General features: G+C 60.1%; 51 protein-coding genes (2 of these 51 only partly in view). 31 read left to right on the top strand and 20 right to left on the bottom strand.

The genetic code is table 11. The annotated features are described in order from the left end of the window. From IEX85_RS18580 to folK, 3 genes are all read left to right on the top strand, one after another. A protein-coding gene (locus tag IEX85_RS18580) for an MFS transporter (protein WP_188862120.1) crosses the window boundary here: on the top strand, positions 1-150 show its 3' end. 1,068 nt of this gene lie to the left of the window's left edge; only the last 150 of its 1,218 coding nucleotides appear in the window; the start codon falls outside the window, past its left edge; the stop codon is at positions 148-150. A 287-nt stretch (positions 151-437) separates the two neighbouring features. Beyond that, positions 438-794, top strand: a complete 357-nt coding sequence (gene folB / locus IEX85_RS18575; protein WP_188862119.1) for a dihydroneopterin aldolase — start codon at positions 438-440, stop codon at positions 792-794. Beyond that, the gene (gene folK / locus IEX85_RS18570) at positions 794-1,309 is read left to right on the top strand and encodes a 2-amino-4-hydroxy-6-hydroxymethyldihydropteridine diphosphokinase (RefSeq protein ID WP_188862118.1); all 516 of its coding nucleotides are present in this window, start codon (positions 794-796) and stop codon (positions 1,307-1,309) included. The genes folB and folK overlap by 1 nt, the downstream gene beginning before the upstream one ends. A 449-nt stretch (positions 1,310-1,758) precedes the next feature. Here the strand turns inward: folK and IEX85_RS18565 are convergent, their stop codons facing one another. The 8 genes from IEX85_RS18565 to IEX85_RS18530 all read right to left on the bottom strand — a co-directional run bounded on the left by IEX85_RS18565 (position 1,759) and on the right by IEX85_RS18530 (position 10,635). Continuing rightward, complete coding sequence (locus IEX85_RS18565; protein WP_188862117.1) at positions 1,759-2,895, bottom strand: tRNA nucleotidyltransferase/poly(A) polymerase-related protein; 1,137 nt, start codon at positions 2,893-2,895, stop codon at positions 1,759-1,761. Continuing rightward, positions 2,895-3,212 carry a thiosulfate sulfurtransferase GlpE gene (gene glpE, locus IEX85_RS18560; protein ID WP_188862116.1) on the bottom strand — a complete coding sequence of 106 codons (318 nt, stop codon included), beginning with the start codon at positions 3,210-3,212 and terminating at the stop codon, positions 2,895-2,897. Before glpE ends, IEX85_RS18565 begins: the two co-directional genes overlap by 1 nt. Before the next feature lie 441 nt (positions 3,213-3,653). Then, on the bottom strand, positions 3,654-4,487 hold the full coding sequence (locus IEX85_RS18555) for a symmetrical bis(5'-nucleosyl)-tetraphosphatase (protein WP_188862115.1): 834 nt from the start codon (positions 4,485-4,487) through the stop codon (positions 3,654-3,656). 11 nt (positions 4,488-4,498) lie between these two features. Continuing rightward, positions 4,499-4,885 carry a Co2+/Mg2+ efflux facilitator ApaG/CorD gene (gene apaG / locus IEX85_RS18550; protein ID WP_188862114.1) on the bottom strand — a complete coding sequence of 129 codons (387 nt, stop codon included), beginning with the start codon at positions 4,883-4,885 and terminating at the stop codon, positions 4,499-4,501. Continuing rightward, positions 4,872-5,699: a 16S rRNA (adenine(1518)-N(6)/adenine(1519)-N(6))-dimethyltransferase RsmA gene (gene rsmA, locus IEX85_RS18545; RefSeq protein ID WP_188862113.1), complete on the bottom strand. Its 828-nt coding sequence runs from the start codon at positions 5,697-5,699 to the stop codon at positions 4,872-4,874. The genes apaG and rsmA overlap by 14 nt, the downstream gene beginning before the upstream one ends. Next, the gene (gene pdxA, locus IEX85_RS18540) at positions 5,696-6,709 is read right to left on the bottom strand and encodes a 4-hydroxythreonine-4-phosphate dehydrogenase PdxA (RefSeq protein WP_188862112.1); all 1,014 of its coding nucleotides are present in this window, start codon (positions 6,707-6,709) and stop codon (positions 5,696-5,698) included. The genes rsmA and pdxA overlap by 4 nt, the downstream gene beginning before the upstream one ends. 10 nt (positions 6,710-6,719) lie before the next feature. Continuing rightward, positions 6,720-7,961, bottom strand: a complete 1,242-nt coding sequence (locus IEX85_RS18535; protein ID WP_229722009.1) for a peptidylprolyl isomerase — start codon at positions 7,959-7,961, stop codon at positions 6,720-6,722. Between the two features lie 43 nt (positions 7,962-8,004). Then, complete coding sequence (locus IEX85_RS18530) at positions 8,005-10,635, bottom strand: LPS-assembly protein LptD (protein ID WP_188862110.1); 2,631 nt, start codon at positions 10,633-10,635, stop codon at positions 8,005-8,007. Positions 10,636-10,932: 297 nt separating this feature from the next. On the opposite strand from IEX85_RS18530, the gene IEX85_RS18525 reads away from it, so the two are divergent. Genes IEX85_RS18525 through djlA form a run of 3 tightly spaced genes read left to right on the top strand, consistent with a single transcriptional unit; the run spans position 10,933 to position 13,543 of the window. After that, complete coding sequence (locus tag IEX85_RS18525; RefSeq protein WP_188862109.1) at positions 10,933-11,991, top strand: aminoglycoside phosphotransferase family protein; 1,059 nt, start codon at positions 10,933-10,935, stop codon at positions 11,989-11,991. Positions 11,992-11,996: 5 nt separating this feature from the next. Further along, positions 11,997-12,683 (top strand): N-acetylmuramate alpha-1-phosphate uridylyltransferase MurU, encoded by a 687-nt coding sequence (gene murU / locus IEX85_RS18520; protein ID WP_308425662.1) that lies wholly within the window; start codon positions 11,997-11,999, stop codon positions 12,681-12,683. 14 nt (positions 12,684-12,697) lie between these two features. Beyond that, a complete protein-coding gene (djlA, locus tag IEX85_RS18515) occupies positions 12,698-13,543 on the top strand; it encodes a co-chaperone DjlA (protein WP_188862107.1) in 846 nt (281 codons plus the stop codon). Between the two features lie 261 nt (positions 13,544-13,804). Here the strand turns inward: djlA and IEX85_RS18510 are convergent, their stop codons facing one another. Next, positions 13,805-14,773 carry a DUF3530 family protein gene (locus IEX85_RS18510; protein ID WP_188862106.1) on the bottom strand — a complete coding sequence of 323 codons (969 nt, stop codon included), beginning with the start codon at positions 14,771-14,773 and terminating at the stop codon, positions 13,805-13,807. Between the two features lie 104 nt (positions 14,774-14,877). Here IEX85_RS18510 and rpe point away from each other — a divergent pair, with 104 nt between their 5' ends. From rpe to trpE, 3 genes are all read left to right on the top strand, one after another. After that, positions 14,878-15,546, top strand: a complete 669-nt coding sequence (gene rpe / locus IEX85_RS18505) for a ribulose-phosphate 3-epimerase (protein WP_188862105.1) — start codon at positions 14,878-14,880, stop codon at positions 15,544-15,546. Further along, a complete protein-coding gene (locus IEX85_RS18500) occupies positions 15,546-16,232 on the top strand; it encodes a phosphoglycolate phosphatase (RefSeq protein ID WP_188862104.1) in 687 nt (228 codons plus the stop codon). The genes rpe and IEX85_RS18500 overlap by 1 nt, the downstream gene beginning before the upstream one ends. Before the next feature lie 185 nt (positions 16,233-16,417). After that, entirely contained in the window at positions 16,418-17,899 is a 1,482-nt protein-coding gene (gene trpE, locus IEX85_RS18495; RefSeq protein WP_188862103.1) for an anthranilate synthase component I, read from the top strand. A 362-nt stretch (positions 17,900-18,261) separates the two neighbouring features. On the opposite strand, the gene IEX85_RS18490 is transcribed toward trpE, so the two are convergent. The 5 genes from IEX85_RS18490 to IEX85_RS18470 form a co-directional block, all read right to left on the bottom strand. Next, entirely contained in the window at positions 18,262-19,479 is a 1,218-nt protein-coding gene (locus IEX85_RS18490) for a carbohydrate porin (RefSeq protein ID WP_188862102.1), read from the bottom strand. Positions 19,480-19,965: 486 nt separating this feature from the next. Beyond that, the gene (gene iolG / locus IEX85_RS18485; protein WP_188862101.1) at positions 19,966-20,958 is read right to left on the bottom strand and encodes an inositol 2-dehydrogenase; all 993 of its coding nucleotides are present in this window, start codon (positions 20,956-20,958) and stop codon (positions 19,966-19,968) included. Between the two features lie 43 nt (positions 20,959-21,001). After that, positions 21,002-22,603, bottom strand: coding sequence for a GMC family oxidoreductase (locus IEX85_RS18480; RefSeq protein WP_188862100.1), 1,602 nt, complete (start codon positions 22,601-22,603; stop codon positions 21,002-21,004). Between the two features lie 252 nt (positions 22,604-22,855). Next, positions 22,856-23,812, bottom strand: a complete 957-nt coding sequence (locus IEX85_RS18475) for a sugar ABC transporter substrate-binding protein (protein WP_229722008.1) — start codon at positions 23,810-23,812, stop codon at positions 22,856-22,858. Next, positions 23,772-23,969 (bottom strand): hypothetical protein, encoded by a 198-nt coding sequence (locus tag IEX85_RS18470; RefSeq protein WP_188862154.1) that lies wholly within the window; start codon positions 23,967-23,969, stop codon positions 23,772-23,774. Before IEX85_RS18470 ends, IEX85_RS18475 begins: the two co-directional genes overlap by 41 nt. A gap of 330 nt (positions 23,970-24,299) precedes the next feature. On the opposite strand from IEX85_RS18470, the gene IEX85_RS18465 reads away from it, so the two are divergent. The 4 genes from IEX85_RS18465 to IEX85_RS18450 are packed head-to-tail and all read left to right on the top strand — an operon-like array spanning position 24,300 to position 28,905. After that, positions 24,300-25,211, top strand: a complete 912-nt coding sequence (locus IEX85_RS18465) for an ABC transporter permease (protein WP_229722007.1) — start codon at positions 24,300-24,302, stop codon at positions 25,209-25,211. Then, on the top strand, positions 25,208-26,203 hold the full coding sequence (locus tag IEX85_RS18460) for an ABC transporter permease (protein WP_188862097.1): 996 nt from the start codon (positions 25,208-25,210) through the stop codon (positions 26,201-26,203). Before IEX85_RS18465 ends, IEX85_RS18460 begins: the two co-directional genes overlap by 4 nt. Positions 26,204-26,212: 9 nt before the next feature. Next, entirely contained in the window at positions 26,213-27,772 is a 1,560-nt protein-coding gene (locus IEX85_RS18455) for a sugar ABC transporter ATP-binding protein (RefSeq protein WP_188862096.1), read from the top strand. Then, the gene (locus IEX85_RS18450; protein ID WP_229722006.1) at positions 27,769-28,905 is read left to right on the top strand and encodes a Gfo/Idh/MocA family protein; all 1,137 of its coding nucleotides are present in this window, start codon (positions 27,769-27,771) and stop codon (positions 28,903-28,905) included. Before IEX85_RS18455 ends, IEX85_RS18450 begins: the two co-directional genes overlap by 4 nt. 310 nt (positions 28,906-29,215) lie before the next feature. Here the strand turns inward: IEX85_RS18450 and IEX85_RS18445 are convergent, their stop codons facing one another. The 6 genes from IEX85_RS18445 to IEX85_RS18420 form a co-directional block, all read right to left on the bottom strand. Continuing rightward, positions 29,216-30,919, bottom strand: coding sequence for an extracellular solute-binding protein (locus IEX85_RS18445; RefSeq protein WP_188862095.1), 1,704 nt, complete (start codon positions 30,917-30,919; stop codon positions 29,216-29,218). Positions 30,920-31,234: 315 nt separating this feature from the next. Continuing rightward, positions 31,235-32,785: a sugar ABC transporter ATP-binding protein gene (locus IEX85_RS18440; RefSeq protein WP_188862094.1), complete on the bottom strand. Its 1,551-nt coding sequence runs from the start codon at positions 32,783-32,785 to the stop codon at positions 31,235-31,237. Continuing rightward, the gene (locus tag IEX85_RS18435; protein WP_188862093.1) at positions 32,782-33,744 is read right to left on the bottom strand and encodes an ABC transporter permease; all 963 of its coding nucleotides are present in this window, start codon (positions 33,742-33,744) and stop codon (positions 32,782-32,784) included. Before IEX85_RS18435 ends, IEX85_RS18440 begins: the two co-directional genes overlap by 4 nt. 29 nt (positions 33,745-33,773) lie before the next feature. Next, positions 33,774-34,622: an ABC transporter permease gene (locus IEX85_RS18430; protein ID WP_229722005.1), complete on the bottom strand. Its 849-nt coding sequence runs from the start codon at positions 34,620-34,622 to the stop codon at positions 33,774-33,776. Between the two features lie 245 nt (positions 34,623-34,867). Then, positions 34,868-35,809: a sugar ABC transporter substrate-binding protein gene (locus tag IEX85_RS18425; RefSeq protein ID WP_188862091.1), complete on the bottom strand. Its 942-nt coding sequence runs from the start codon at positions 35,807-35,809 to the stop codon at positions 34,868-34,870. Positions 35,810-36,415: 606 nt separating this feature from the next. Then, complete coding sequence (locus IEX85_RS18420) at positions 36,416-37,219, bottom strand: SDR family NAD(P)-dependent oxidoreductase (RefSeq protein ID WP_188862090.1); 804 nt, start codon at positions 37,217-37,219, stop codon at positions 36,416-36,418. 675 nt (positions 37,220-37,894) lie between these two features. Between IEX85_RS18420 and IEX85_RS18415 the strand changes: the two genes are divergently transcribed. The 18 genes from IEX85_RS18415 to IEX85_RS18330 all read left to right on the top strand — a co-directional run. Beyond that, complete coding sequence (locus IEX85_RS18415; protein ID WP_188862089.1) at positions 37,895-39,199, top strand: M24 family metallopeptidase; 1,305 nt, start codon at positions 37,895-37,897, stop codon at positions 39,197-39,199. A 116-nt stretch (positions 39,200-39,315) separates the two neighbouring features. Further along, a complete protein-coding gene (locus tag IEX85_RS18410) occupies positions 39,316-40,767 on the top strand; it encodes an NAD-dependent succinate-semialdehyde dehydrogenase (RefSeq protein ID WP_188862088.1) in 1,452 nt (483 codons plus the stop codon). Positions 40,768-40,934: 167 nt separating this feature from the next. Then, positions 40,935-43,133, top strand: coding sequence for a dehydrogenase E1 component subunit alpha/beta (locus IEX85_RS18405; RefSeq protein ID WP_188862087.1), 2,199 nt, complete (start codon positions 40,935-40,937; stop codon positions 43,131-43,133). A gap of 106 nt (positions 43,134-43,239) precedes the next feature. Next, a complete protein-coding gene (locus IEX85_RS18400) occupies positions 43,240-43,779 on the top strand; it encodes a VOC family protein (RefSeq protein ID WP_188862086.1) in 540 nt (179 codons plus the stop codon). 54 nt (positions 43,780-43,833) lie between these two features. Continuing rightward, on the top strand, positions 43,834-45,135 hold the full coding sequence (locus IEX85_RS18395; RefSeq protein WP_188862085.1) for a pyruvate dehydrogenase complex dihydrolipoamide acetyltransferase: 1,302 nt from the start codon (positions 43,834-43,836) through the stop codon (positions 45,133-45,135). Between the two features lie 53 nt (positions 45,136-45,188). Beyond that, complete coding sequence (gene lpdA / locus IEX85_RS18390; RefSeq protein WP_188862084.1) at positions 45,189-46,580, top strand: dihydrolipoyl dehydrogenase; 1,392 nt, start codon at positions 45,189-45,191, stop codon at positions 46,578-46,580. A 73-nt stretch (positions 46,581-46,653) separates the two neighbouring features. Next, positions 46,654-46,857, top strand: a complete 204-nt coding sequence (locus tag IEX85_RS18385; protein ID WP_188862083.1) for a hypothetical protein — start codon at positions 46,654-46,656, stop codon at positions 46,855-46,857. Positions 46,858-46,902: 45 nt separating this feature from the next. Continuing rightward, positions 46,903-47,652 (top strand): sulfite exporter TauE/SafE family protein, encoded by a 750-nt coding sequence (locus tag IEX85_RS18380; RefSeq protein WP_188862082.1) that lies wholly within the window; start codon positions 46,903-46,905, stop codon positions 47,650-47,652. A 128-nt stretch (positions 47,653-47,780) separates the two neighbouring features. After that, positions 47,781-48,029: an FmdB family zinc ribbon protein gene (locus tag IEX85_RS18375; RefSeq protein ID WP_188862081.1), complete on the top strand. Its 249-nt coding sequence runs from the start codon at positions 47,781-47,783 to the stop codon at positions 48,027-48,029. 228 nt (positions 48,030-48,257) lie between these two features. Next, positions 48,258-49,286, top strand: a complete 1,029-nt coding sequence (locus tag IEX85_RS18370; RefSeq protein ID WP_188862080.1) for a LacI family DNA-binding transcriptional regulator — start codon at positions 48,258-48,260, stop codon at positions 49,284-49,286. 671 nt (positions 49,287-49,957) lie between these two features. After that, a complete protein-coding gene (locus IEX85_RS18365) occupies positions 49,958-50,707 on the top strand; it encodes an electron transfer flavoprotein subunit beta/FixA family protein (RefSeq protein WP_188862079.1) in 750 nt (249 codons plus the stop codon). A 1-nt stretch (position 50,708) separates the two neighbouring features. Beyond that, positions 50,709-51,638: an electron transfer flavoprotein subunit alpha/FixB family protein gene (locus IEX85_RS18360; protein WP_188862078.1), complete on the top strand. Its 930-nt coding sequence runs from the start codon at positions 50,709-50,711 to the stop codon at positions 51,636-51,638. 361 nt (positions 51,639-51,999) lie between these two features. Then, complete coding sequence (locus IEX85_RS18355; protein WP_188862077.1) at positions 52,000-53,658, top strand: electron transfer flavoprotein-ubiquinone oxidoreductase; 1,659 nt, start codon at positions 52,000-52,002, stop codon at positions 53,656-53,658. Between the two features lie 1,144 nt (positions 53,659-54,802). After that, complete coding sequence (locus IEX85_RS18350; protein ID WP_188862076.1) at positions 54,803-55,228, top strand: hypothetical protein; 426 nt, start codon at positions 54,803-54,805, stop codon at positions 55,226-55,228. Positions 55,229-55,671: 443 nt separating this feature from the next. Then, positions 55,672-56,046 carry a hypothetical protein gene (locus IEX85_RS18345; RefSeq protein ID WP_188862075.1) on the top strand — a complete coding sequence of 125 codons (375 nt, stop codon included), beginning with the start codon at positions 55,672-55,674 and terminating at the stop codon, positions 56,044-56,046. Further along, positions 56,043-56,294 (top strand): hypothetical protein, encoded by a 252-nt coding sequence (locus IEX85_RS18340; protein WP_188862074.1) that lies wholly within the window; start codon positions 56,043-56,045, stop codon positions 56,292-56,294. The genes IEX85_RS18345 and IEX85_RS18340 overlap by 4 nt, the downstream gene beginning before the upstream one ends. 102 nt (positions 56,295-56,396) lie before the next feature. Next, on the top strand, positions 56,397-56,873 hold the full coding sequence (locus tag IEX85_RS18335) for a hypothetical protein (protein WP_188862073.1): 477 nt from the start codon (positions 56,397-56,399) through the stop codon (positions 56,871-56,873). Between the two features lie 88 nt (positions 56,874-56,961). After that, a protein-coding gene (locus IEX85_RS18330; RefSeq protein WP_229722004.1) for a hypothetical protein crosses the window boundary here: on the top strand, positions 56,962-57,522 show its 5' portion. The gene runs 426 nt beyond the window's last position; the window shows 561 of its 987 coding nt (coding positions 1-561); the start codon lies at positions 56,962-56,964; the stop codon falls past the right edge of the window.

Below are 57,522 nucleotides of genomic sequence, written 5' to 3'. Positions count from 1 at the left end.
GTCTGGATCGGCGGTTATCTCTATGACCAGACCGGCAGCTATAGCCCCGTCTGGTGGGCCGCCGCGGCGATCGCGATGGCCACTGCGCTGATTCATGTCGTGATGGATGAAAGACCCGTCGCCAGGCTGCAGATACAGCCGGCGACGTAGACGCGCTCGGCGACTAGACCCGGTCGGGCAGTCATGCAAAGCAGGTTCGGGCTTGCCCTGCGGGGGCTCAGCCCATATCCTGCGCGACAGATGCGCGCATGACTGCACGCCCGGCGGTGGTAAAATTGAGCGACGGCCAGGTCAGCGGTTGGTCGCGGTTACCGCCCAGGCCTGGGCGGTACAGAGTCGGAGTGCGAGGGAGCACCTTGTCCGGTTACGGTGGGGCGGGAGGCTGGATAAGACGGTCTCAAAATACATAGCTAAAACAGATACTTATTAGGTTACCCGTGGATATAGTCTACATACGCGAGCTACAGGTCGAAACGGTTATCGGCATCTACGACTGGGAGCGCGAAGTGCGTCAGACGGTCAGTCTGGATCTGGAAATGGGCACCGATATCCGCGATGCGGCGGCGACCGAGGATATCGAGAACACGCTGAACTACAAATCGGTGTCCAAGCGCCTGATCGCCTTTATCGAAGAAAGCGAGTTTCTGCTGGTCGAGACGATGGCGGAAGAGATCGCCCAGATCGTGATGCAGGAGTTCGGCGTACGCTGGCTGCGTCTGCGCCTGGGCAAGCCCGGCGCGATCCGCGGCGCCCGCGACGTGGGCGTGATGATCGAGCGCGGCGAGGCCTTCTGATGGCCAGGGTCTACGTCGGTATCGGTAGCAATATCGAGCGCGCGCGGCACGTGACCGCGGCGCTCGATGCGCTGGCGGACGCCTTTGGCGAGCTGCGGGTCTCCACGGTGTTCGAGAGCGAGGCGGTGGGCTTCGACGGCAGCCCTTTCTACAACCTGGTGGCCGGCTTCGATACCGCGTTGGGTGTGGGCGAGCTGTCGCGTACCCTGAAGACGATCGAGGATCGCAACGGGCGCTGTCGCCAGGGGCCCAAGTTCAGCGGCAGAACGCTGGACATCGATATTCTGACCTATGACGATCTCAGCGGCTCCCATGACGGCATCGAGTTGCCGCGCGCCGAGATCCTGAAGAATGCCTTCGTGCTGCAGCCTCTGGCCGAAATCGCGCCGCAGGAGCGCCACCCGGTAGACGGCCGTAGCTATGCCGAGCTCTGGGATGCCTACGACAAACAGAAGCAGCGCCTCTGGCCTGTGAAGTTCTTCTGGCGCGGCGAGTTGATTTCCCGGACGGGGTGAATCCCCCTTGCGTAGGGCGTCCCCGAGCGTAGCGAGCGGCGCCGTTACCCCTGAATGGTCGCACCGGAAGGTGTAGCCGCGCCCCGCGGCGAACCCGGTTTGGCGCCCTGCCGGATTGATTCGCGGCGAGACGCCGCTCCCACGAGATCCGGGCATTCGGCACCCGTCGTAGGAGCGGCGCCCCGCCGCGAAGCTTCTGGTGCGGTACCAAAAAGCACTCGCGGCGAATCCTCGTGGCGGGAAAGTGTCTATTAAGAGCGTCGCTCCTGCGACAGGGAGTGCCAGTTTGCCCGGGAGGGGGCCGGTGAATGGTCAAGGCAGCGAGCCGGTTCGCCCACGGAGTGGGCTCCTACGACAGGAAAACTCAGCGGCATCGCGATATGTCCGGGCAGGGCACATAATTTCCCGTCACCCGTCACCCGTCACCCGTCACCCGTCACCCGTCACCCTTACGTCAATTCCAGCTGTGCGCAGGCCTCGCGCTGGCGGCGCCGAAGCTCGTCCCCCAGCGCCTTGCCACTGAAACCTTCCTGCATCAATGCCTTTGGCTCTATGCTGCCGAGCGCCTCGTACAACGCCATCAGCCATTCCCGGGCGTGGCTGGGGACGCCGAGCCATTCAGCGAGGCGATCGAAGCAGGCCGCCAGGCTGTGGATACGCTGGGGGCGTCGCGTCAGGTCCAGACCCTGGGCGAGGCTCAGACGGGCTTCGCCGTCGAGCTGCTTCAGCGCGAATAACGCGCGGTGGTGGCGGGCTATGAGCAGGGCCTGGTCACGGAAGGCTCTGGGGGCCCTCAGGCGCTGGCACAGTGCCTCGATCCGCGCCGCGGAGCCGTCCTCCTGATCGGGCTCGGCCCGGGCTGCTGCAAGCAGCAGCGCGAAACGCTCGCGGGGATCCTCGAGTCGGGTCAACAGCTTTGCCAGCCTTTGCCATTGGGGATGGGCCGGCAGATCCTCGAGTTCCGGCAGCAGTATCGCCAGCGCCCCGCACTGATGCAGCACTTCCAGAAAAACACCGGGCGAGCGCTCGCCCAGGGCGCGCTCGAACTCCTGCCAGACCCGCTCCGCGGTGAGATATTCGAGCTCGTCGCCGCTGGCCAGTTCTCGCATCAGGGCTTTGGTTTCATCGGCGATGCCAAAGCCAAGGTGGGCGTAGCGGGCGGCGAAGCGGGCGACCCGGAGCACCCGCAGCGGATCTTCGGAAAACGCCGGCGAGACATGCCGCAACACCCGGGCCTCGAGGTCGCGCGCGCCGCCGTAGGGGTCGACCAGACTGCCGTCTTCGGCTTCGGCCATGGCGTTGATGGTCAGGTCGCGGCGCTTGAGGTCCTGCTCCAGGGTCACATCCGGGCTGGCGTGGTACAGAAAACCGGTATAGCCGCGTCCTGACTTGCGCTCGGTACGGGCCAGGGCGTATTCCTCGCCGCTATCCGGATGGATGAATACCGGAAAGTCGGCGCCGACCGGCTGGAATCCCTGCTCGAGCATCTGCTGCACGGTGGCGCCGACCACCACCCAGTCGTGGTCGTAGACGGGGTAGCCGAGCAGTTTGTCACGTACGGCGCCGCCGACCAGATAAACGCGCATCAGCGGCTGCACTTGTCCGGGTGTTCGGCGTGCCAGCCCTCGAAGCCGCCGTTGAGGCTGTATACCTGATCGAAGCCGAAATGGGCCAGCTGGGCGGCGGCGTTCTGGCTGCTGAAACCGTGGTAGCAGCAGACGATCAGTGGCTTGTCCATGTCGCTGTCACGAATGAAATCCTGCAGGTTCTCGTTGCTGAGGTGCACCGAGCCTGCGATATGGCCCTGGGCGAAACTCTGCGGGTCGCGGATATCGGCGATGGTCGCGCCGTCTTCGATCAGCGCCAGGGCTTCCTGGCTGGAAATGCACTTGAATTCATCCATCGGTGGAAAGCTCCCGATTAGTTGTCCGGTAAAAGAACGATTGGGTAGGCGGCGATGCCAGATTAGAGTGAAACTACCGTAGGATGGGTGGAGCCGCAATGGCTCCGGGCTGCCGGAATGCAGCGGCGGATTTGCGGCGCAACCCATCGATGATTCCGGCTACGGACATGCCTCGTCAGTACGCCTTGATGGGTTACACGACGCCCTGAGCCTGTCAGCACCGAGTGTCCCGTGCTTACTTAGGCGTCGTTTCACCCATCCTACGGGACCATGATGGGTTACACCGCCGTCGAGTCCGCTGCCAGGCCGTGGGCCAACAAGGTGGCGGCTCCACCCATCCTACTCACTGTCGGCACCGGATGTCCCGTGCTCAGGCGTCGTTTCACCCCCTGAAATATCCTCCCGGCAATATCAGGATTTCCGCCATCCCAGGCGGTCATCCTACGAAATGCTGGAGTCCTCGCGGCGGTTGCAGCTGCAGTCGCAGGAGAAGAACGCCTGGTCTTCGAGGCGCATTGCGGTCAGACGGTTGCCCCAGACGCAGCCGGTGTCGAGCGAGAACAGACGATGATCGGAGGCGCCGCCCTCGAGCGCGGCCCAGTGGCCGAAAATAATGCGCGCCTCGTCGGCCCTGCGCTTGTGGGCATACCAGGGCCTGAAGCCCGGGGGCTGTGTCTCGAGCCCGCCCTTGGCGCTGAAGTCCAGGCGGCCGTTGTCGTCGCAGAAGCGCATGCGCGTCAGGTAGTTGGTGATGACGCGCAGCCGGGCCCAGCCTTCGAGCCCCGGGTACCAGTGATCCGGTTCGTTGCCGTACATCTGCTGGAAGAATTCCCGTGCCAGGGTGCTGCGCAGAACCTGTTCGACCTCCTGGGCGCGTTTGCAGGCTTTTTTCAGCGACCAGGCCGGCGGAATTCCGGCGTGTACCATGACGTAATCGAGTTCGGGGTCGTGGACCAGCAGCGGCTGCAGACGCAGCCAGTGCATCAGTTCGTCGCGGTCCGGCGCTTCGAGGATTTCGTTCAGGGTATCGCTGCGGCGCGGGCGGGTGACGCCGTAGTGAATCGCCAGCAGGTGCAGGTCGTGATTGCCCAGCACCACCTGGGCGCGATCGCCGAGGCTTTTGACGAAACGCAGGGTTTCCAGCGATTTCGGGCCGCGGTTCACGAGGTCGCCGGCCAGCCAGAGCCGGTCCGAGTCGCAGAAGCCGATTTGGTCCAGCAGCTCCTGCAACTGGTCGTAGCAACCCTGGATGTCACCGATAGCGTAGGTGGCCATGACAGCGCCGCTCAGTGCAGCGCGTTGGGCTGGGCCAGGGTAAAGGGCGCGATCGGTGCGTCGAACTCCAGTCCCTCGGCATCGCGCATGTGGTAGTGCCCCTGCATGCTGCCGACATGGGTCGCCAGCACGGTGCCGCTGGTGTAGCTGTAGCTGTCGCCGGGCTCGATCAGCGGCTGTTCGCCGACGACGCCTTCGCCGACGACTTCCTGGGAGTGCTCGTTGCCGTCGATGATGAGCCAGCGACGGCTCAGCAGCTGCACGCTGCACTCGTTGTGGTTGGTGATGGTGATGTGGTACGAAAACACGAAGCGCTTGCTGTCCGGGTCCGACTGCTCGCTGAGATAGTTCGTAGTGACGTCGATCTGGACATTCTCGCCCAATTTACTCGGCTCCATTGTGCTCCGTTACTTGTCTGTCGCTTAGGTGATCGCTGATCTTAACAAATTCTGCCAGCGTTAGTCGCTCGGGGCGCAGGCCCGGATCGATACCCAGCGTCTCCAGTTCCGCGGCCTCCAGCAGGCTGCGGAGGTTGTTGCGCAGGGTCTTGCGCCGCTGGCTGAAGGCGGTGCGCACCACCGTTTCGAGCATGGCGACATCCCGGGCCGGGTGGGGCAGGGTGTCGTAAGGGGTCAGCCGCACGATGGCGGAGTCCACCTTCGGCGCCGGGTTGAAGGCGCCCGGCGGCACGATAAACAGCGGATCGACGCGGCAGTGGTACTGCGTCATGATGCCGAGTCGGCCGTAGTCGCTGGTGCCGGGCCCGGCAGCCAGGCGGTCGACGACCTCCTTCTGCAGCATGAAGTGCATGTCCCGGATCAGGCCCGAGTGGCTCAGCAGGTGGAAGATCAGCGGCGTGGAAATGTTGTACGGCAGATTGCCGACAACGCGCAGCGGCCGGTCGTCGTTCTTGAGCTCGCTGAAGTCGAACTTGAGGGCGTCGGTTTCGAAGATGCGAAAGCGCTCGCCGTAGTTGAAGAATTTGGTGCGCAGCACCGGTATCAGGTCGCGGTCCAGTTCGATCGCGTCGAGGGCCTTGGCTTCGGCCAGCAGCTCTTCGGTCAGGGCGCCGAGGCCGGGCCCGATCTCGACCAGGTGTTCGCCCTCGCGCGGCGCGATGGAGCGAATGATGCGGCGGATCACCCCGGCGTCGTGCAGGAAGTTCTGGCCGAAGCGCTTGCGGGCCTTGTGGCCGACGGGTTTCTTGCTCATGAGTCCTCGGAAAGACGGTGCAGGGCCATCTCGGCCGCGCAGTCGATGGCGGTCTGCAGGCTGCCGCTGTCGGCGTTGCCGCTGCCGGCCAGGTCAAGGGCGGTACCGTGATCGACGGACGTCCGCACGATCGGCATGCCCAGAGTGATGTTGACGGCGTTGCCGAAGCCCTTGTATTTGAGCACCGGCAGGCCCTGGTCGTGGTACATCGCCAGCACGGCGTCGGCCTGGCTCAGATACTTTTCGGTGAAGAGGGTATCCGCGGGCAGCGGTCCGTTCAGCTGCATGCCCTGCTGGCGCAGCTCCGCGAGCAGGGGCTCGATCACTTCGATCTCTTCGCGTCCCATATGGCCGCCCTCGCCGGCGTGGGGATTCAGTCCCGCCACCAGAATGCGCGGACTTTCGATGCCGAAGGAGCGTTTCAGCTCGCCGTGCAGTACCCCGATCACCTCGCGCAGCAGCGGTGCGGTGATGGCGTCGGGTACGGCGCGCAGCGGCAGGTGGGTGGTCGCCAGTGCGACTCTCAGTCCGTCGGTGGCCAGCATCATCACCACCTTGTCGCTGCCGGTGAGCTGCTCGAGCAGCTCGGTGTGGCCGCTGAACGCTATGCCGGCGTCGTTGATCACGCCTTTGTGCACCGGCGCCGTCACCAGGGCCTCGAACAGACCCTGCTGGCAGCCGTGCACGGCGACTTCGAGGGTGCGCAGCACGTAGCGGGCATTGCGCGGGTCGAGTTGTCCCGGCAGGCAGGTCGCCGCCAGTTCCACCGGCAGTACCTTGAGCGTGCGGGGCGGGCTGGGGCAGGGCGCTTCGTCGGGGTCGAACAGCTCGATCGACAGCGGCAGGTGCAGCTGTTCGGCGCGCCGGCGCAGCAGGTCCGGGTCGCATATCGCGACCAGTTGGTGCTTCTGGGTGACCTGCGCGATCTGGATGCAGAGGTCCGGACCGATGCCGGCGGGCTCGCCCGGCGTAAGCGCCAGACGACGGACGGCTGAGCCTTGCGCACTCATGTTCGCATCCTCAGTTCTTGAGCTCGACATAGGCCTGGGAACGGATCTCCCGCAGCCAGCTGGTCAGCTCTTCGTTGTATTTGCGCTGGCGGATGCTGAAACGGGCACTGTTTTCGCGCATCTCCTCGCTCATGTCCTGGGTACGGCGGTCGCGGACCCAGAGAATGTGCCAGCCAAAGCGGGACTCGAAAGGTTCGCTGATCTCGCCGGTGGCGGTTTCGTTCATCACCTGCTCGAACTCCGGCACCATCTGGCCCGCCTGGGTCCAGGACAGGTCGCCGCCGAGGGAGCCGCTGCCGGTGTCGTCGCTGTACTGGCGCGCCAGCTGCTCAAACGATTCGCCGGCCAGCAGACGCGAGCGCAGCTGGTCCGCCAGCGCGCGGGTCTGGGCGTCGCTGCGAATTTCGGTGGGCTTGAGCAGGATATGGCTGACCAGTGTCTGCGGCACCAGGGTGCCCTGGCTGCCACGGCGGTCGCGCAGTTGCACGATGATGTAGCCGGAGGCGATGCGCACCGGCTTGCTGAACTCGCCCTTGTCGAGCGTGCCGGCGATGGTGGCGATCACTTCCGGCAGTTCCGAGGCCTTGCGCCAGCCCAGGTCGCCGCCGTTGAGGGCATTCTGGGCGTTGGAATTGGCCACCGCGGTTTCGGCGAAGTTGGCGCCGCCCTGAAGCTGCCGGTAGATATCAATGGCCTTGGTTTCGGCGCGCTTGAGCATTTCAGGCGTGGCCTGATCCGGCACCGCGACCAGGATGTTGCTCAGCAGGTAGTCGGGGCTGCCCGTCTGCTGGCCCTGCTCGGAGTCGAGGAAGTTCTGCACTTCCTGCTCGGATACGCGAATCCGGCGGTTGACGTTGCTCTGCTGCACCTGGCTCAGCAGCAGCTCGTTGCGGATCTGCTCGCGGGCGCTGGCGTAGTCCTGGCCTTCGGCGATCAGCGCTTCGCGGAACTGCTCCAGCGTCATGCCGTTGCGGCTGGCGATCTGCTCGAGCGCCTCGTTGAGCTGGCGGTCGGAGACCTTGATGCCCTGTTCGTCGGCGATCTGCAGCTGGATGCTGTCGAGAATCAGGCGGTCGAGCACCTGGTTGCGCAAGACCGAGTCGGGCGGCAGCCGGGTCTGGTTGGCGGCCAGCTGCGAGCGCACCAGGGCGGTACGGTTGTCCAGTTCGCTCTGCATGATGATGTCGTCATTGACGATGGCGACGATGTGGTCAAGCGGCACCACCTCGGCCTGCACGCTGGTGCTCAACATTACGACGGACAGCAGCGGTAGTATGCACCGACGCACGTTTCGCTTAAAACTCTTCATCCTTCCCCTCGTCAAATCCGGTAATTTCTGTAATGAACTGGGTGGTTTCGTCGTCGCCCACCGACCCCAGGCCGCGCAGTACGAACTGCACCAGCACCGCTTCGTCCTCGACGCGATCGCCGTCGTCATCCTTCAGCCACTGACGGTATCCGAAGCGGACCTTCCAGCAGCAGTCCTTGTATTCCAGGCCCACCAGGGCGTCAAGCGTATCGCTGCGGTCCAGGTCCTGGCGCCAGCGCGCCAGCATGTTCCATTCCTGGGTCAGCGGCCAGCGCATGCCGACATCCATCTGCTCGCGCACGTCGTCGCGCTGGCGGTAAGCGCCGTACAGCATGCGGTCGTCCTTCGGCGAGAAGGTCACGCGATAGTTGTGCGCCACCGAACCGAAGCTGTCCTGGTCCCACTCGCTGTCATGGTTCAGGCGCAGATCCTCGGTGAGGGTCCAGTTCGCGGTGAAGGCGTAGTTGGAACGGCTTTCGGTCTGCGTTTCCGGTGTGGGGTTGTCTTCGCTCACCAGCTGTACCTCGCGGTCGTCGAAGTAGAGCGCCTGGCCCAGCGCCACACTGAATCGCTCCAGTCCGCTGTCTTCGTAGAAGCGGCTGGCGATGCCGAGGCTCAGCTGGTTGGCGTCGCCGATGCGGTCGCGTCCGCTGAAGCGGTTCTCCCGGAAAAGACTGTCGTAACGGAAGTCGAGTTCCGAGGTATCGAACGCCGGAATATCGTCCTGATCCTCTTGCGGTACATTCAGGTAGAAGGCGCGCGGCTCCAGTGTCTGCCGGTAGCGGTTGTCGCCAAAGACCGCCTCGCGCTCGAAGACAAGACCCGAGTCCAGGCTCGCCACGGTGGTGGTGACGGTCGGCTTGTCATCGAATCCGGGGGGCGCGTTGTCGAGCTGATACTGGGTGGCCCAGATGCTGAGCGACGGCTTGAGATAACCCCAGTTGTTGGCCAGTGGCAGACTGATGCCGGGGCGCAGGTGCACGCGGTCGCCCTGCATTCGCTCGAACGCGGTCAGCAGCGGGTCCTCGTCGTCGCGGTCGAAGTGAACGTATTCGGCGATGTAGCTGGCGTCAAGGCCACCGGGCAGGCCCGGAGCGTCGCCTTCGAGCAGGAACTGCGGCAGACGGCGGTAAGGCGACTTGTCGTCATCGGACAGGGTCTGGTAGCTATGGGCCCGGGCCGTGAAGCTCCAGTCCGGCGCCTCGTAGCGCAGCTCGCCGAGCTTGTTCAGGTGGCTGCGGTAGCCGATCTCAAGATTGGTCGGGTCCAGGTCGTCGAAGTAGTCATTGTCGCTGACCGCGGTGTAGTCGACGAAGCTCTCCCAGCCCTTCCAGGGCTGGCCCTCGTGGTCGAAGCCCAGCAGCCAGCGGTTGTCGCCGGTTTCGTCGTCGTCCACCAGAATGGCGTTGCTGAGCACGTTGTGCGACCAGCGGTTGAGATAGCGGAACTCGTTTTCCAGCATCAGACCGTGTTCGGTGATGATGCGCGGCGTCAGGGTATCGTCGAAGTTCGGCGCCAGGTTGAAGTAGTACGGCACCGCCAGGTCCAGGCCCGAGCTGCTGGAGTAGTTGATCGACGGGTACAGGAAACCGGACACACGGCGGTCATCGATCGGGAAATAGAACCAGGGCACGTACAGCACCGGGGTATCGAGCACCTCGAGGGTGGCGCCGCGGGCTTCGCCGAAACCGGTTTCGGTGTTGAGGGTGATGCTGTCGGCAGCCAGGCGCCAGCTGTTGCTGCCCGGCTCGCACTGGGTGTAGGCCCCGTCTTCGATACGAATGCGGCCGTCTTCCAGACGCAGGATGCGTTCGGCGTAACCGCGCGCATGCTGTGGGTGCAGCACGTACTGCGACTGGGAGAAAATGGTCTCGAGGTTGTTGAGGTTGGTCTGGGCGGCGTCGCTGAGCAGCAGCACGCCACGCTCGCGGTAACGCACGCGCCCTTCGAGACGGATCAGCTGCGTGAGCTGGTCGAATTCGGCGTATTCGGCGCTGAGCTGGCGCCCGCCCTGGCTGAGCTCGACGCCGCCGTCAAGCTGGGTCAGGCCGCCGAGCTCGCTCTGGGAGCTGGCCGCAGCGATCAGCACCGGCTGCAGGTTGAACGGAATGCCGCTATCGCTGAATTCCAGCTGTGGCTGGATGTAGCGGCCCCGGCACAGGCCCGGCTGTTCACCCTCCGGATAGGGGTACCAGTCGAGGTGCGCGTAGGGGTTGTCGGCCGCGGTTTCCTCGTCGACATCGGTCAGGCTTCGCTCAGCGGCGGCTGTTGTCGCCGGCGTTTCGGGTGCCGGCAGGGCGGCGCCGGCTTGCCCGTCGTCTGCGCCTGTCGTCGCGGCATCGAGCCCGGGGGAGGCTGCTGCAGCACCGTCCGCTGGCAAAGCGGTCGGGGCTGCCAGGCGCGCAGACCCGGTTTCATCGCCGCCGGCCGCAGCCGGGACACGGGGCGCGGATGGTGTCGGCGCGACCGGCGCGGGGCCGCCGCAATCCCACTGGCCGTCCTCCGTCGCGACGCAGCTCCAGCTGCCGGTCGGAGTCTCGGCAGCACTCAGTTGGGACAGCAGTGCGGCTGAGATCGCCAGGGAAAGTTTGTAGGCGGAGCGTCTTGTGAAGGGCATTCGGTCACATCCAGTTGCAAGCCTGTGAGCGCGGGTTCCTGTTTGTCGCCAAACCCCGGTACCATAGGGGCGCGGAACTCTGTGAGATCCTGGGCGTAGTGGAACCGGGAATGATAAAACATCGCCCCGGATAATGCATGAAGGATTTCCGGTATCCGGCCGCGGCCGGCGGGGCACTGAGGATTACCTGAAACAGTGACAGCGGGTCTTCAGTAAACTGTCAGCGGTAGAAGCGGGTGGCCCCGCCGTTGACTGAACACTGTTCACTGTCAACTCAACTCTATGAGGAACTGAAGCATGGACCAGCGACTGACCGACCTGCATAGCTGGGTGGAACGGGCTTTCGTACAGCTGGGGATCGATCTGGCACCGGACTGGCGTCTTACGCCGGTTTCGGGGGATGCGAGCTTTCGTCGCTATTTCCGCGTACACAGTCACAACATGACCTGGATCGCCGTCGATGCGCCGCCTGCCACCGAAGATAGCGCCCAGTTCGTCGCCATCGCCCGGGCCTGGGCGCCGCTCGATATCCATGTGCCGCGCATACACGCCTGTGACCTCAAGCACGGCTTCATGCTGCAGTCCGATCTTGGCGATACCCTCTATCTCGATGTGCTCAATGAGCACAACGCTCCGGAGCTCTACGGCAAGGCACTGGTTTCGCTGAGTCATATCCAGCAGTGTCGTACCCTGGAGCGCGGCGTCGAACTGCCCCATTACGACCGGGAGATGCTCAGCACCGAAATGGAGATCTTCCGCCAGTGGTTCATCGAACAGCTGCTCGGGCTGGTGTTGTCCGATGCCGAACAGGAACTGCTGGACCAGCTGTTCGAAGAGCTCGCGGATTCCGCGCTGGCGCAGCCGCAGGTCTGCGTGCACCGGGACTTCCATTCGCGCAATCTGCTGCTCAGCCGCGAGCGCACCCCGGGGGTGATCGACTTCCAGGGCGCCGTCATCGGTCCCGTGACCTACGACCTGGTCTCGCTGCTGCGCGACTGCTACATCCGCTGGCCCGACGACCTGGTGTACGGTCTGATGGCGAGGTTCGGTCAGTCGCTGGTCAGCGCCGGGATGATCGACGGCTATAACGAAGAGATCTTTCGCACCTGGTTCGACCTGATGGGCATGCAGCGCCACCTTAAGGCGGTCGGCATATTCGCACGGCTCAAGCTGCGTGACGGCAAGCCCGCATACCTGGCCGATATTCCGCGCACCCTGGGCTACATCTTTCAGGTGGCGGGCCAGTATCCGCAGCTCGATCGCGTCAATACCTGGCTGAAAAAGCGCGTGGTGCCGGCGATGAAAACCACCGGACACTTCGATCCGGCCGATCTGCAACGGTGGCTGCGCGGATGAGGGCGATGATACTAGCGGCCGGTCTCGGCACGCGCATGCGCCCGCTGACGCTGACCACGCCCAAGCCGCTGTTGCAGGTCGGAGGCAAGGCGCTGATTCAGTACCATGTCGAGCGACTGGCGGCGGCGGGGTTCAGCGAGCTGCTGATCAATCATGCCTGGCTGGGCGATCAGGTCGAGGCCTTTCTCGGCGACGGCAAGCGTTTCGGCGTGCGCATTCGCTATTCCGCCGAAGGCGAGCCGCTGGAGACCGGCGGCGGCATCTTCCGCGTGCTTGACTGGCTGTCGCCACAGGGCGAACCCTTCGCGGTGGTCAACGGCGACGTCTTCACCGATTATCCGTTTGCGCGCCTGCCGCGCCGCCTTGACGGCCAGGCGCACCTGGTGCTGGTCGACAATCCGCCGCAGCATCCGCAGGGCGACTTCGCGCTGCGGGATGGCAGGGTGCTGCAGGAGGGGGCTGAACGTCATACGTTTTCCGGGGTCAGTGTGCTGTCGCCACGCCTGTTCGAAGGTTGCGAGCCGGGTGCTTTCGCGCTGGCGCCGCTGCTGCGAAGGGCCATGGCCGCCGGCGAAGTGAGCGGCGAACGTTACAAGGGCTACTGGGTCGATGTGGGCACGGTGGAGCGGCTCAGGCAAGTTGACAGGGATCTGAGGGTCTGGGATAGATCCACAAACGTCAACAGATCCTAGGGAGAAACGCGTTTATGGCGATTAATCCGGAGCAATTCGGAGCAGGACTGGGGCAGACGCTGCGGGAACATCGCACCGGGCTGGTGATTGGTGGACTGATCGGCCTGATCAGCGGAGGCCTGTTCGGACTGGTGCTGGGCGGCGGCATCGGTTTCATGATCGATCGCTGGCTCAAGGGCGCGGTCCGAAAACTGAATCCCCGCGAGGCTTTTTTCCGCGCCACCTTCGCGGTGATGGGCAAGATCGCCAAGGCGGACGGGCGTGTCAGCGAAAATGAGATCCAGTACGCCCGCGCGGTGATGACGCGCATGAACCTCGACGAGCGCCGTCGTCAGGAAGCGATCGAGCTGTTCACCGAAGGCAAGCGGGAAGACTACGACATCGCCGAGGTGCTGCGGCCGCTGGCGGCCATGATCCGCTATCACGCGCCGCTGAAACTGATGTTCGTGGAGGTGCAGCTGCAGGCGGCGATGTCCGACGGTGAAATCAGCCAGGCGGAGCTTGCCATTATCCGCCAGGTCTGCCAGTTGCTGATGATGACCGAGCGCGAAGTTGCCGCGCTGGTGGCGCGGATGCAGGCGCAGCAGGCGTTCGAGGAGCATAGCTTTCATTCCCATCAGCAGCCGCCGGGTTACAACGACCCGCGTATGCTGAAGGATGCCTATGGCGTGCTCGGTGTCGACGAGTCGGCCTCCGACGCCGAGGTGAAAAAGGCTTACCGCCGTCTGATGAGCCAGCACCATCCGGACAAGCTGGTGGCCAAGGGGCTGCCCGAGGAGATGATGCAGCTGGCGAAGGAAAAGACCCAGGAGATCCAGGCCGCTTACGATCGCATCAAGGACGCGCGCAAGGCGGCGTGAACCCTTGCCCGTAGGAGCTGCGCCCCCGCAGCGAATGAGCTGTCAGACCGGTGGAAACCTTAACCCTGGGTTCGCGGCGGGGCGCCGCTCCTACGGTCGTGCAGCGTACCGGGCGCTGCGGAGCTCATTGCCGGGCGCCGGAGTTTCGTAGGAGCCGCGCCCCGCGGCGAATAGGCCAATTCCGGCACCGCAGGCAATCGCTCTCGGAGCGAGCTCCTACGGGGCCGGAGCCTGGCACGGCTACGACCGTTGTTCCTGCGCTTATCCCCCCGGCCGCTGGTCGGCGGTCGGTTTGGGGGCGGTTTCCTCCGGCGCTTCGGTCGGCATCAGGTAGCGCTCGATGCGTCCCCGTACCTCTCTTACCAGCCAGTCGCTGTCGGGCATATGCGCCGGCAGGCGGCTCTGGTGATAGTTTTCGAGCGCGTCCCTGGATGCCGTGCGGGCGCGCAGCCTGGCCTGTTCCCCGATCGGGGCGCCGGTTGCGGGGGGGCGGTAAAGGTCCAGCACCGGCAGCGTCAGTTGCGGCAGCAGGGTGGTCAGGTCGGGAGCGCCCGGCGAGTCATCCGGGCGGGCGTCGAGCAGGACCAGGCCAAGCTCTCGCTGCTGCTGAAACTCCCCGGCGCAGCGCGCCGCCCAGCCGGCACCGCTACCGCTGCCCAGAAGGATCAGGTAACTGCGCCCGCGGGATTCCAGGTGGCGCATCGCCGCCTCGCAGATTTTCATCACCCGTTCGCCGTAGCTTTCCAGCGGCGTCTCCATGGTGTCGGCGGCGCCCGCTGTCAGCGAGCTGCCGGTGGCCGCCGAAGCGGAGGTTGCGGGCGCAGTGCGTTCCGGTACTGACGGGCGTGGTGGCCGTGGCAGCGATACCGCCAGGGTGTCCCAGCCCTGATCGGCAAGGCCGGTGCGCAGCGGATGCAGGTCGGTCGGCCAGTCGGGGTGATGATTGGCGTCCGGCAGCAGAATCAGGGCGCCGTGGGGCTCCGGCTGTGCGGCCGGATAGTACAGCGTCAGGGTTCGGTCGCTGTTGGTTTCCAGCCAAACCGCCTCGGTGCCCGGCGCGAGCTGCCGCGCCAGAGCCTCCATGCGCTCCAGCTGGGGTTCGGGCTCCACCCGGCTGCGCGGCGCCGCTTCGCCGCCCATGGCGGGCAGGGCGTCGGAGGCTGCGCCCTGGGCGAGCGCGGACGCGAGGGTCAGACTCGAGACGAGAAGCGGCTGGGCGAGAGAGCGCATTATCCGATGCATGTCCGGATTATTCAGAACTCGCCGGTCGCAGGCAAGGGGCGGCTCGGCTACAATATTGCGCTGTCGATACTAGAGCTTAAAAGAGTCCCCCAATGGCCGACTACAAGATTGCCCCGTCCATCCTGTCCGCCGACTTTGCCCGTCTGGGCGAGGAAGTCGAGAACGTGCTGGCGGCCGGCGCCGATATCGTGCACTTCGACGTGATGGACAACCACTACGTGCCCAACCTCACCATCGGACCGATGGTCTGCAAGGCGCTGCGCAAGCACGGCATCGAGGCGCCGATCGACGTGCACCTGATGGTCAAGCCGGTGGACCGGATGATTGGCGACTTCATCGACGCCGGCGCCACCTTCATCACTTTCCACCCGGAAGCCTCCGAGCATATCGACCGCTCGCTGCAGATGATCCGCGACGGCGGTTGCAAGGCCGGCCTGGTCTTCAATCCGGCGACGCCGTTGCATTACCTCGACCACGTCATGGACCGGCTCGACATGATCCTGCTGATGAGCGTGAACCCGGGCTTCGGCGGCCAGAAGTTCATTCCGTCGACGCTGGACAAGCTGCGTCAGGTGCGCGAGCGCATTGACGCCAGCGGCCTGGATATCCGACTCGAGGTCGACGGCGGGGTGGGCGTCGGCAATATCGCCGAGATCGCCAGAGCCGGCGCCGACACCTTCGTCGCAGGTTCCGCGATCTTCAATACCGATGACTACAGGGCCACCATCGACGCCATGCGTTCCGAACTGGCGAAAGCCTGATGCGCCGTCTGTTCGAAGGCCGCGACCCGCAGCTGGTGCTGTTCGATCTCGACGGCACCCTGGTCGACAGTGTTCCCGATCTGGCGCAGGCGGTGGATCGCATGCTGGCGGCGCTGGGCCGCCCGCAAGCCGGAGTCGACCGGGTGCGGAACTGGGTCGGCAACGGCGCTGCGGTGCTGGTGCAGCGCGCGCTGACCGGCGCTCTTGAGACGGGCAATGGGCGGCCGCCGGCTTCGGATGAAGTGTTCGACAAGGCCTATGGCCTGTTTCTCGAATTCTACGCCGAGGCCACCGCCGACCAGAGCCGTCTGTATCCCGGGGTGCGGGAATGCCTCGACGGACTTGCCGCCCGCGGCATTGTGCTGGGTGTGGCGACCAACAAGCCGATGCGCTTCACCACGCCGATGCTCGAGGGTTTCGGCCTGTCGCACCACTTCAGCGTGGTCCTTGGCGGCGACAGCCTGCCGACACGCAAACCCGATCCGGCCATGCTGCTGAGCGCCATCGAGCAGTGCGGCGCCAGCCCCTGCACCACCTTGATGGTCGGGGACTCGAGCAACGATGTGAAAGCCGCGCGTGCCGCGGGCTGCCCGGTGGCCGCGGTACCCTATGGCTACAATCATGGTGTCGCCATCGAGGACAGCTGCCCGGACCTGCTGGTGCAGCGTCTCGATCAGTTGCTCTAGCCGGTGGCCTGCTATATCGTGTAGTCCCAACCCAATGATTTGACTGGCCCTTTTAGCCGTGAAGCGACTCTCTATCAAAATCGGTATCCATCTGCGCTGCGTCCTGGTCGGCGAGCGATGGCGATGGCGTCCCTGATTCACGCGAATTGCAGGACTTTTATTCCGATTCTTGACGAGGCCGCGACATGACGCCCGAACAGTTTTCCGAACTGGCCGCCCAGCAGTACAACCGAATCCCGGTGATGCGCGAGGTGCTGGCCGATCTCGACACCCCGCTTTCCACCTACATGAAACTGGCCGATGCGCCCTACAGCTATCTCTTCGAATCCGTCGAGGGGGGCGAAAAGTGGGGGCGCTACTCCATCATCGGCCTACCGTGCCGCACCCTGATGAAGGTGCGCGAGCACCGCATCGAGATCCTGACCGACGGCGAAGTCGTCGAACAGCACGAGGTCGAGGATCCGCTGGACTTCGTCGAACAGTTCCAGGCCCGCTACAGGGTGCCGGACCTGCCGCACCTGCCGCGCTTCAACGGCGGTCTGGTGGGTTATTTCGGCTACGATGTCGTGCGCTACGTGGAGAAGCGACTGGCGCAGTCGACCCCGCCCGACGTGATCGGCACACCCGATATCCTGCTGATGGTCTCGGACGAGCTGGTGGTGTTCGACAACCTCAGCGGCAAGCTGATCCTGATCTGTCTTGCGGATCCGGCCGAGGACGATGCACTGGCCAAGGCGCATCAGCGCCTCGACGCCCTGGTGGCGAGACTGCGGTTTGCGACCCCGGCGGAGCCCGGCGGCGTACCGGCGCGCCATGTCGACGAGAGCGAGTTCAAATCCAGCTTCGGCGAAGACGCCTTCAAGCAGGCCGTGGCGAAGATCAAGGAATACATTCTCAGCGGCGACATGATGCAGACGGTGATCTCGCAGCGCATGTCGATTCCGTTCGAGAGCCGGCCGCTGGACCTGTACCGCGCGCTGCGCTGCCTGAACCCGTCGCCGTATATGTATCTGCTGAACCTGGACGACTTCCACGTGGTCGGTTCGTCGCCGGAAATCCTGGCGCGGGTCGAGGACGGCGTCGCCACGGTAAGGCCGATTGCCGGCACCCGGCCGCGCGGTCGTACCGAGGAAGAAGACCTGGCGCTGGAGCAGGATCTGCTGGCCGATCCCAAGGAGCTGGCCGAGCACCTGATGCTGATCGATCTGGGTCGCAATGATATCGGCCGCGTTGCCCGTGTCGGCGAAGTACGCCTGACCGAAAAGATGGTGATCGAGCGTTACTCCCACGTCATGCACATCGTCTCCAACGTCAATGGCCGGCTGCGCGAGGGCGTCAGCGCGATGGACGTGCTGCGTGCGACCCATCCTGCGGGTACGCTCAGCGGCGCACCCAAGGTGCGGGCGATGGAGATCATCGACGAGCTCGAGCCGGTCAAACGCGGTGTCTACGGCGGTGCGGTCGGCTATCTGTCCTGGAACGGCAACATGGATACCGCCATTGCCATCCGCACCGCGGTGATCAAGGACAACACCCTTCATATCCAGGCCGGCGCCGGTATCGTTGCCGATTCGGTGCCGCAGAACGAGTGGGACGAGACCATGAACAAGGGGCGGGCGATGTTCCGCGCCGTGGCGATGGTCGAGAAGGGCCTCGATAATCTGTAGCGGTAAGTGGATTGTAGGAGCCCGGTCTCCGGGCGAACTCATCTGGCACCGCGGCCACTTCCGAGCAAGCCCGTAGGATGGGGCTAGCCGCCAGTAGCACAAGGCTGGTGTCTGGAGCGGGCTTCAACGGCGGCGTAACCCATCGTGGGCGTCGGATCGGCACTGCGCAGGTAACCGACGCCTTGATGGGTTGCGCCGCGTCATCCTCGCTGAGAGCGTTAAGCGGGGTGCCAATGCGGCTCCACCCATCCTACTTTTGGCCCGTGGTTTCACGCTAAGCTGCGATGAACAAAAAAAACCTGGCAACGGCGATGCTTCGCCTTTGCCAGGAAAGAAGGGGGGGTATGGCTATGTCGGGGTCGTTACCACCACCATTCGGTCTGTACGCCGGTGGTCCAGCCATCGGTACGGTCTGCGTAAACGTCGCCGCCTACCTGTCCCTCGAACTCGTCGCCCCACTGTGCGTAGGTGCCGAAAACACGCAGCACAGGGCGCGACCAGTAGCCCTTGCCTTTCCCGATCTGGAAGGCCACGGTGGATTTCATCAGTCCCGCATCGGTAGTACCGTTATCGACCCGGTCGTAACCCAGGTCGAATACCCAGCTCAGGTGCTCGGTCATGGCGATCTGAGGCCGTACGCCAATGCTGTACCAGTCGGTGGTGGTGGTACCGGCGGCGGTTTCCTCTTCCGTGGTGCGGTAGAGAGCGGTAAAGCCGACATCGACGTTCTCGGTGGCGGAAACCACCAGGTCCGTTGCCAGTTCGAAAGTGTTGATATCCAGGGTGGTACCGTTGTTCATCAACGGGTTGGGCGTGAAGCCGTGCTGCGGCACGGCGGTGCCATCCCGGTAAATGGCGTGGATGGTATTGCTGCCCCTGCCATCGAGCAGTGACTGGGTGTGCCAGGCGGCCAGGCCATAGCCGGACTCATCGTCGAGGCCGGCGGTCTCGTTTTCGGGCCTGGAGTTGTAGTAGGCCCAGAAGTTGAGGTTTCCGCCTTCGTTGAGCGCAATGTTCTTCAGTCTGAAGTCGAGACCGGTGGAGTCGATGGCGTCATTCGCCTGGTTGTCCTCGGCGCGGATAATGGCTGCGCTGAAGTCGGCACCGCCGAGCTTGATGCCTTCGATGCCCGCGCCGGCCTGGCTGTTCTGACCGGTGTTCAGCCAGAAATGGTCGGTCATGTGGATGCTCTGGCGATCGTAGTATCGACGGCCGGCCCAGGCTTTGACGCCTTCGCCAATAAAGTTGTCGAAGCTGACATAGGCTTGTGCGACGTGGTCGAGAGTAATATCCAATCCATTGTCACGCTTAGTATAGCCATCGAGCATCAGATAGGCCTGAACGGACGGGTCTTCCGCGGCTTTTTGGGCATCCAGATAATGGCGATAATTGAACGCCATTTCTATGTTGGTATCGGCTTCGTTGCCGAGCCGGTATTTCGTTGCCGCGCCCGGGGCCATAAACTCGGCCTGCCCCTCGCCGCCGTCGGAAACGCCGATTCCGGTTCTGATGTAACCCTCGAAGTTGAGGGTGCTCTTGTCCGTGACCTCCATAGCTGCGAGGGCGGGGTTCGTTACCACCAGGGCGGATACTGCGCTGAGGAGCAGAAGTTTGTATTTGTTATTAGAAGTCGTTACCACAGTTGTTTCCCATTTGATCTGTTTGTTATTAACTTGGGTGGCAATTAGGTTGCTTACCCAATTGCATGTCACTTAACGCCACGCAAACGGGCGCAGGTGCGCAGATATATTGGTTTTCGTGGCGTTCATACTGGCCTGCGGCCAGGGATGAAGCATCCCTGCTTCCCGTATTAACCCGCCGGGTTAATATTTATTGAGAAAGGGCATACGCCGACTGCGTATGACTATTCTCATATCAGGTTTTCGGCTATTGAGCCGTTTTGAAAATGTTTTTAATATTTCATGGTGCATGAATGCACCATCACTGGCCGAAGACCAGTGTGGATCCTTTAAAAAGGGTTTTAAAATTGTGCCGACATTTCTGAGGCGGGCAATGAAATAGGCATGAATATCTATTTCATTGCCGGGGTTAATAGTAGTGGGATTTTAAAACCTTATAGCTCGTCCTTCCTTTAACGACTGTTCGCATGCCAGCGCAATTTCAAGGGCCCGTTTGCCATCGTTCTGGTCGACGGAAGTTGGGGTATCCGACGCAAGGCATGAGATAAATTCGGCTATTTCCTGCTCGAAAGACGCGGCGTAGCGTTCGAGAAAGAAGTGCTTTAACAGTGGTTTGGCGTCGGTGGCTTCCGACGACGAGTGGCTCAGCAGGATGTCGCGCTGGTTCAGGGTTTGCAACATACCGCCGGAGCCGAAAACCTCGATACGCTGGTCGAACCCATAGACGGCCTTGCGGCTGTTGTTGATATGACAGAGCACGCCGCTTGGCATCTTGAGGGTCGTCATCGCCGTATCGATATCACCGGCTTTGCCGATGTCCTCATCGACCAGGCAGCTGCCACTGGCAAATACTTCGACAGGCGTCTCGCCGGTGATCCAGCAGGCCAGGTCGATATCATGGATGGTGCTGTCGCAGAAGTAGCCGCCCGAGCGCTCGATGTATCCGATCGGTGGCGGTGCGGGGTCGCGGCTGGTCAGCAGCACCATGTTCAGATCGCCGACCTTGCCGTCGGCGACCTGGGCACGCAGCGCCGCGACGGTGGGGTCGAATCGCCGGTTGAATCCCACCATGAAGGGCACCCGGTGCTGCTCGACCAGCGCGATACATTCGTCCACCCGCTCGAGGCTGAGATCGATCGGCTTTTCGCAGAGAATGGCCTTGCCAGCCTCGGCGACCTGGCGAATGATCTCCAGGTGAGTATTGGTGGGCGAACAGACAATAGCGGCATCGACGTCCGAGTGTTTCAGGCAATCGTCAAAAGAGGCAAAAGCCCGACCACCGTACCTGTCCGTCAGTTTCCTGGCGGAAGGCAGGTTCGGATTGATTACGCCAACCAGTTCGGCATCCGGATTTCTGGCAATAATCTCGCAATAAAGGTCGCCCATCCGGCCAGAACCAAATAAACAAAAACGTATCATGGGTATCTCCTGCGTCGGCTATAACGGCATGGCTCTCAAGGCCTTATGACTGCCAGTCTTCGATAATCATCTGAGCGCCTTTCTCGCCGATCATTATCGATGCGGCATTGGTGTTCGCCGAGACAATGGTTGGCATGATGGAGGCGTCAATGACGCGCAGGCCTTTCAGACCCCTGACGCGAAGCCTTGGATCTACAACGGCCATGTCGTCGACGCCCATCTTGCAGGTGCCGACACAGTGCAGTAACGACAGGCCGTTCTGGCGGCAGTGCTCCAGCATTTCCTCGTCGCTTTCACAGTCGAGTCCGGGCAGGATCTCTTCGGCGACGAAGTCGCTCATCGGTGCGGTCTGCGCAATCTTCCGGGAGTGCCTGAGTCCTGCGATAATCGCTTTCTTGTCCGCTTCCGACTCCAGGAAGTTGAAGGATATCGCCGGCGGCGCTTCGGGATCGCTGGAGCGTACATGTACGCTTCCTCGGGAGTCGGGGCGAATATGCTCGGCAAGGATGGTGAACCCGGAGAACGGCCTGGGCTGCAGATCTTCGCCGGTACACCAGGACATGAAGGTAATCATCATGTCCGGTCGTCCGATCTCTTCGGACGTGGTGATGAAGGTGTTGGAATAGTTGCCGTTGCTGGCCATGGGGCCACTCTTGAACAACAGGTAGCGCATCATTGCAGCGCCGCCCTTGAAGATATTGTTGTAGAGGTCGTTGACGGTCACCGGCTTGGTAGACTTGAACTCCAGGCCCACGCCGAAATGGTCCTGCAGGTTCTTGCCCACGCCGGGCAGCTGATGGACAACGGGGATGCCTCTGTCCTTCAGAATGTCCGGATCTCCGATGCCGGAAAGCTCCAGCACTTTTGGCGAGTTGAAGGTGCCGGCGCTGACGATAATCTCTTTCTTGGCCGAAACCAGGTGGCTGCCGGTCTTGTCTTTGTATTTGACGCCGCAAACCTTGCCGTTGTCGACGACGATTTGCTCGACCATCACGCCGGTCTGAACGTTGATGTTGCTTCCCATGGAGCTGTTCAGGTAGGCATCGGCGGTGCTCCAGCGACGGCTGTTTTTCGTGGTGACCTGGACATAGCCGGTACCGAGCTGAGTTTCGCCGTTGAAATCATCGTTGTACGGAGACCCCAGCTTGTGGGAGGCTTCGTGGAAGGCGTCCCCGAGCTCATAGGTGGACGGCAGGTCCGATACCCAGAGCGGGCCGCCTGTTGCATGGTATTTGTTCTCTCCACGCTCCTGATGCTCGGACTTCTTGAAGTAGGGCAGTACGTCGTCGAAGCCCCATCCCTCGCAGCCCAGGTCGCGCCAGCCATCGAAATCTTCGGGTTGGCCTCTGACGTAGATCATACCGTTGATGGAGCCCGAGCCGCCCAGCACCTTTCCTCTGGGTTGAAAGAGCTTGCGGCCGTTGAGGTTCGGTTCCGGCTCGCTCTCGTAGCACCAGTTGACCGAGGGGTTGGAGTAGAGCCTGGCATAGCCCAGCGGGATGTGAATCCACGGGTTGGTGTTCTTGCCGCCAGCTTCGAGCAGCAGAACGGAATGGCCGGCTTCGCTCAGTCTTCCTGCGACTACACAACCTGAAGAACCCGCTCCAATGACAATAAAGTCGTAGTTATTCTCATTAGGTTTCATTGTTGAACCTCCAAAAAACATGTGGATCCTGCCGGTTATCGGTTGTCAAATTACTTTTTCTTAACTGGTAAAGGTTATTTCGGTGTGGAAAAAATTTACCAGCAAGCTTGGAGCAGGTTTTTAAAGCTGTAATTAACGCTTATTTGGTTGATTTAAAAACTGTCTCTCAAGAAAACGATTCGATGTTATGGAAAGGGCAGGGCCTGCATTTATATGCAAGATGCCCGTGGGGCATCTTGCATGCGGCATGTATTACCAGGTCGGGCGCTCGAACTGATCGACGTTGTCCGCGGTGATTTTCGGAGTTTCGATGGTGTCGATAGCAGGTACCTCGATACCGTTTGCGACCTTGACGGCGGTCTGGATCGCCAGAATGGCATCGTCGATCGGCGACTGCTTGTTGGAGCCGGTTTCCCAGCCATTCTTGATCGCGTCCCAGCCCTCGCCGAAGAGGTTGCAGGTGACGACCTTGACCTCGCCGGGCTTCTTGCCGGCGCCCTGAAGGGCGCTGATGACGCCGAGACCCATGCCATCGTCGAAGGCATAGACGCCGTCGATCTCGTCACCGAATTTGGTGAGGTAGGTTTCCATGACGGTCTGGGCTTTCTCGCGGTTCCATTCGGCGGTCTGGCTGGCCAGTATTTTGATATTGGGGTAAGCGTCTTCCATCGTGTCCATGAAGCAGTTCTTGCGCAGGATGGAAACGGTGTATCCCGGTGTACCCTCGACCACGACGATGTTGCCTTCGCCGTTGAGGGCGTCGCCGAGGATCTCGGCAGCCTGCTGCGCCTGGGCGCAGTCGTCAGGGCCGGTGTGGGACTGGATATAGCGTCGGCCGGCTTCGCCGATCGGCGAGTTGGAGGTGATCACGGGGATTCCGGCGCGGGATGCCTGGCGCACCGCCGGAATCAGGGCATTCTGGGATGTTGGCCAAAGCACGATGGCATCGAGGTTCTTGGAAACCATGTCCTGAAGCTGGTTGAACTGCGTGGCCGGGTCGCCCTGGGGGTCCATTACCGTTGCGTCCAGACCCAGTTCCTTGGTGTACTGTTCAGCGGCTTCTGCATATTTGGCCTGGTAGGCATTGGAGCCCGGATACAGCAGCGTAATGCCGATACGGGTCTCGGAGAGCGGCTTCTTGAGCTCCCCTCCAAGCCACTCAGGTGCCTCATCCGCCTGGACGGACAGCGGGAGTACAGTGCTGCACATGGCGCCAGCGAGAAAAAAGCCTGCCATTGTTTTTTTTATATTCATTTTCTTCAACTCCATTTTTTTTAATTGTTGGATGAGCCACTTGCGTTGTTGCAAGAAGTGAAACCATTATCACCACAGATCCCGCCCGATAAACAATATTGAAAATGTCCATATCGGACAATGCTTCAAAAATACTGCTATCTTCATATCTCCGTCTGATCCTGGAGGCGGGATTATGTTCCTCTATGCTCGCTTAATTCATTGTTATTAAAGGTTAATTATAGCAGGTCCAGGCAGATCGAGGCGCATGTCCCGACGGGGTGCTGCCTGTGGATATTTGGATTGTCCAAAATGGACACGATCCCTCTGTCACTCTGGTTCTGATCCTCCTAGTATTGAAGAAACGCTAGCTTGGTAGTGTTCCTGTACAACGATAATTAAGGACCCAATCGATATGGCTATAATAAAAAGAAAACGAGATTACCTGCGGAGGCATGGCTTGATGCTTGCTTTTGCGGTTTTTCTGCTCGTGACCTCTCTATATGCCCCGACGTTCCTGTCGCCCGGCAATATTCTCGACGTCATCCGCCAGGTGTCGATCACCGGCTTGATTGCCATTGGCGTGACCTTTGTCGTCATAACCGGACGGCTGGACCTGTCTGTCGGCTCGATGCTGACGCTGCTCACCGTCATCATGGTCGACCAGCACAACCAGGTCGGTCCGGCCATGGCAATGGCGATCACGCTGCTGGTGGGGGCGCTGATTGGCGCGGTGAACGGTTTTCTGGTCGGCTACATGAAGTTGAACGCGCTGATCGTGACCCTCGCGATGCTGTCCTTCCTGCAGGGGGTGACGCTGTTCTACTCCGGTGGCTCCAACGTCAATGTCGCCGACGCACAGACGACCTGGTTCCGCTTCTTCGGACGAGGAGAGTTGCTGGGCATCCCTGCGCCGGTATGGATCTTCGTCGGCACCGCCTTTATAGCGAGTTTCTTTCTGCTCAAGACCAACTTCGGCCGTGGCATCTACGCCGTCGGCGGTAACGAGACGACCAGCCGGTTTTCTGGGGTTCAGACTCAAAAGGTGGTTTTCTCGGCCTATGTGCTGTCCGGTCTCGCAACCGCGCTGGCGGCGATCATCATGGGCAGCCGGGTGATGGGCGCCCAGAACACCATTGGCCAGGGATACGAGCTGACAGTGCTGGCCGGCATCATTCTGGGCGGTACCTCGCTCATGGGCGGGTCCGGCACCATCTGGCGTACGGTCCTGGGTATTTCGATGCTTGGGTTCGTGCAGAATGGCCTGCTGCTTTTGGGCTATCCGTATTATGTGCAGTGGCTGGTGACCTGGATGGTGATCATCCTGGCGGTATGGGTCGATCTGGCAGCTAAGAGAGGCAAGGTGTTCGCATGAGTAAAACAATAAGTTCTGCAGGTTTTCAGGGTGTATCGGTTCAGCCAAAGCCCCTGCGTCGCACTTTCATGTTGCTGGCAGAGCAGCATATCTGGGTCTTTCTCGGCCTTAGCCTGTTGCTGTTTTCATTGGCTTCGCCCTATTTCCTGACCCTGAACAATATGAGCAACCTGCTTACGCAGGCGGCATTTATCGGACTGCTGGCGATCGGTATGACGCTGGTAATGATAAACGGCGAAATCGATCTGTCGGTGGGGGCCACGCTGGCGCTGGCCTGTGCCCTGGCGGTCGGTTTGCAGAGTAGCATCGGTGTCTGGCCTGCCATTTTCGTGGCGCTCTGCTCCGGAGCGGTGATGGGGCTTATCAACGGCACGCTGCTGGCCTTGTCGGGGATGCATTCCTTTATTATCACGCTGGGCGCCTTGATTGGTATTCGTGGGATTGTATTCATCTATACCGGTGAAAGTGCCCTGATGGTGGAGGACTTCAGCTATACCGAAATCGTTGAGGTTTACCTCGGTCCCGTTTCTCTTACGGCGCTTATATTCCTTGGCTTTGCCGCGTTCTTTCAGTGGATGCTGACCTGCACCAAGCACGGCCGGGAGGCATTTGCCGTGGGTGACAATGCCAAGTCGGCCCACGAAGCGGGTATCCGCGTGAAGCGCCACAAGGTGATCAACTTCGTGCTGTGCGGCACCCTGGCGGCCATCGCCGGCGTCCTGCTATCGATGCGCCTGGGAACGGCAGAGCCCAATGCCGGAAAAATATGGGAGCTTTGGGCGATTATCGCGGTAGTACTGGGCGGTACCCGTCTGCAGGGCGGCTGGGGCAGTGTCTGGAAGACAGTCGGCGGCGTACTGACGCTGGCGGTTCTGCGCAATGGCCTGAGCCTGCTCAATACACCCAACTACATCGAGCTGATGGTCATGGGGGCGGTGCTGGTATTGGCGCTTGTCATCGACAAGGTGCTCGGTTTTGGACATTCGAAGTGAGGCAGACCGATGACTGAAGTAGTGCTTACAGCTGAACGAATTACCAAGACATTTACCGGTGTCACCGCGCTCAACGATGTCAGCTTCGATATCCACGCCGGTGAGGTCCATGCCCTGATGGGCGAGAATGGCGCCGGCAAATCCACACTGATGAAGGTGCTCTCGGGGGTTTACCATCCGAATGCCGGCGCGATCCATCATCGCGGAGAACTGGTGAACTTCACTTCGCCGAGAGACGCGCGGGACAGGGGCATACTGCTGGTTCACCAGGAACTGTCGTTGTCGCCGGAGCTGTCGGTGGCGGAAAACGTTTATCTGGGCGCCTGGCCGACAAACCGTTTTGGGGTGCTGAAGAAAAAGGAACTGCACGAAAAGACCCAGGCCGCGCTGGATTCCCTCGGATGTAATTTTGGTCCGGATGTGCGGGTGGGAACCCTCTCGATCGCCAAGCAGCAGATGGTCGAGATTGCCCGGGTGCAGGCGTTCAACGCCAATGTGGTTATCTTCGACGAGCCGACGGCTTCGCTGACCGAAAGCGAGAAAGAGCAGCTGTTTATTGCCATACGCAGGCTGCGTGAACGGGGCGTCGGTATCGTCTATATCAGCCATAAAATGGACGAGATTTTCGAGATCACCGATCGTATTACGGTGTTGAGGGATGGTGAGCTGCAGGGCACCGTCAATACCCGTGACGTTGATATGGCTCAGATCACCAGAATGATGATCGGTCGCGACCTGGATCAGTTTTTCCACCGGGCCCAGGGGGCCGCCGGTCGCGACGTTCTGGAGGTTCGTCATCTTGAAAAAGAAGGGCTGTTCAGTGATATCAACTTCAAGGTTCGCGCCGGCGAAGTGCTGGGTCTCTATGGTCTGATAGGCGCAGGTCGATCGGAGGTGGCCGAGACGATATTCGGTGTTCGCCAACCGGATAGCGGCCAGGTCATATTTGACGGCGAGGAAGTGGACTTTGCGTCGCCAAAAGATGCGATCGAAAAGGGTATGGCACTGGTGCCGGAGAGCCGCAAGGAGCAGGGGCTGATTCTCGGAATGGGCGGTCGTGTCAATATAACCCTGCCCCATTTGAATCTTTTCTCCAAAATGGGTATCAGCGATACCAAGAAAGAACTGGAGGTCTTCAATTATTATCGCGAGCAACTGGAAATCAAGACGACCGGGCCGGAGCAGCCGCTGTCCGATCTTTCCGGTGGCAACCAGCAAAAATTCGTCCTGGCCAAATGGCTCTGCGCCGATCCGAAACTGATCATTCTCGATGAACCGACCCGCGGCATCGACGTGGGATCGAAGTCATCCATTCACAAGATCATTGCCGGTTTGGCCGAGAAGGGCCTGGCGGTCATCGTTATCTCGTCCGAGATGCCTGAAGTCATCGGTGTCAGCAATCGCATTCTCGCAATGGCCAATGGCCGGCTGGTCGGGGAGTTCTCCGGGGACGACATGACCGAGGAAAACCTGATCAATGCGGTTTCGGAGGTTCCGTTGGAGAGCGCATCGCAACCTTCCCCTGATGATAAAACCAAGATCCATGAACTGAAGAGGACTGCTCCGTGACAGGCGCCAAGAAGATACTGAATGTTGGGATGATCGGCTCGGGCTTTATGGGCCGGTGTCATGCGAACGCCTTCCGGTCTTACGGTGGCCTGTTCGGCTCACCGGTCACTATCAGGCTGCACACACTCGCCGATATCGACCAGGCTCAGGCCGACAAGAACGCCCGGGAGCTCGGGTTCGAGCACGCAACCGGTGACTGGAGAGCTGTTGTCGAGGATCCCGAAATCGATATTGTCTCGATTACGGCACCGAACGCGCTCCACGAGGAGATCGCTCTGGCCGCAATCGAAAAGGGCAAGGTCGTTTACTGCGAGAAGCCGCTATCGACCACCTCGTCGTCGGCCGAGAAGATGATGCTGGCGGCGGAGGAGGCGGGCGTCTCCACTCTGGTCGGTTTCAACTTCCTGCGCAATCCGCTGATCGCCGTCTGCCGCGAGATGATTGCGAGTGGCGAACTGGGGGAGATCGTCAGCTTTCGGGGCCGCCATGCGGAAAACTATATGTGCAATCCGGACCTGCCCCATTCCTTCCGTACCAGCACGGCCGGTGGCGGCGCGGTTGCCGATATCGGCAGTCACATCATATCGATGGCGCGCTACCTGCTGGGGGACATCACCGAGGTCTCTTCGGTAAACCGCACGGTTTGCCAGAGCAGGCCACTGCGCCCGGACAGCAGCGAGCGTGCCCCGGTGGAGGTGGACGATCTGGGCCATGCGCTGGTGAAGTTCTCCTCCGGTGTTGTCGGCAGCCTCGAAGCCAACTGGATGGCCACCGGCCGGACCATGGATCTGTCGTTCGAGATCACCGGTACCAAGGGGGCGCTGGCATTTTCCCAGGAGCGGATGAACGAACTGCATATCTGGGAAGCGGGCAAGTCCCCCGGTTTCGACGGCTTCAAGAAGATCGAGGCGGGCCCCGATCACTTCCCGTACGGTCACTTCTGCCCGGCAGCGGGACATCATCTGGGCTTCAATGACCTCAAGGTGATCGAGGTCGCGCAGCTGATCGACATGATGCTCGAGGGTGAAAAGAACTTTACCGACTTTCGCGAGGGGTATCGGGTTCAGTGCACGGTCGACGCCATCCACCGCTCGGCATCGAGTGGAAGCTGGGAAAAGGTATCGGGACTGTAGATCTGTAATTTATCAAAGGAGACTGCGAACAAGACCCGGAGAGAGCAGCATGGGGCTTGTTCGCAGACTCGCAAGTATCGGGGCTCCGCAAGGGGCCCCGTTTTTTTATATTATCAACCTTGCTTAGAACAGGTTCATTGATAGATCTTCAGCATTCGGGAATCACGGCTTGCGGTATCGACTGTAGGAGCCCGCTCCGCGGGCGAATGAAGCTCGGCAGATGTCCGTTCGCCCGGAGACCGGGCTCCTACGAAACCTCTGTATTCCACTGCCGATGGCTGATGCATTTGTCGACCGGATACTTCGATATTCAATAGCGGCCGTGGCTTCTCATCAGGCTGTCGACACGCTTCTGTGCGTTTTTCAGCGCCCGGTCGATACTCACATCGCCCTTCAGCATCGGGTGTATTTCCTCGCCAATGATTTGCACGATATCGTTGAATTCGGGAATGGGTGGTCGGGGCCAGAGCTGGAGCTGTCCATTCTTTTCCATGTCATCGAGCTGTACGATTATTTTGCTCAGCGCCCGCACCTCCGGGTCGGCACTGGTTGAGAAGCGTGGGCTCGAAAGACTGCCGTTCTGCGCATACCATTTCATCAGCTCGGGGCTGGTAAGGTACTTCATCATCTTCCAGGCCTTGCGAATGCGATCGTCCGACTGGTTGGCGGGAATGGCCAGCGAGAATCCGCCGATCGGAGAAACCGTGCGGGCGCCCGGGCCAGGCGGGTGGGGCCTGTACCCGACATTGCCATGGGCAGGGCAGGACTCGTCAAACTCGAATACCCGCGCCCTGATCGACCAGCCGTACGTCATGGCGGCCTGTCCTTCCGAGAACAGCTTGATTCTCCGGTCCCAGTTGCAGGCAAGGCTTTCGGGGTGAGCATACTCCAGTAGTTCGAGGAGAAACTCGGCGCTCCTGTGGCCGGCTTCGCTGTCGATCTGGGGCCGGTAGCTTTCGTTCTTCAGGTCGCTGACCTTGAAGTCCTTGCCAAGTCTGGGCAGCTGGATGATCGGAGATCCAAAGTCGGCCTGCGTCTGGATGAAGGTATGACCTACCGGCGTACCCGGTCCATAGTTCATGACGATTCCGCTCAGCTGCGGCGCGAAACGATGCAGAGCCTGAGCGGCGGCCAGTACATCATCGGTCGACTCGGGTGGTGCGAGGCCCGCTTCTTCGAACAGGTCGGTACGATAGAACAGCAGTTCCGCCGTCGGTTGAATGGGCAAGGCGTAGGGTTCGGAATTGTAACCGCTGCCTTTCCAGGCGGTGCTGTGGAAATCTGAATATCGATATTTTTCCTCAGCGATCATCTCGCCAAGAGGTAGCACGCTGCCGGACTCGGCAAGCTCGCCCAGCCAGGGAATATCCAGGGCAATAATGTCGTAATTTGACTCGGCGCGCTGTGAGTTCAGGATGATCTCTTCGTGAAGCTCATCAAGCGACAGGTTGATTACTTCGAGCCTTCCGCCGCAAAACTCATTGAGGTTGCTGGAAAAGTCAGACAGCGACTTAAATGTGGGATCCGACGGGCTGAGTATTCGAATAACCCGGTCGTATCCTATGCCTTCCTCCATGACGCTGGGGAAGGGAAGTATACTGGGTTTCATGTAGGAGCCGCCGAAATAGAAGTCGCCGGCCGCAGTGTCGTCGGAGGAAAAGCCGAAGGTATTACCAATATGGGATTTAAGCTGGAAAGCGAATTTTTCAAATATTTCGATCAACTTCGCGGTCGGATGAAGCGAATAGGACTTTCCCGTTCTCGATCGTGCTCGTTTCAACAACAGGCCTTCATCGAGCAACTCGTTGATTCTGCGGATGGCAGTGCCATAGGGTACTTCGGCTGCCAGGGCCAGGGAGGTGTTGGTTATCAGCTTTCCTTCGTAGTGACGCCTCAATGTGAAGGATATAAGGTTCCATCTGGGATCGACCATTGAGAGTGGAACGTCCTGGTCTCCCAGCTTTCGGGTGGTATCGACAAAGTTTAGGACTCGAACAAGCTCTTCTCTTGTCATAAGGCAATCACCCCCATTTCGAAAATGGCTTGGGTGGCGTCTCTTCTTTTTGGTTTTGGATTCTTAAACTTAGACCATTCTATCTGAAATATTTTATAAGCTGTACGAGGAATCAATAGAGTAGTTGGACGCTTCCAGCTGCGGTTTTCTCCCGCAGCCGAAACGGCCTGAGCCGGGGCCAGGGGACCTGTGAAAAGGTCCCGTCCGGTTTCTGCGGGTCCTGAAGCCTGTAGCTGCATATGGTGCGGCAAATACCCAAACTCCCGGACAGGTTGGCATACGCAGATGCGTGCTTCAGGACCCGCACTTGGGGGTCTACAGCTGACCTTTCTGCTCGAACGAGATCGCCCGTACCAGGTCGTCTTCGGTGACTTCGCTGTCGAGGAACTCGCCATTGATACGACCGTTGTACATCGCCAGGATGCGGTCGCTGACGCCGAGAACTTCGGGCATCTCCGACGATATCACCAGCACCGCGTAGCCGGACTTGGCCAGTTGTCGTATCAGCTTGTGGATCTCGGATTTCGAGCCGACATCGATGCCGCGGGTCGGTTCGTCCAGTATCAGCACCTTCGGGTGGGTCGCCAGCCATTTGCCGATAACGACCTTTTGCTGGTTGCCGCCGCTGAGATTACCGACCTTCTGGGCGCCGCTGGGCGACTTGATGGCCAGCTCCTCGGCGTATTTGTCGTAGATGTTGGACTCTTGCGCCCGGCTCAGCACGCCGGCACTGGAGACGTGCTGCAACACGGCCATGGTGATGTTGTCGCGGCAGCTCATGCCGAGTACCAGACCCTGCTCCTTGCGGTTTTCGGGAACCAGGGCCAGACCGTTCCTGACGGCGTCGGTGGTGTTCGTAATATCGAGCCGTTTGCCATCGAGCAGTACTTCGCCCCCGGTTGGGGTCCGCAGCCCGAAAAGCGTTTCGGCGATTTCGGTTCGCCCCGCGCCGACAAGACCGTACATGCCCACCACCTCGCCCTTGCGGATGGAAAAGCTGATGTCCTGGAACAGGCTGCCGCAGCTCAGGTTTTTGACTTCGAGCACCTTGTCGCCGAACTGGGCGGTGTCGATATTGCGGCTGGTATCGAGACTGCGGCCGATCATCAGCCGGGTGATCTCGTCTTCGTCGGTTTCCTTCGTTTCGACGGTGCCCCGGTAGCCTCCATCCCTCAATACCGTGATTCGGTCGGACAGGGTGAAAATCTCGTCCATCCGGTGCGAAATATAAACGATCGCCACCCCCTGGGCCTTGAGGTCATGGATGACGTCGAACAGCACGAATTTCTCGGTATCGGTCAGCGATGCGGTTGGCTCGTCGAATACGACGATTTTCGGCGTAAACACCAGTGCCCGGGCAATTTCGACCATGTGCTTTTTCGCGATCGACAGCTTGGAAACCTTGTCTTTTGCGCTGAAGTTGCACTTGAGACGCTTCAGGATCGCATCGGCGTCGCCATAGAGTTTTTTCCAGTCGACCCGGTTGGGCCACTTCCTCGGCAGATAGCCCAGGAAGATGTTTTCGGCGACCGTCATCTCGGGAACCAGCGATAGTTCCTGGTGGATCAGCAGAATACCCTGGTGCTTGGCGTCCATCGGGTTTTCCATCTTGATCGGACGGCCTTCCAGGTAGATTTCTCCGGCATCGGCCTTGTGAATACCGGCCAGCACCTTCATCAACGTGGATTTGCCGGCGCCGTTTTCGCCAAGCAATGCGTGAACCTCGCCGCTATGCACGCCGAAACTGACGCCGTCCAGCGCGACCACCGATGGCGGAAAGGTCTTGGTAATGCCTTCAAGGGACAGAATCGGTGCCGTACCGGCCTCATGCACGCCATAGTTTTCGATGGAATCCAGATTATTCATACGTTCAACTCCTGCTCGGCATTGCGGTTCACTTGCCTGTCGATGAAGAGCACGGCGATCAGGATGGTGCCCATGATGACCAGGACGTAGAAAGAGGGCACCTGCAGCAGGTTCATGCCGTTGCGCAGAATACCGATGGCGATGACGCCACCCAGGGTGCCGACGATGCTGCCGGCGCCACCGGTCAGCTTGGTGCCGCCAAGCACGATGGCGGTAATGGCCCAGAGTTCGAAGTCCCGGCCAAGGTTCGGGGTGGCGGCGCCCATCTGGGTCGAGAGGGTCACGCCGGCCAGGGCGGCGAAAAAGCCGCCGATCATGAAGTTGATGACCATATGCGGGCCGACCCTAATGCCGGCATCGATGGCGGCCTGGCGGTTGCCGCCGACAGCATAGGTATTGCGACCGTGAACCGAGCGCGACAGGATCCAGTGCATCAGCGCGGCCAGGACCACGAACAGCAGTGCGAGGGTCGGGATGCCGGCGATACTGCTGGTGCCGAAATCGGCATAGGCGAAATCGGTCGCATAGAAGGATTGTTCTTCGGTATAGACGAACACCAGGCCACGTACGCCGATCATGGCTCCCAGGGTGACGATGAAGGCATCGACGCCGGTTTTCCAGACAACCAGGCCGTTGAGGGCACCCAGTACCACGCCGCTGAGCAGGCCGACGGTAACGGCCAGCGGGATGCCGATCGATGACTGCAGGTCGACCGCCAGACAGGCCGCCAGCGCCAGAACGGCGCCGACGGACAGGTCGATGTTGCCGTTAATCATGATGAAGGTCAGGCCGAGTGCGATCAGACCGATGGTCGATGTCTGCACCAGGATGTTCTTGAAGTTGCCTATATCGAGAAAATGCTCGGTGCTGAGACTGAATACGACGATACAGGCCGCCACGAACAGCCAGATGGGCTGTTCGATGACGAGGGATTTGGCTTTGTGGGCTAAAGTGGCCATATCAAAAGCTCCGCTGGATTCTTGTTATATCAGGAAAAGCTGGTGAAGATTTTTCCGCGGGTGGAAGCGATATCGAGCCAGACGGCCAGTATGATAACCGCCCAGGTCACCAGCCACTGAGCGTAGTAGGGGTATCCCAGCAGCAGCAGTCCGTTCTGGATGAAGCTGAGGATCAGGACGCCGATGATGGTACGGGTGATGCTGCCCGAGCCCCCGAGCAGACTGGTGCCGCCGAGGATGACGCCGGCCAGTACCAGCAGTTCGTACCCCTGGCCTACGTTGTTCTGCGAGCCCATCACGCGTGAACCCAGAATGATGGCGGCGCAGGCGGTGGTGAAGGCGGACAGCAGGTAGGTGCTGAACACCATGCGATTGCGCCGCAGGCCGGAGAAAACTGCAGCCGCCGGGTTGCCACCCACCGAAAAGACTTTGCGGCCATAGGTTGTGGCCTTCAGTACGAATTCGGCGATCAGCGCCAAACCGAGAAAGATTAGGACCGGGACCGCGATGCCCCAGAGATAGCCGCGACCGAAGAAGGCGAACCAGGTGCCTTCCTGATTCTGGATGTCGACGTTCTGGCCGCCGGTATAGATCAGGGTAATACCCTGAATCGCCGACAGCATGCCGAGGGTCACGATCAGCGAGTTGAGTTTCAGGTAGCCGATCAGATAACCGTTGATCGCGCCGATCAGCAGCGCGAAAACCAGCATCAGGCCGATCGCGCCGGTCGGTCCGATTTTGTCATGGAGGTCAACCACCAGGACCGTACAGAAAGACAGCAGCGAACCGACGGACAGGTCGAGATTGCCGCCGATGACGACGATGGTGACGCCGATTGCGATGGTGCCGATAATAGAGGCCTGACGTATCACGGTCATGAAATTGTCGGTGCTCAAAAACCGGTCGGAAAAAATCGAAAAAACGACCAGGAAAAGCACGAAGGCGACTAAAATGCCCTGTCGGGCCAGCAGTTGGGAATATTTTTTTGCCAGGCTTGCCTCACCGCCTGATTTTATTTCACTGATCGTATCACTCATTTTTTTATCCTCGTCATCTGTGGGCCAAGGAACCTGCCCTACGATCTCGTAGGGCAGGGGTTCAATAATGCTGTTTCAAGGCGGGCTCAGAAGACGGGCTTGTCGAACTCTGACATGTTGCTCTGGGTGATCTTCGGTGTATCGAAGTAGTTGAGTTTGGGTACTTCCTTGCCGTTGATCACGTCGATTGCGGTCTGCAGCGCGGCTTCGGCATCGTCGACGGGCGACTGGTAGACCGAGCCGTAGTACTCACCGCGCTCCATGGCTTCGTAACCGACGGCAAAGTTGGTTGCACCGATAAAGGCGATGTCGCCGGCACGTCCCGCCGCCTTGGCGGCGTTGAGCGCGCCCACCCCCATGTTGTCGTCACCTGCATAGACACCGTCGATCTTGTCGTACTTGGTCAGGAAGTTTTCCATGACGCGCTGTGCCTTTTCGCGGTTCCAGTCGCCGGGCTGGGTTTCCATGATCTCTACGCCCGGGCAGGCCTCGGCCAGGCGCTGTTCAAAGCCCTGCTGGCGCTGAATTGCGGTGGTGTAGCCCGGCTGGCCGGAAATCTGCACGATCTGGCCTTTGCCATCCAGCGCCTCGCACATCATTTCCGCCGAATATTCGCCCTGGGTGATGTTGTTGGGGCCGGAAAAGGCGGCGATGAACTCCTGACCGGCATCGGCGATGTTGGAGTTGGTGATGATCACCGGAATGCCGGCCTGGTGCGCCTGGCGCACCACCGGGACCACGGCCTGACCGTTGGTCGGCCAGATGATGATGGCATCGACCTGTTGCTGGATCAGGTCCTGCATCTGGGCAATCTGTCGGGCCACGTCGCCACCGGCGTCGAGCACCACGGTTTCCAGGCCGTCGGTTTTGGACGCGGCCTCCTTGAAAGCCTTTTCATAGGTTGTCTGATAGCTGTCGACGCCGACATTGTTCTGGGTGATGCCGATCTTCATGTCTGCAGCGGCGGGGCCGGCCATCAGAGCAGAACCCAGGATGGCGAAAGAGGTGGTCTTCAGTGCTTTTTTCATTTTACTGTTTCCTCAGGATTATTTTTATCAAGGCAGTGATAAGCCACTTAAGGCTGGAGCAATTCTCTTGAAGACTTTATATGCGTGTGCGCTTTCTTGTTGTTCTGTGCAAACGATTGCACCATATCTGACAGATGGTGTCAAGAGTAATGTTTGGCTACCGGGTAGCGTGAGTTATTGGTGTTTATAATAGAGTGGTAGTGTTGGTGTTTTTATGAAGCTGCGGATGGGCTGAGAGATAGGGGGTATTGGCCTCGGGAACCCTGAAACCCTCGCAAGGCGGCATTTTCCTGAAATTATATACGTGATACGGCAAAGCCGGTTGATATGCGAAAAACACCATACGTTATGATCTTGACCCCCGTAAAGGGTTGATCAAAATGGCGCGCAGGCTTTAAGGGCAGGTTTTTTCGTGGAGGGGTAAAAAGGGACCCCGGACAAGGAATAAATGCCGGGGTCCGATAGCCGAAGAAGGGCCGAGTGGGTGTTGCCAGAAAGCAATGTACGAACGTTGAAGCGGACTCTGTTGCGCGCGGCGGGTGCGGTTGCCGGGCGTGTCCAGAGTGCAGCAACCCTTCCGGGCGTGCCCGGAAGGGGGTATGGCGCTTACTGAACGACCATGCCGCCGTCGATCATCAGCAGCTGACCGGTCATGTAGTCGGACTCGTTGCTTGCCAGGAAGCTCGCGGTACCGACGACGTCTTCCGGATAGGAGTAGCGCTTGAGCAGAATCATGTTTTCGGCCAGCTTGTCCATCGACTCGCCCGCCTTGTCGAACTTGCCGATCTCGACCAGGTCCTTGTCGAGCTGTTCCCACAGCTCGGTGCGGACGACGCCGGGGCCGTAGCCGTTGACGGTGATGTTGTGCTCCGCCAGCGCCTTGGCGCCGCCATTGATCATCGCCAGAACGGCGTGCTTGCTGCAGCTGTAAGGCACAACATCATCGAACGCCTGGCGGGACAGAATGGAGCCGACATTGATGATCTTGTAGGGCTGATCCTGCTTGCCCTGCTTGATCATCTGCTTGGCGGCTTCCTGCATGCCGATCAGGCAACCCAGGGCATTGACGTTCATGATCTGATGCCAGTTCTCTTCGGTCACGTCGAGGAACATCAGCGGCTTGTTGATGCCGGCGTTGTTGAGCATCACGTTGATGCTGCCGAAGGCCTCGACGGTGGCATCGATTGCGGCCTTGACCTCTTCCCGCTTGGTGACGTCGACCTTGACGGCAATGGCTTCGCCTCCGTTGGCCTTGATGCGCTCGACCACCTCATTGCAGCCCTCGAGATTGACGTCGGCTACGCAAACCTTGGCGCCCTGGGCGGCATAGTGCTCGGCAACCGCTGCACCCATTCCGCGTGCAGCGCCGGTAATAACGACGTTTTTGCCCTTCAGTCTGGTGGTATCCATCGAGATTTCCTCACTAGTTTTATTGTTGCGGTCCGCGGTGAGCGAACGGGTTTTGGATAAGGATGTCAGTGATGGCCGGCGCCTTTTCGGGACGGTCTCATGCTGTTCTGCAATCGATTGCATCATGTTTTTGATTACCTTGTCAACCACCCCAAACCCTCTTTTTTCGATCGGGTTGTGCGCGGGACTTATTGGCAGGTTTCTTAGCAGGCTGTTGAAAATCTATCTGCGTTGCCGAATGCGTCGTTAAAAACAGGCTCAAAATACTCATTTAGTCCACTAAACTGCGCTTTTTCGCCTGTTTTTGCCTAGCCTCGGCTGCCTCGAAAACGTTTTTCAACACCCTGTTAGACGGTGCAGGCGCGTTGGCTCTGTCCATTGCAGCGGTGATGGCGGAACGCAGAACGAGCCGGCGGCTCTGTCACTGTACAAATTTTTCTCTTGGTGAGCGGGTTGACAAAGCATTCACCCCTGTGGTGCAATCGTTTGCATGCAAGACGGCCGGGTTGTTCCTCTTATCCGAGCGGGCAGCCTGGTTGCAACCAGGCCTTGTCGTTTGGCGATCACGGCTTTGCCCTGCCGGGCAATTCGATAGTGGCAGGGCTTTTTTATTCTCTGGCAGTGCAAACGATTGCTTTGCCGGCGCAACCCAGTACCCGATTACGAGGTGAAGCGATGGACATTATCAAGCCCACTGAGCCCCAAATTATTCTTCCCGACGATATTGATCCCCGCTGGGACTGGAGTCGCCCGATTCCGTCGCCGGGCCGCACTGCCGTCGATTTCGAGGAGCGTGTCGACTTCCGTCGCCTGCATCGCTACCGCACCGGCCGGGCCCGCCAGGCGCTGGCGAACTCCAGCCTGGGGGCGATCCTCTGTTTCGACAACAACAACATCCGCTACCTGACCAGCAGTGTTATCGGCGAGTGGTCGCGCGACAAGATCTGTCGCTACACCCTCTTTACCGGCAATTCCGAGCCCTATCTGTGGGATTTCGGTTCGGCTGCCGCGCATCATCGCCTGTTCGCGCCCTGGCTGGAGCAGGATCACTGCCATGCCGGCATGCTCGGCCTGCGCGGCTCGGTGAGCGAGAAGGCGGGTCTGTTCAAAAAGGCCGCCAAGCAGATCGCCGACCTGCTGCGCCACGAAGGTGTGGCGGATCTTCCGCTGGGTGTCGACGTCATCGAGCCGCCGATGTTCTTCGCCCTCCAGGCCGAAGGCCTGCACGTGGTTGACGCCCAGCAGGTGATGCTGGATGCGCGCGAAATCAAGAGTATGGACGAGATTATCCTGCTCAATCAGGCGGCCTCGATGGTCGATGGCGCCTATCACCTGATCGCTGAAAACCTCAAGCCCGGTGTGCGCGAGAACGACATGGTCGCACTGGCGAACAAGTTCCTCTACGAGCAGGGGTCGGATGACGTCGAAGCGATCAATGCCGTATCCGGCGAGCGTTGCAGCCCGCACCCGCACAACTTTACCGATCGCATGTACCGGCCGGGCGATCAGGCCTTCTTCGACATCATTCAGTCGTTCATGGGCTATCGCACCTGCTACTACCGCACGCTCAACGTCGGTCTGCAGACCCCGGGCCAGGTCGACGCCTACAAGCAGGCGCGCGAATGGATCGACAACGCCATCGCACTGGTCAAGCCCGGCGTTACCACTGACAAGATCGCCGCGGTCTGGCCGAAGGCGGAGGAGTTCGGTTTCGCCAGCGAAATGGAGGCCTTCGGTCTGCAGTTCGGTCATGGCCTCGGCATGGCGCTGCACGAGCGACCGATCATCAGCCGCCTGGTGTCCTTCGACCATCCGTTCGAACTCAAGGAAGGCATGGTGTTCGCGCTCGAAACCTACTGCCCGGCGATGGACGGCAGCGGCGCCGCCCGAATCGAAGAGGAGGTCGTGGTTACGGCCGACGGTTGCAAGGTGATCACGCTGTTCCCGGCACAGGAACTGTTCGTCGCCAACCGTTACTGAGGCGCGGGGCTTCGCGAGTCGCGATGAATCCGGGGCGACATGGATGTTGCCCGCTTAACGGACACCGGCGCGGCTCGGTGCTGCCTTCTTTCGAGTGATATTAACGGGTGTAAAAAATGACCAATGATGTTCTGAATACTGTTCCCCTCGAACTCTATATCGACGGCCAGTGGCTGCCGGCGTCCGATGGCGGGACCTTCACCGTTTACAATCCGGCCAACGAAGAGGCGCTGGCCTCGGTCGCGTCGGCGACGGAAGCCGATGCGCTCAAGGCGGTGGACGCGGCCTATCGTGCCGGTGAAACCTGGAGCGCCCGTGCCCCCCGCGAGCGGGCCGAAATTCTGCGCAAGGCGTTCGAGCTGATGACCGAGCGCAAGGAAGAGATCGCTGCGCTGATCTCCCTCGAAGAGGGCAAGACGCGGGCGGAGGCTCTTGGTGAAGTGGCCTACGCGGCCGAATTCTTTCGCTGGTACGCCGAGGAAGCCGTGCGCGACCAGGGCATGCTGGCGCGCTCGCCGGCCGGGGCCAACAATATCCTGGTGCAGCACCAGCCGGTTGGCGTCTGCCTGCTGATCACGCCCTGGAACTTCCCGGCCGCCATGGGTACGCGCAAGATCGCGCCGGCCCTTGCCGCCGGCTGCACCACCATTCTCAAGCCGGCGTCGGAAACGCCGCTGACGGCGCTGCTGCTGGCGGGGCTTCTCGAGGAGGCCGGTGTGCCGGCCGGGGTGGTCAACGTGATCCCATCCAGGCGCTCGTCGGTCATGTCCAACACCATTCTCGGTGATGAGCGGGTGCGCAAGGTCTCCTTTACCGGCTCGACCGAGGTCGGGCGCCTGCTGCTGGCCAAGGCCGGCGAGCGGGTCGTCAACTGCTCGATGGAGCTCGGGGGCAACGCGCCTTTCGTCGTGCTCGACGATGCCGACATGGACGTGGCGATCGAGAGCGCCATGGTGGCCAAGATGCGCAATGCCGGCGAGTCCTGCATCGGCGCCAACCGCTTTTACGTACACAGCTCGATCATCGACGAGTTTTCCCGTCGTCTGGCCGAAGAGATGGGCCGGTTGAAAGTCGGTCACGGTCTCGAGCAGGGCGTCGATGTCGGCCCCCTGGTCAATGCCTCGACCCGTGACAAGGTGGCGGAGCTGGTGGATCAGGCCGTGGCTCAGGGGGCAAAAGTGCTGACCGGGGGCGAGGCGCCCGAAGGCGCAGGCTTCTTCTACAAGCCCACGGTGCTGACCAATATTCCGGATAGCGCAGATATCAGTCGCACCGAGATCTTCGGTCCGGTGGCGGCTATCTACCCGTTCGAGACGATCGACGAGGTGGTAGACAAAGCCAACGATACCGAGTTCGGGCTTGCCGCCTACGTTATCGGCCGCGATGTCGGACGCGCGCTGTCGGTGGCCTCGCGTATCGACGCCGGCATCCTCGGCGTTAACCGTGGTTTCGTCTCCGACCCGGCAGCCCCCTTTGGCGGTTTCAAGCAGAGCGGTATCGGCCGCGAAGGCTCCCAGGACGGCCTGCACGAGTTCATCGAGAAGAAGTACATCGCCGTCGACTGGTAAGGCACGTTTCCGGCTGGCGGGCCTGTCCCAATCCCTGGTCCCGTATTTCTCTGGTGCGGACCTTCCAGGGCCTGCCAGCTTTTTTATTTCAAGTACAGGATGCTCTCGCAACCGTGACGCAATGGTTCCGCGTTTCGCGAGCATCTTGAACAAGCAGGAGTTACCAAATGCCTAAGGCGAAGAAGATCTCATTGGCGGCGGACTGGCTGGAAATCCAGGCCACCTCTTCGGACTGGGATGCGGCCGGTAAAAACGGCTGCCTCAAGATGCTCAGCCATATGCATCTGATCCGGTCCTTCGAGGAAGCACTGCTCGGACTGGAAAAACACGGCCTGGTACATGGCCCGCTGCACGTCAGTGTCGGCCAGGAGGGCGCCATCGTTGGTGCGCTGTCCGTCATGCGCGACTCGGATCTGGTCAACGGTTCTCACCGCGGCCATCACCTCTTCCTCGCCAAGGCGCTGAACTACCTGCACGATCCGCACCTGAATCCGGCATCGCAGCCGTTTTCCGATGAGGTGCGCGAGATGCTGTATCGCACCATGGCCGAAATCATGGGTCTCAGCCCCGGCTACTGCAACGGCCGCGGCGGCTCGATGCACCTGCGCTGGGAAGAAGCCGGCGTACTCGGCACCAACGCCATCGTCGGCGGTGCCGTGCCGATTGCCGCCGGTGCTGCCTGGTCGAAGAAACGCGACGGCGACCAGGATATGGTGCTGACGTCGTTCGGCGATGGTTCCTGCCATATCGGCAATGTGCTCGAAACCCTCAACCTGTCGGCACTGTACGACCTGCCGCTGTGTTTCTACATCGAGAACAACGGCTATGCCGTTTCCACCACGGTGCAGGAACAGGCCCGCGAAACCCGGATGTCCGCCCGCGGGCTCGGCTTCGGCATTCCGTCGTTCCGTGTCGATGGCATGGACCCGATGAGCGTCAGGGCGGCGATGATGCAGGTCGAGGAGCTGCTGCGCGAAGGACGCGGTCCGGCGATGCTCGAGGTTGACGTCTATCGCTACTACCATCACAGCGGTGGCATCAAGGGCAGCGCCTTCGGTTATCGCGACAAGGCCGAGGAAGAGGAACGCCGCAAGCATGACCCGATCGAGCGTATGGAAGCGGGTATGCTCCAGCGTCGCTGGATTACCGAAGAAGAGCTGGCCTATCTGCGCGACAACGCCGCCAAGTCGGTCGAGTCCGCGGTCGAGCGACTGACCCAGAAGGAGGGCAGCCGCCGTACCATCAAGGCCGAGCTCTGGCCGGATCCGAAATCCTGCGACGAGGATCTGCGCGGCGACCTGGCGGAGCTGGACGGCACCGACTACGTCGAGGAAGTCAGCTACAGCGGAAATCTCGATCAGGTCAAGTTCATCGAGACCATCGCCAAGACCATGGTGCGACGCTTCGAGGAAGACGACCGCTACTACGTGCTCGGCGAGGACGTACACAAGCTCAAGGGCGGCACCAATGGCGCCACCAAAGGCATCCCTGAACGCTGGCCGGACCGCTGCGTGCCGACGCCGATCGCCGAGCACGGTTTCGTCGGCATGGCCGGCGGTACTGCGATGGTTGGCAAGTACCGCCCGATCGTCGAACTGATGTATCCGGATTTCGCGCTGGTGGCGGCGGATCAGCTGTTCAACCAGATCGCCAAGGCACGACACATGTTCGGCGGCAAGGTGCGGGTTCCGCTGGTGCTGCGCACCAAGGTCGCCATCGGTACCGGCTACGGCTCGCAGCACTCGATGGATCCGGCCGGTCTGTTCTCGATGTGGCCGGGCTGGCGCATCGTCGCGCCGTCCACGCCTTTCGACTATGTCGGTCTGATGAACAGCGCCCTCAAGTGCGAGGACCCGGTGCTGGTGATCGAGAGCGTCGATCTCTACGGTACCAGCGGCACGGGCCCGGTCGAAGACTTCGACTACTTCATCGAGCTTGGCAAGGCCAAGGTCGTTCGCAGCGGCCGCAAGTTCACGGTGCTCACCTATCTCAATATGGTCAGCAAGGCGGCCGAGGTCTGCGAGAAGCTCGGCATCGATGCCGAAATCATCGACCTGCGCTCGCTGGATCGCGCCGGTATCGACTGGGATACCCTCGGCGAGAGTATCCGCAAGACCAACCATGTGGTGGTGCTGGAGCAGGGCAGCCTGACCAACTCCTACGGCGGCATGCTGGCCGACGAAATCCAGAAGCGCTATTTCGACTACCTGGATCATCCGGTGCGCCGCATCTACGGCGGCGAATCTTCGCCGAGCGTGTCCAAGGTGCTGGAGCGTGCGGCCTACGTCGGCGAGGAGGAAATCACCGCCGGCTTCCAGGCAGCCCTGGCAGACATGGGCGCAGCGCTGAAAAAGGCCAGCGTCTGACCCCGGTGGCGGCCGGGGTCGATGGACCCCGGCCTGCCCAAGCTTCCATTCCGGGACCGGAGCCGCAGGCTGCGGATCCCACCAGACTCAGATTGCCGGAGGCATTATGACGAGCAACGAATCGGGCCTGCCGGGTTTGCGCGGCACCGACCATATCGGCTTTACCGTGCCGAACCTCGACGAGGCGGTGGCCTTTTTTGTCGACGTTATCGGCTGTGAAGCCTTCTATGAGCTGGGCCCCTTCGACAGCGGCGAGTGGTTGTCGCAGCAACTGGGCGTTCATCCGCAGGCGGTCATGAAAAAGCTGAAATTCCTGCGTTGCAAGAACGGCTCGAACTTCGAGCTGTTCGAATACCAGGCACCGGACCAGAACCCTGAACAGCCGAAGAACAGCGATATCGGCGGCCATCACCTGGCGTTCTACGTCGACGATTTCGATGCGGCGCTGGAATACCTGAAGGCCAAAGGCGTGGAAATCATGGGCGAGCCGGTGGTGCGGACATCCGGTCCCAGCGGCGGCCAGACCTGGGTGTATTTCAAGACACCCTGGGGCATGCAGCTCGAGCTGCTCAGCTACCCGAACGGCAAAGAGTACGAGAAAGACTATCAGCACAAGCTCTGGCACCCGGCGCATCCCGCCGAATAAAGGGTATTCAAGCCTGACGCTCGTGGCCCCGAACAGACTTAAGGAGACAGACAAGTGCCCGTAATAATTACACTCCCCCCCGTCACCCCCGATTTCGATGCCGGTACCATCGGCGCCTGGACCAAGCAGGTCGGTGACCGCGTCGAAAAGGGCGATGTCATCGCCGAGATCGAAACCGACAAGGCGCTGGTCGAAGTCGAGGCCGAAGAGAGCGGCGTGCTGGGCCGGATTCTGGTCGAAGCCGGCCAGAGCGATGTGCCGGTGCACTCGACCATCGGCGTGCTGTTGAAAGAGGGTGAAACCGAGGCCGATATCGACAGCTTCCTCAACGGTGCCGATACGGCTGTGGCCGGTGAGTCCGCGCCGGCAGAAGCGGAAGCCAAGACCGAGACCGCCGCTGCGCCGGCTGCCGCGGCGGCCAGCGAGCCGGCGGGCGAAACCCGCATCTTCGCCAGTCCGCTGGCCCGGCGGATCGCCGGTCAGAACGATGTTCCACTCTCGGCGCTGACAGGCCGCGGGCCCAATGGCCGTATCCTCAAGGCGGACGTCAACGACTTCATCGATACCCGCGGCGCCGCGCCCGAAGCGCCCGCGCAGGCGGCATCGGCGCAGGTGGTGCCGTTGCAGCAGAAGCAGGCCCCGGTCAGCCATGGCGATCACGACGCCATCGCCCACAGCAGCATGCGCAAGGTCATCGCCTCGCGGCTGGTGGAATCGAAGCAGACGATCCCCCATTTCTACCTCAGCGTCGACTGCGAAATCGATGCCCTGCTGGCGCTGCGCGCCAGCCTCAATGCCGAGTCGCCGGAAGGCGATGGGCGCTACAAGCTGACGGTCAACGACTTCGTCATCAAGGCGGCGGCGCTGGCGCTGCGCGATGTGCCGGAAGTCAACGCCAGCTGGACCGACACCGAAGTCCTGCGCTACCGGGATGTCGATATCTCGGTGGCGGTCTCGACCGACGACGGCCTCATCACCCCGATCGTCCGCAAGGCCGATACCAAGGGGCTGGCGACGCTGTCGAACCAGGTCAAGGAGCTGGCCGGCCGTGCCCGGGAAGGGCGTCTGAAACCCGACGAGTACAAGGGCGGCGGCTTCTCGATCTCCAACCTCGGCATGTACGGCATCAACTCCTTCAGCGCCATCATCAACCCGCCGCAGTCCTGCATTCTGGCCGTTGGCGCGGGCGAGAAGAAGCCGGTCGTGCGTGGCGACGAGCTGGCGGTGGCGACGCTGGTCAACTGCACCCTCTCTGTCGACCACCGCGTCGTCGATGGCGCCGTGGGCGCGCGCTTCCTGCAGGCGTTCAAGCACTACATGGAGCATCCGACCCATCTGATGCTGCGCGGTGGTTGAGTGGATATCACAACGCTTGAATCGACATTCCGAACAGGGGGTAGCAAGGCAATATGAACACTTACGATTTGATCGTCGTCGGCGGTGGACCCGGCGGCTACGTCGCCGCCATCCGGGCGTCCCAGCTGGGCATGAAAACGGCGCTGGTGGAGCGCGAGCATCTGGGCGGCATCTGCCTGAACTGGGGCTGCATACCCACCAAGGCGCTGCTGCGCTCGGCCGAGATCATCGACCAGATCCGCCACGCCGATAACTACGGGGTGTCGGTGAGCGGCCTGGAGTTCGACCTGAAGAAGATCGTCAGCCGGTCCCGCGGCGTCGCCGGCACCCTCAACAAGGGGGTCGCCCATCTGCTGAAGAAGAACAAGGTCACCGTCTACAACGGTCATGCGCAGCTCAAGGGTGGCGGCAAACTCGAAGTCGACAGCGACAAGGGCAAGGTGGAGCTGGCCTCCAACAGCATCGTGCTGGCGACCGGCGCCCGGGCGCGCAGCCTGCCGGGCATCGAACCCGACGGCAAGCTGGTCTGGACCTACAAGGAGGCCATGACCCCGGAATCGTTGCCCAAATCGCTGCTGGTGATGGGCGCCGGCGCCATCGGCATCGAGTTCGCGAGCTTCTACAACAGCCTTGGCGTCGAGGTCACCGTGGTCGAGGCACTGGATCAGGTGCTTCCGGTCGAGGACGCCGAGATCGCGGCGCTGGCCGACAAGGCATTTCGCCAGAAGGGTATCCGGATCCTGACCGGCGCCCGGGTGACCGAGCTGCGCAAGGGCGCGAATTCGGTGGTCGCCGTGGTCGAGAGCGCCGGCGGGCGCGAGGAGATCGAGGTCGAGCGGCTGATCTCCGCGGTCGGGGTGGTCGGCAATACCGAAAACATCGGCCTGGAAAACACCGCCGCCGAAGTCGAGCGCAGCTTTGTCCTGACCGACGAGTGGTCGCAGACCGCAGAACCCGGCCTCTACGCCATCGGTGATGTGGCCGGCGCCCCCTGCCTTGCGCACAAGGCCAGCCACGAGGGCATTATCTGCGTCGAAAAAATAGCCGGCACCGAGGGACTGACGCCGCTGGACAAGGGCGCCGTGCCGGGCTGCACCTACAGCAGCCCGCAGGTGGCCAGTGTCGGCCTGACCGAAGCCAGGGCCCAGGAGCAGGGATACAAAGTGCGGGTCGGGCGCTTCCCGTTCAAGGCCAACGGCAAGGCCATCGCGCTGGGCGAATCCGAAGGTCTGGTGAAAACCGTTTTCGACGACAAGACCGGCGAGCTGCTCGGTGCCCACATGATCGGTCCGGAAGTCACCGAGATGATCCAGGGCTACGTCGTGGCGCGTCAGCTCGAGACCACCGAGCATGAGTTGATGCACACCATCTTCGCCCACCCGACCCTGTCGGAAAGCATGCACGAGGCGACGCTCGACGCCTACGGCAAGGCATTGCATATCTGATAACGCGGATTCACCGGGGGCTGGCTTCAGCCCCCGGTTTCCCTGAACGTTACCGATGAGCTTCAGTTTCCCCATGTCACAACGAAAATATCCCGAAGCGCTGGTACGCGAGGTGCTGACAAAGCGCAACCTGGGTTACAGCCTGCCCGAACTGGTTCGGCAGTACGGCTTTTGCGAGCAGACGTTTTTCCGCTGGCAGGCACGGTACGATACCCTCGAGCGCGAGTTGCGGGCCAGCTGCGGCGGCTCTTTGCGCCCTCACCCCGAGTCGGGTTGAGGGCGCAGCCCGCTACCGCGCAAGAATGCTCAGGAGGGAGCTCGAGTGATACTGGATCCGTTTTTCCTGCTATGCGCCATACCGGCGGTATTGATCTTTGGCATTGCCAAGGGTGGTTTCGGCGGGTCCATCGGCATTGTCAGTGTGCCGCTCATGGCGTTTGCCGTGAGCCCCTTGCAGGCGGCGGCCATTTTGCTGCCGATTCTCTGTGTCATGGATATTCTGGCGATAAGGAAATTCTGGCGGCGCTGGGATGCCGACAACCTGCGCATCATGCTGCCGGCGGCCATTCTCGGAGTGGTGATCGGGACCTTTACCTTCAAATACCTTTCCGAAGCCCATGTGCGGCTGCTCATAGGGCTGCTGGCGCTGGGTTTTGCACTCAACTATTACCGCAAGCGAGAGCTGCAGGAGGGGCGGCGTCCCGGCGCGGTGGCGGGTACTTTCTGGTCGATGCTGGCGGGTTTCACCAGTTTCGGTATCCATGCCGGCAGCCCCCCGGTCAGCGTTTATCTGATACCGCAGAAACTGCATCCGAGCATCTTCGTCGGCACCTGCGCCGTCCTGTTCGGCGTTACCAACTACGTCAAGCTGGTGCCGTACTTCTGGCTGGGCCAGTTCAGTGCGGACAATCTGCTGACGTCGCTGATGCTGCTGCCGCTGGCACCCCTGGGTATCTGGCTGGGTTACCGCCTGCACAAGAAGTTTTCGGCGAAGCAGTTCTATGGCTTTTTCAACTTTTTCCTCATGATCGCCGGCATCAAGCTGATCTACGACGGGTTGCTGACACTCTGACACCGGGAGGGCAGGCGCAAGGGTTGACATAATGCAAACGTTTGCATAAAGTGGGTTCGTGCTCGACAATTACGGCGGTCCCGAAGGATCCGCCCTGAAGCTCGCTATCTGCAATGAGGATGAACCCGATGCCCACCTACGTTTACGAAACCATTCCGGCCGACAGCGCTACTGCTCCGCGCCGTTTCGAAGTTATCCAGAAAATGTCGGATGAGCCGCTGAAGGTGGATCCCGAGTCGGGTTTGCCGGTGAAGCGCCTGATCAGCGGCGGGGTGGGGATCAAGCTCAAGGGCTTGAAGCGCAGCACCCAGGTGAACAAGCTGAGCCCGGCTGCCACCGCCTGCGGTTGCGCCACCGGTTGCGGCCATCGCCATTGAGGCAGGGCTGCGAGGTGCAAGTGCCCGACGCCGGTGCCTTTACACTGGCGCGGACGCTGCCGCCTTGTCTTTGCCGATTGCCGGCCCAGCCTGTATTCTTGCCGGGAGCGGTTTGACGAAGGGGGCCTCCCCGATACAAGCCTGACGCTCGGGCCCGATGGAATACCCGCTTCGCCTGGCATTCCGGTCGTAGGCCGTCATTGAGTTGTTTTTCCGTGGTCAGGGTTTATGAGCGCTAAAAAGGTTACATTGCGGGATATCGCAGAACATCTGGGAGTGAATACCTCTACGGTTTCGCGCGCGCTGAACCCCAAGACCAGCAAAATGCTCACGGCAGAGCAGGTGCGCCGGGTACAGGAGGCCGCCGATGCCCTGGGCTATGTGCAGAATACCATGGCCTATGCCCTGAAGAAGGGCCGTTCGATGACCATCGGGGTGATCATACCCGACCTGATGAACCCGGTGTTCCCGCCGATCCTGAAAGGGATCATGAATTACCTCAATCGCGAAGCCTATACCTCCATCATCGCCTATAGCGAAAACGATATGGAGCTGGCGCTGACCGAAATCAAGCGCATGAAGGGCCGCCAGGTCGACGGCTTTATTCTTGCAGGGGCATTCAGGGACGACTTCTCGGTCGATTACTGCGTCGACAACAATATTCCGGCGATTACCGTCGGCCGCTCCGTGGACAAGGACGTGGTCGACAAGATCGTGATCGATAACGAGTCGGGGATGCAGCAGATGGTGGAACACCTGCTCGAACTCGGCCACCGCCGGATCGCGCTGATTGCCGCGCCACAGAATATTTCCGACGGCTACGAACGTTACCGGGCCTATCTCGAGCAACTGGAAAGTCACGGAATCGAGGTCGACGAAAGCCTGATCGTGCAGGCCGAGGCGTTCAGTCAGGATGCCGGCCGCAAGGCCACCGGCGAGCTTCTTTCCCGTAACGTTCCTTTCAGCGCGGTGATCGCCGCCAACGACCTGGTCGCGCTCGGTTGCATCGAAGAGCTGGAGCGAAACGGGGTGCACTGCCCCGATGATGTCTCGGTCATCGGCTTCAACAATATGCCCTATCTGGATCAGTTCAGGGTGCCGCTGACGACCATCGAGATACCGAGACTGCGGATGGGCGAGAAAGCGGCCAGGGTCATACTCGAACGTCTGAAGAAGCCTGAGATGCCGCTGCAGCATATAGTGCTGGAGCCGCGGCTGCTGGTCCGCAGTTCGACTGCGCGCTGCAGGGACGCCTGATCCCGCTTCTCCCGAATCCACGGATGCCCCGTGGGAGCCGCGCCTCGCGGCGAAGCTTTTTGGCCTCGCTCGATAGGTTTATTCGCGGTGAGGGCGCGGCTTACGGGAACAGCTGAACTCCGCACACCCCGGAGCGGCGTACCCATACTCAAGGGCACTTCCTCGCCGCGAATGGCCCGTCGCGAACCCTGTGGGCATCGGGACCACCCGTTCCCGGGCAGGTCGCCGTTCCCGTGCCAGCCACCTCAGCCCTGCTTATCCCGATAAGGCCCTTTGCCCGACAAGCTCCTTTCTGAATCGGCGTTGCCGCTCGCAGACCCCCCTGTATCTGCCGTCTTCTGTCCTACAATGCTGCATGTGGTTGTATCGCTGCGGCGGCGGTCATGCCGCGCTGTCCGTCTGTGACAGCAAGTCGTGGCCTTTTTTGTCAATCGATAGTCTCCTTTTGTTATTGTTCTGGGGTGTTGGACAAGGGAGACTAAGACTCATCGAATCCAAGGCTAGAGAGCATTTCAGCATGTCTTGGGTTGAAGGCAGGCCCTCGGGCCAGGTGGCTGTCCTCTTTGGTTCTTATATTGATAACCTGGGGGACGCCGGATTCTCTTTTCGATGCCGGTCGCTGTCCGCTTGAAGGATGTCGAACGGCTGCTAACAAGAAAAGGCAGAACAGCATGAAAGTACTGGTAACGGTCAAGCGTGTGCTCGACTACAACGTCAAGGTACGCGTCAAGGCGGATCAGACCGACGTGGATCTGACCAACGTCAAAATGGCGCTGAACCCCTTCTGCGAAATCGCCGTCGAGGAAGCCGTGCGTCTGAAGGAAGCGGGCATCGCCTCCGAAGTCGTGGTCGTCTCCATCGGCCCGAAAGCGGTTCAGGAGCAGATCCGCACCGCGCTGGCGCTGGGCGCCGACCGCGGCATCCAGATCGAAACCGACGAAATGCCGGAATCCCTGTCCGTCGCCAAGCTGCTGGCCAAGGTCGTTGCAGAAGAGCAGCCGGGCCTGGTCATCCTGGGCAAGCAGGCGATCGACTCCGACAACAACCAGTCCGGCCAGATGCTGGCGGCGCTGACCGGCATGGGTCAGGGCACCTTCGCCTCCGAAGTCAAGGTCGAGGGCGAAGAAGTGCTGGTCACCCGTGAAGTCGACGGCGGCCTGCAGACCGTTGGCCTGAAACTGCCGGCGATCGTGACCACCGACCTGCGTCTGAACGAGCCGCGCTACGCGTCGCTGCCGAACATCATGAAGGCGAAGAAGAAGCCGCTGGACGTCAAGACCCCGGCGGACCTGGGTGTCGAGCTGCGTGCTCACACCGAGCTGCTGAAAGTCGAGCCGCCGGCCGAGCGCGCGGGCGGTATCAAGGTGGCTTCGGTCGAGGAGCTGGTCGAGAAACTGAAAAACGAAGCGAAGGTGATCTGAGATGGCTATCCTGATTGTTGCAGAACACGATAACGCCACTCTGAAAGGCGCTACCCTCCACGCCGTGTCCGCAGCCGCTCAGATCGGTGGCGATATCGCTGTACTGGTCGCGGGCGAAGGCTGCCAGGCTGCCGCCGATGCCGCCGCCAAGGTTGCCGGTGTATCCAAGGTGCTGCTGGCGGACAACGCCGCTTACGGTCACCAGCTGGCCGAAAACGTTTCGCTGCTGGTTGCAGAGCTCGGCAAGGACTACAGCCACATCCTGGCGCCGGCCACCACCACCGGCAAGAACCTGCTGCCGCGCGTCGCCGCGCTGCTGGATGTGGGCCAGATCTCCGAGATCGTCGCCGTCGAGAGCGCCGACACCTTCAAGCGCCCGATCTACGCCGGCAACGCCATCGCGACCGTGAAGTCGCTGGATGCGATCAAGGTCATCACCGTGCGCGGTACCGCTTTCGACGCCGCCGCTGCTGAAGGTGGTTCGGCTGCCGTCGAGGCCGTGGCTTCGGCTCACGACGCGGCCCAGTCCCGCTTCGTCGGCGAGGAAGTCGCCGTATCCGAGCGTCCGGAACTGACCGCTGCACGCGTCGTCATCTCCGGTGGTCGCGGCATGGGCAACGGCGAGAACTTCGCGCTGATCGAGAAGGTCGCCGACAAGCTGGGTGCTGCCGTCGGTGCGTCCCGTGCCGCCGTCGACGCCGGCTTCGTACCGAACGACATGCAGGTCGGTCAGACCGGCAAGATCGTCGCCCCCGAGCTGTACATCGCCGTCGGTATTTCCGGTGCCATCCAGCACCTGGCCGGCATGAAGGACTCCAAGGTGATCGTCGCGATCAACAAGGACGAAGAAGCGCCGATCTTCCAGGTGGCCGATTACGGCCTGGTGGCAGACCTCTTCGAGGCTGTCCCGGAGCTGGAAAGCAAGCTGTAAGGTCGTTGTAGGATGGGTGAAGTCGCAACGGTACGGACTTGCCGATTGGCAGCGGTCTTGCTGCGGCGAAACCCATCGACGAACCGAAGCCTTTGAGTAGTAAGTAGGATGGGTGGAACGGCGCCCGGGTGAGGGCTGTCCGATACTGCCAATGTTTGAGCGCCGTGCAACCCATCTTGGGGCGCCGGTGGCTCAACGGTTCCCGAGTCATCGATGGGTTTCGCGCGCATAGCCTGCGGCCCGATGACGGCAGGTGCCATTGCGGCTCCACCCATCCTGCAGTTACTTACAGAATTACATTCGTCCGGCAGGGCCCGCCAGGGGCCTGCCGGACGCTACAAGAAAAACGAGGTTAAGTCCCATGAGCGAAGCCGTTCGCGAATCAATGGAGTTCGATGTCGTTATCGTCGGTGCCGGCCCCGCCGGTCTGTCGGCCGCCTGCCGCCTGATGCAGCAGGCCCAGGCCGCGGAACAGGAACTGACGGTCTGCGTCGTCGAGAAAGGCTCCGAAGTCGGCGCCCATATCCTGTCCGGCGCCGTCATTGAGCCGCGGGCGCTGAACGAACTCTTCCCGGACTGGGCCGAGCAGGGTGCGCCGCTGAAGACCGCGGTGACCGAGGATCAGATCTATCTGCTCAAGGACGCCCAGAACGCGCGCCAGATTCCCAACGGCCTGGCGCCGAAGACGATGCACAACGAAGGCAACTACGTTGCCAGCCTCGGCAACCTCTGCCGCTGGCTCGGCGAGCGCGCCGAAGAGTTGGGCGTCGAGGTCTTTCCGGGCTTTGCCGCGGCCGAAGTGCTCTACAACGACGACGGCTCCGTGAAGGGTATCGCCACCGGCGACATGGGGATCACCGAAAAGGGCGAACAGGGCCCGAACTACATGCCGGGCATGGAACTGCATGCCAAGTACACCCTGTTCACCGAAGGCTGCCGCGGCCATCTGGGCAAGCAGCTGATCGAAAAATTCGCGCTGGACAAGGATTCCGATCCGCAGCATTACGGTATCGGCATCAAGGAACTCTGGGATATCGACCCGGCCAAGCACAAGCCGGGCCTGGTGCTGCACGGCGCCGGCTGGCCGCTTGAGAAGGGCACCAACGGTGGCTTCTTCCTGTACCACGCCGAAGACAACCAGGTGGTGGTGGGTCTGATCATCGACCTCAACTATTCGAACCCCTGGCTGAGCCCGTTCGACGAGTTCCAGCGCATGAAGCACCACCCGCTGATCAAGCAGTATCTTGAAGGCGGCAAGCGTGTTTCCTACGGCGCCCGCGCCATCGCCAAGGGCGGTTTCAACTCGCTGCCGAAGATGACCATGCCCGGCGCACTGCTGCTCGGCTGTGATGCCGGCACCCTGAACTTCTCCAAGATCAAGGGCACCCACACCGCGATGAAGTCCGGCATGATCGCCGCCGAGACGGTGTTCGAATCCCTGGCCGCAGGGGACGAGGGCGGCAAGGACCTGAATGCCTTCACCGAGAAGTTCAAGGACTCCTGGCTCTACGACGATCTGTTCCGCAGCCGCAACTTCGGCCCGGCGATGCACAAGTTCGGCACTGTCCTGGGCGGCGCCTTCAACTTCGTCGACCAGAATCTCTTCGGCGGCAAGATCCCGGTGACGCTGCACGACACCCGCAAGGACTACGCCGAGCTCAAGCCCGCGTCCGAGTGCAAGCAGATCGAGTATCCGAAGCCGGACGGCAAGCTGAGCTTCGACAAGCTGTCCTCTGTGTTCCTGTCGAACACCAACCACGAAGAGGATCAGCCGAGCCACCTGCAGCTCAAGGACGCCAGCATTCCGCTGTCGGTCAACCTGCCGAAGTGGGCGGAACCGGCGCAGCGCTACTGCCCGGCCGGCGTTTACGAGGTGGTCGAGGACGAGCAGGGCAAGCGTTTCCAGATCAACGCCCAGAACTGCGTCCACTGCAAGACCTGCGACATTAAAGACCCGTCGCAGAACATCACCTGGGTCGTGCCTGAAGGCGGCGGCGGTCCGAACTACCCGAACATGTAACGTTGTTGTTCTTTGCTCCAAGCAGTAAGCCCTTTGCCCCGCATTTGCGGGGCTTTTTACGTTATGGGCTTAGATTTGTCCGTCACGCTTTAGCGGGAAGTCATCCGTAGGGCGCCCTGAGCGCAGCAACCGCCATGGATGGGGATGGCGGGAAGCCTGGCATTGCAGGAGCAAATGTCAGCGAAGCGCGCCGACTATCGCTCGCATAAAGCACTGCAAACACTGTCCTCTCGAAAAGCCAGCAACGCGTAGCGATGCCGCTAAAGCGCGATGAACCTTTTTATTAAGTGTGCCTTCGACGGAAAGGAGCGCGATGGGTGCTGTTTTAATGAAACATTAAAGATATACGGCAATTTCGGAATAATCAGAATTTATAGAATAGCGGTGGAACGATATTATCGGACAGCTGCCATCGCTTTAATCTGACAGCGAAAGTTGTCTCAATTCAAAGACAGTTAGTGGTAGCGAACCGGCGAAAAATAGCCCATCCTTAGATCCAAGGGACTGAAGGCTGCCGGATACCGCCGGCAGCCCGGCGCACCTATGCACATGCTCGTTTTCAGCGGAGGAGAATGGCTGTGATATCTCGAATATCTCTCCTTTTAATGCGTTGGGTCCCTTCATTCGGAATCGGGTAACGGGGAAGATCTGGTCAGATTTTGCTGCAATTCAGCAGGCGGAGATGGCCTGGTTCTCCGCGTTAACAGCGGCTTTCCGTCAAACCGGACGGAAGGGCGGTAGCGTGTCTGATAGGCTCATCATCGGGAACTGATGGGTGCTGCTTGCCGTTGAACAGGATGAAGAATTTGATTCAGTATATGTAGGTCTCCATCGTGTGCCGGCTATGGCGTTGAACACGCATGTAGTCTGCGGCTGATTGGAGAAACGGATGCTTCGCCATCTTCAACAGCTCGTCCATGAAATGTTTGGAAGAAGCTATACGTATAGCTTTTGGTCCGGGGGACGAGGTGAAATGCCTTTTTAACATTGCGTTCGAGTCATAGGTTATGCGGTTTAATATGGAAATCAATATGTTAGGATTTTGGCTCTGTTTCGTGATGAAGTTCAAAAGGTATACCTTCTAATAATTATTATAAGGCCGAAGGCCTCATTAACAGACTGTTATGTGTAAGAAAATTCCGCGATGATGCCTGAAAAAGACTGGCTTGATATATCTACGGCCTTGATCACCCCCGTTATTGCGATACTGGGCATAGGTCTCGGAATTTTGCAATGGAAGATCAATCAAGCTCGGCTACAGCACGAACTGTTCGATCGTCGTTACGAAATATTCATGACGACGAGCGAATATCTATTTTCTGTCGTTTATAGATCTAAGGCTGAAATGGAAGATCGTGTTCACTTTCTCAAGAAAACAAGGGGTGCATTCGCGGTGTTCAGCCCTTCGATCGTTTCATTTATCGAACAAGTTCATAAACAGTCCGTCGCGCTCGATACGAGTATTGAGAGTGGAAATGACGAAGCAAAACAAGAGATTGTCATGTGGTTTGGTAAGCAACTTAAAGACGTTGATGAAATATTCAAGGACGAGCTAAGAATCAATGGTTGAAATTGCACATAACAAGCGCAGGCAGCAGGACGCTCGCAAGCTCACGCCTCTGCTGCGGGCGTTATGAGTGCTTAACAGGGTTCTAAATATTATTCATAGCTGCACTTCTTGCTCGCTTGCTGAAGTATGGTTCGAAGAAGATGGCACTGATGTCTATCTAAACCTGAATCGGGTAGCGACGGAGGAAGATCTTGAGCAAGATCATTATCTTGAATATGAGGGGCAGATAATCGAAGTCGTTAGAATTCAGGTGGCATTCTGCCCTTATTGTGGTCAAAAGCTCGCAAACGGTAAGGATGTAGTTGTGCCAGAGTTCCATCATCATAATTTTGGTGGCAGGAAGTGAGCACTCATAACCAGGCGCAGCACTTCGCAGCCTTCGGCTGCCGGACGCTCGCAAGCTCGCGCCGGTGTGCGCGGCGTTAACCTCATTCGAGGAATCGATGAATACTGAGGAAATAATAGGAAATCCAAAGTTTAGGCTGATAGTTTCGTCGCTGCTCACGATTGCGGTTGGTGTGCTTTGCAGTCTTTTCGCTACCGAGATATCTAAGTCTGGTGTGGTTGAATGGTCTGCCTTTCATAAGGCCGAATCGTTCTGGTGGCTTTTGATAGTAGTTGTTATCTGGGTTTCCGCACAAATTTTCTATCTGAAGCATGACGAGAGAGTGTATGCCTTCTCGGATGATGCCTTCTGTCTTGCGCATATCCGAAAAACCAAACTGGAAGCTTTTGCCCGGCAAGTGAAGACAGATCCTGACAAGGCAAATTTGGTTAAAGCGTCTACCTTATTGAAGGATCTGGGGGTAAAACAATGAGTCTCTTTGTTTCTACTGAGGCAGCTGAACAATTGCGAGAGATGGATAAGCGCCCGGGGCTTGTTAATGTCGGACTCCATGATATCCTCAAGAAAATCGATACAGATGGGATTGATCTTTCTTCGCCTAATATACATAAGCTGCAGGGCGCAGAAGAAGAAATATACGTTTTAAAGCACCATTCTTTGCGGCTGTTTCTGACTAAAAGTGATGACGAAATCGTTCTTATGAACATCCTAAAAAGGTAGGTTAACAAGGCCAAGCACTGCGACAGCTTTTCCGTTGTGGCTTCGCCTACACTACAAAGCTGCGCGTGTTGGCGGCGTTAAGCCCAAGGGGAGTTAGTCGAGGTGTCAAAGTACGAGATTTTGAGTGTCGTCTTGGGCTGTATCGCGACCATCGTCAGCTTGGTCGTTTGGGGTGGACAGCGAAAAATTCAGAGAGAAGCCAATGACCTTCAGCGTGCAACGTCGGAACTTGCCAAAAAGCAGTTGGAGATTCTGCTCCGGGAGGAGAAGGGAAAAGATGCTGCTCGACTCTCCTTCGACATTTTTAAAGACGGTAAAACCTACCGATTCCGGATAACAAACATCAGCGATGTCGCCGCAAAAGATGTTGATCTACGGTTATTGGTAAAACCGGAAGACAGTCCTCTTGTCAAAAATGATTACGAGGCTAAATTTCCCGTACCAATACTCCAGCCCGGAGGTTCTGTTACTTTGATTGCAGCGATCCACTTCGGGAGTCCTACTGCATACAACGCAGTGCTTTCATGGGTTAATCCAGATGGTGAAGAGGTTTCGGAAGAGACATATGCAGCATTGTAGGCTTAACAAGGCCAGGCACAGCGACGGCTTTTTCGTTGCGGCTTCGCCTCCGCTACAAAGCCGCGCGTGCTGGCGGCGTTAGCCTATCATGGATTTCTACAACTTTATGACACCAATTTTTGACCCAGCATCGGTTACCAGACTTAACGAGCGAACTGATTATGAACGCTGGCTTTTAGAAGCAGTTTACGCACTTGTAGAAGACGATCTGTTTCCTTCTTGGCCAGATGGAGTAATTTATAAGCTAGATAATCCTACAGCTGAGTTCATTGGTCATGGCCGGATGAACGCCATCATTGGTGACTGGAGACCTAGCTTTCTAAAGGCGGGTGCACCTCTTGTCTTTGTCTCGACTTTCAAGCTTCTAGATATGTTGATTGAATGGATTCTTGAGGAGAACGGAATTTCCTCGACTTTCCGTTTTCAGCAAAAGTTACAGCATCTTTCGAGCGAACCGGTATTTCCTCAATTAATCTCCTCGCGGACGTGGCTAAAGGAACGTCTCATTGGCCTTTACAGGTTATTAGAACCACTCCGTGGAACAATTATTCACGACAGACATTTCATCGCGACTGATGGTTCTATTCGAGTGGCCAGCTCTAGGAGAGGTGTGATAGGAGAGACCATAGAAATCAGTGCTGCTAATCTT

Source organism: Marinobacterium nitratireducens (assembly GCF_014645375.1).
Classification (GTDB): Bacteria; Pseudomonadota; Gammaproteobacteria; order Pseudomonadales; family Balneatricaceae; genus Marinobacterium_A; species Marinobacterium_A nitratireducens.
Note: the sequence above shows the minus strand (reverse complement) of the source record. Positions and strands in the feature narration are given on the sequence as shown.

Excerpts from the sequence above, each read along its gene's own strand:
- trpE (WP_188862103.1), top strand. The coding sequence starts at position 16,418 with ATGACGCCCGAACAGTTTTCCGAACTGGCCGCCCAGCAGTACAACCGA.
- apaG (WP_188862114.1), bottom strand. The coding sequence starts at position 4,885 with ATGGAGCCGAGTAAATTGGGCGAGAATGTCCAGATCGACGTCACTACG.
- IEX85_RS18385 (WP_188862083.1), top strand. The coding sequence starts at position 46,654 with ATGTCACAACGAAAATATCCCGAAGCGCTGGTACGCGAGGTGCTGACA.
- IEX85_RS18345 (WP_188862075.1), top strand. The coding sequence starts at position 55,672 with ATGAATACTGAGGAAATAATAGGAAATCCAAAGTTTAGGCTGATAGTT.
- IEX85_RS18375 (WP_188862081.1), top strand. The coding sequence starts at position 47,781 with ATGCCCACCTACGTTTACGAAACCATTCCGGCCGACAGCGCTACTGCT.
- lpdA (WP_188862084.1), top strand. The coding sequence starts at position 45,189 with ATGAACACTTACGATTTGATCGTCGTCGGCGGTGGACCCGGCGGCTAC.
- IEX85_RS18340 (WP_188862074.1), top strand. The coding sequence starts at position 56,043 with ATGAGTCTCTTTGTTTCTACTGAGGCAGCTGAACAATTGCGAGAGATG.
- IEX85_RS18415 (WP_188862089.1), top strand. The coding sequence starts at position 37,895 with ATGGACATTATCAAGCCCACTGAGCCCCAAATTATTCTTCCCGACGAT.
- iolG (WP_188862101.1), bottom strand. The coding sequence starts at position 20,958 with ATGATACGTTTTTGTTTATTTGGTTCTGGCCGGATGGGCGACCTTTAT.
- IEX85_RS18355 (WP_188862077.1), top strand. The coding sequence starts at position 52,000 with ATGAGCGAAGCCGTTCGCGAATCAATGGAGTTCGATGTCGTTATCGTC.
- IEX85_RS18475 (WP_229722008.1), bottom strand. The coding sequence starts at position 23,812 with ATGTGCAGCACTGTACTCCCGCTGTCCGTCCAGGCGGATGAGGCACCT.
- IEX85_RS18565 (WP_188862117.1), bottom strand. The coding sequence starts at position 2,895 with ATGCGCGTTTATCTGGTCGGCGGCGCCGTACGTGACAAACTGCTCGGC.
- glpE (WP_188862116.1), bottom strand. The coding sequence starts at position 3,212 with ATGGATGAATTCAAGTGCATTTCCAGCCAGGAAGCCCTGGCGCTGATC.
- IEX85_RS18440 (WP_188862094.1), bottom strand. The coding sequence starts at position 32,785 with ATGAATAATCTGGATTCCATCGAAAACTATGGCGTGCATGAGGCCGGT.
- rsmA (WP_188862113.1), bottom strand. The coding sequence starts at position 5,699 with ATGAGCAAGAAACCCGTCGGCCACAAGGCCCGCAAGCGCTTCGGCCAG.
- IEX85_RS18510 (WP_188862106.1), bottom strand. The coding sequence starts at position 14,773 with ATGCGCTCTCTCGCCCAGCCGCTTCTCGTCTCGAGTCTGACCCTCGCG.
- rpe (WP_188862105.1), top strand. The coding sequence starts at position 14,878 with ATGGCCGACTACAAGATTGCCCCGTCCATCCTGTCCGCCGACTTTGCC.
- IEX85_RS18405 (WP_188862087.1), top strand. The coding sequence starts at position 40,935 with ATGCCTAAGGCGAAGAAGATCTCATTGGCGGCGGACTGGCTGGAAATC.
- IEX85_RS18430 (WP_229722005.1), bottom strand. The coding sequence starts at position 34,622 with ATGACCGTGATACGTCAGGCCTCTATTATCGGCACCATCGCAATCGGC.
- IEX85_RS18530 (WP_188862110.1), bottom strand. The coding sequence starts at position 10,635 with ATGCCCTTCACAAGACGCTCCGCCTACAAACTTTCCCTGGCGATCTCA.
- IEX85_RS18555 (WP_188862115.1), bottom strand. The coding sequence starts at position 4,487 with ATGGCCACCTACGCTATCGGTGACATCCAGGGTTGCTACGACCAGTTG.
- IEX85_RS18465 (WP_229722007.1), top strand. The coding sequence starts at position 24,300 with ATGCTTGCTTTTGCGGTTTTTCTGCTCGTGACCTCTCTATATGCCCCG.
- folK (WP_188862118.1), top strand. The coding sequence starts at position 794 with ATGGCCAGGGTCTACGTCGGTATCGGTAGCAATATCGAGCGCGCGCGG.
- IEX85_RS18360 (WP_188862078.1), top strand. The coding sequence starts at position 50,709 with ATGGCTATCCTGATTGTTGCAGAACACGATAACGCCACTCTGAAAGGC.
- IEX85_RS18425 (WP_188862091.1), bottom strand. The coding sequence starts at position 35,809 with ATGAAAAAAGCACTGAAGACCACCTCTTTCGCCATCCTGGGTTCTGCT.
- IEX85_RS18435 (WP_188862093.1), bottom strand. The coding sequence starts at position 33,744 with ATGGCCACTTTAGCCCACAAAGCCAAATCCCTCGTCATCGAACAGCCC.
- murU (WP_308425662.1), top strand. The coding sequence starts at position 11,997 with ATGATACTAGCGGCCGGTCTCGGCACGCGCATGCGCCCGCTGACGCTG.
- djlA (WP_188862107.1), top strand. The coding sequence starts at position 12,698 with ATGGCGATTAATCCGGAGCAATTCGGAGCAGGACTGGGGCAGACGCTG.
- IEX85_RS18410 (WP_188862088.1), top strand. The coding sequence starts at position 39,316 with ATGACCAATGATGTTCTGAATACTGTTCCCCTCGAACTCTATATCGAC.
- IEX85_RS18525 (WP_188862109.1), top strand. The coding sequence starts at position 10,933 with ATGGACCAGCGACTGACCGACCTGCATAGCTGGGTGGAACGGGCTTTC.
- pdxA (WP_188862112.1), bottom strand. The coding sequence starts at position 6,709 with ATGAGTGCGCAAGGCTCAGCCGTCCGTCGTCTGGCGCTTACGCCGGGC.
- IEX85_RS18480 (WP_188862100.1), bottom strand. The coding sequence starts at position 22,603 with ATGAAACCTAATGAGAATAACTACGACTTTATTGTCATTGGAGCGGGT.
- IEX85_RS18370 (WP_188862080.1), top strand. The coding sequence starts at position 48,258 with ATGAGCGCTAAAAAGGTTACATTGCGGGATATCGCAGAACATCTGGGA.
- IEX85_RS18460 (WP_188862097.1), top strand. The coding sequence starts at position 25,208 with ATGAGTAAAACAATAAGTTCTGCAGGTTTTCAGGGTGTATCGGTTCAG.
- IEX85_RS18500 (WP_188862104.1), top strand. The coding sequence starts at position 15,546 with ATGCGCCGTCTGTTCGAAGGCCGCGACCCGCAGCTGGTGCTGTTCGAT.
- IEX85_RS18365 (WP_188862079.1), top strand. The coding sequence starts at position 49,958 with ATGAAAGTACTGGTAACGGTCAAGCGTGTGCTCGACTACAACGTCAAG.
- IEX85_RS18420 (WP_188862090.1), bottom strand. The coding sequence starts at position 37,219 with ATGGATACCACCAGACTGAAGGGCAAAAACGTCGTTATTACCGGCGCT.
- IEX85_RS18445 (WP_188862095.1), bottom strand. The coding sequence starts at position 30,919 with ATGACAAGAGAAGAGCTTGTTCGAGTCCTAAACTTTGTCGATACCACC.
- IEX85_RS18350 (WP_188862076.1), top strand. The coding sequence starts at position 54,803 with ATGATGCCTGAAAAAGACTGGCTTGATATATCTACGGCCTTGATCACC.
- IEX85_RS18470 (WP_188862154.1), bottom strand. The coding sequence starts at position 23,969 with ATGGACATTTTCAATATTGTTTATCGGGCGGGATCTGTGGTGATAATG.
- IEX85_RS18455 (WP_188862096.1), top strand. The coding sequence starts at position 26,213 with ATGACTGAAGTAGTGCTTACAGCTGAACGAATTACCAAGACATTTACC.
- IEX85_RS18535 (WP_229722009.1), bottom strand. The coding sequence starts at position 7,961 with ATGTTGAGCACCAGCGTGCAGGCCGAGGTGGTGCCGCTTGACCACATC.
- IEX85_RS18400 (WP_188862086.1), top strand. The coding sequence starts at position 43,240 with ATGACGAGCAACGAATCGGGCCTGCCGGGTTTGCGCGGCACCGACCAT.